Source organism: Serratia sp. HNCC26DJ206 (assembly GCF_057180605.1).
The window spans coordinates 1-51,069 of record NZ_JBXUGP010000034.1; the positions used below are offsets into that span (position 1 = coordinate 1).

The following is a 51,069-nucleotide window of genomic DNA, read 5'->3' on the forward strand; positions in this document are numbered from 1 at the left end:
AAAACGGCCAGATTACTCTGGCCGTTTTTATGTTTAGAACAGTTCGTGGCTTTCACCGCCGGGGTCTGTCAAGGTGGTACCGGCGTCATGCACTGAGTATCCTGTTGGCTGGGTGCCATTGATAAAGAACTCGGAACGGCTGCCACCGCCGCCATTGGACAGCTTGCCAGTGCTCTTGTCGATGGTTACGCTGACAATGCCCGGTGGTGGTGTGACCTTCTGCTCTGGAACGCCGTCCAGTGCCACTTTCATAAAGTCATCCCACGCCGGTTGCGCACTCTTCGCGCCACCTTCGCCACCGGAGATCTGATCCTCAATCGCACCAGAAGCGGTTGCACGCCCCAGATCGCGGCGATGATCGTCGAAACCAATCCAGACCGACGTCACGGTATCCGGGCCATAACCGGAGAACCAGGCGTCTTTTGAACTGTTGGTGGTCCCGGTTTTACCCCCGATATCACGGCGTTTCAGATCGCGCCCGGCACGCCAGCCGGTGCCCATCCAACCCGGCTCACCGAAGATATTGCTATTGAGCGCATCGCGCATCAGGAACGCCAGAGGCGTACTGATCACGTGCGGTGCATACTGCTGATCGTTATCCTGCTGTACCTGGGTTGGCGTGACCTGCTCCAACTGTGGCATTGGCACAGTGGCGTTGCTGTTTTCCTGCGATACCGCCACGTTTTCAACGTTATCATCAGAAAGCATCGCCGCACGCTGCGTATCGCCGTAGATCACCGGCAGATTGCAGCTTTCACACACCACTTTCGGCTTGATTTCAAACAGGGCTTTGCCGCTGTCGTCTTCAATCTTGGTGATGAAGTAGGGGTCAACCAGATAACCGCCATTAGCCAGCACTGCGTAACCACGCACCACCTGCAACGGAGTGAAGGAGGCCGAGCCCAGCGCCAGTGACTCCGAATGCACAATGTTCTGTGCCGGGAAGCCGAAACGCTGCAGGTATTCTGCCGCGTAATCAACGCCCATTGCACGCATAGCACGTACCATCACCACATTCTTCGACTGCCCCAGGCCCTGACGCAAACGGATTGGGCCGTCATAGGTTGGCGGTGAGTTTTTCGGCCGCCAATCAGTGCCGGCACCGGCATCCCAGCGGGTGATGGGCAGATCGTTGAGGATGGTTGCCAGCGTCAGGCCCTTATCCATCGCTGCTGTATACAGGAACGGTTTGATATTGGAACCAACCTGACGCAGCGCCTGAGTCACGCGATTGAACTTGCTCTGGTTGAAATCGAAGCCGCCGACCAGCGCTTTGACGGCACCGTTGTTCGGATCGATAGAGACCAGCGCCGAGTTGACATCCGGCACCTGCGACAGCCACCAGTTATCATTCACTTTGCGCACCCACACCTGCTGACCCGCCTGAACCACGTCGGTGACGCGCTTCGGCGTTGGGCCCTGCTGATTGTCGGATTTGAACGGGCGTGCCCAGCGCATACCGGACATCGGCAACGCAATGCTGCTGCCATCAGCCAATATCGCCGTGGCCTGATTGACGTCGGCCTGGGTAACTACCGCTGGCGCTAGCGGGCCGTAGCTCGGCAGATTTTTCAGGGAATCGACAATCTGTTTCTGATCCCAAGCCGCTTCACCCACTTTCCACAGGACGTTCGACGGGCCGCGGTAGCCGTGGCGCATGTCGTAGTCCAGTACGTTGTTACGCACCGCCTCCTGCGCTGCCAACTGCAGTTTCTTGGTGATGGTGGTGTAAACCTTGTAACCGTCGGTATAAGCGTTCTCACCGTAACGCGTGATCATTTCCTGACGCACCATCTCAGCAAGATAGGGCGCAGAGAAGCTGATTTCCGGCGCATGGTAGTGAGCGACCAGTTCCTCACTGCGGGCCTGATCGTATTGCGCCTGCGTGATGTAATGCTCATCCAGCATACGCGACAGCACCACGTTGCGGCGCGCAACGGCACGATCGTGCGAGTACAGCGGGTTGAAGGTCGACGGTGCCTTAGGCAGACCGGCGATGGTGGCCATTTCGCTTAAGCTGAGCTGGCTGACGTCCTTGCCGAAGTAAACCTGCGCGGCCGCCCCGACGCCGTAAGCGCGGTAGCCTAAGTAGATTTTGTTCAGATACAGCTCAAGAATTTCGTCTTTGGATAGCATCTGTTCAATGCGTATCGCCAAGAAAACCTCTTTGAGCTTACGCATCAGGGTGCGTTCCGGGCTCAAGAAGAAGTTTCTTGCCAACTGTTGGGTGATGGTACTGGCACCTTGTGACGCTCGGCCAGAAACCAGGGCGACAGACGCGGCACGGAAGATACCGACCGGGTCAACACCATGGTGTTCATAGAAACGGCTGTCCTCTGTGGCGATGAAGGCATGCACCATCACCGGTGGAATTTGATCCAGCTTGAGAGGGATACGACGCTTCTCACCGAATTGAGCGATCAGTTCGCCATCGGCACTGTAAACCTGCATTGGAATTTGCAGCCGCACGTCTTTTAGCGTTGCGACGTCGGGCAGCTGTGGCTCGACATATTTGTACAAGCCAAAAATCGAGGCTGCTCCCAGCAAGATGCAACACACTGCAAGGATTAGAAAATACTTTACGAACTTCACCTGAGATTTCCCATTTCATGTCATTTGGGCAGTTTATAAACAACCGCGCGGTAGTATAAAGGCAAGCCTGCGACATGGATATGTTCTTTTATCATTTGACGATACGGAAGCGGGGTGAAATATGTTCTCTCAAGCATGGCAGGTAGGCCTGGATATACAGAGCAACTGTGTGAGGGCATTGGCGGCACAGCATCGCCGCAGCGGTTGGCAACTGCGTCATTGGTGGCAACAGGCGCTGCCTCAGCCGGTGCTACGCGACGGTTGTATTGAGAAATCCGAAATGTTGATCACCCTGCTAAAGCAGTGGCGTATTCGGTTACCAAGACATATTTCCTTACGCATTGCTTTGCCTGCGCAACGGGTTCTACAACACCGGTTGCCGTTACCGGATTATCGCTTGCGGGAGCCGGTCCGCCATGACTACATCACCACTCAGGGGCTGAAACAATTCCCGCTCGACAGCCAGACCCTGGCGATGGATTACCGTATCGCCCCGCCGAATACCAATCACTTGTTGCTCACCGCCGCTCGCCAACAAGAGCTCCAGCAGTGGCTGCACTGCCTGCAAGAAGCCGATCTTCAGCCGCAGGTCATTGATATTACTCCCAGCGTTCTGTGTGCTATGGCGGCTTTTGCTGGCCTGACACGCGACGCGGGCCTGCTGCATCGTCTGGAACAGGAGTGGCTGTGGGTGGCTCCGCGCAGTACGCCATTTGCCTACGGCGTAGTGCCTGTCGGTGAGATCGAGAGTACGCAGCAGGCGCTGGCCGCCATGCGTATGGCCTGCCCGGCTCTGGGCGACAAGCCGGTGTATTACAGCAGTGTCTTAGACGAAGCCTTGCCTGCCGGAGTTGTGTCCTGGTCGCCTTTCACCGCTTTCAGCCACTTGCATCCTCCGTTGCCAGCACAGCCCACGGCTTTTGTTCTGGCAGGCGGGCTGGCTTTACGCCGTGAGGATCGCTGATGTATCAGGTCAATCTTTTACCTTGGCGCCTCAGGGCACAACGGCAGCGCTACGGATTTTGGCTGCGAGTGTTCAGCATCCAGCTGTTGGTTGCCTTGGCCCTTCCGGTCACGGCTTTCTTGCTGCTGCGTTATCAACATGCGCAGCAACAGAGCACTTTGCAGACGCTGACGCAACAGCAGCAAGTACTGGCTGGCAGGATCCAGCAGACGCAGCAGGTGATGGCAGCGCTGGCGCGGTTAACGACTGAAGAGACACGTCGCCAGCAGAATGAAATACATAACCGACGTTATCTGTCTTTACTGCAACAACTCTCGGCAGTGATACCCGACGAGCTATGGCTGACAGCGTTGGAAGAGAATGCACAGGGCATCTCTTTGCGCGGTTTCAGTGGGCAGTACGCCGCAATTACCCTGTTTGAACAGCGCTTGGCTGCTTCGCCTTTGTTGGAAAGTCATCGTTTGGCGGAGGTGACACAGCATAAAAACGGGATATTGGCCTTCACCCTAACGGCGCGTTGGGGGAAAGATGGATAAACCGCTGCCGGATTGGATCAAGCCTTGGCTCAACCGGCCCGGCTGGCAACTGCTGGTGGTTCAATGGCTGTTCTTGATCGGCCTGATACTGCTGACCAGCGCGTTGTTGGTATACGGTGAATGGCAACATCTGGAACATCTACGCACGCAACAGCAGCGCCTGGAGGTAGAGATTGTCGAACGTCAGCAGCAACTGACTCGCTTACCGGTATTGGAGGAGTTGAAACAGCGTCTGCAGGATCAGACCTTGGCGTTACCCGCAGAGCCGGAAAGCTTTGGTAGCAAGCTCTATCAGATAGGTGGTGTGTTGTTGCGTTGGCAACAGCAGGAGCAGCCCGCACAGCAAATCGCGAAGTTGCAGATAGATTACCCTGGGTTATTGCGCTTGCTGGAAGGTTTGTCTCCCACGCTGCGTATTAGCCAGATGGCGATCGAAAAGCAACCGGAAGGGCTGATTACCCAACTGATTTTGCTCGCAGCAGAAGGGAGGAGTGAATGAGGAAAGAATATTGGCTATGGCTGATGCTCTCCACTCCCGTTTGGGCTGTGCAAGAGCGCGATCCGTTCCAACAGCCTCTGGTTGTGTCCTGTGTTTCATCGGCCGTTTCACCGGCCAATTGGCAGCTAAAGGGCACTATTGGTGAACCTGGCTTGCGTCATGGCTGGCTGATCACCTCGCAAGGGCAGTGGTTAAGGTTACAGCCACAGCAGAGGTTGTTGGATGGGCTCTGGCAGGTGGTGCAAATTCAGGCGCGACAGCTTGAGTTCAGCGAAGTTGGCACGGAGCGCGTTTGCCCCCCAGCCACGGGCAATATTGTTCTGACGTTGGGCAAACCATAAGGAAATGGAAATGAAAAGATGTCATTGGCTGGTGGCGCTGTTGCTGGCGTTTCCCTTCATGGTGATGGGGGAAGTAAAGCAGGAAGTCCAGCAGGAAAAACCGGTCTCTCTAGAGTTTCACGATACGCCGGTCAGTCTGGTTTTACAGGCCTTGGCGGAATATCAGCAACTGAATATGGTTGCAGCCGAGGGCGTAGATGGCAATCTGACGCTGCGCCTGGAGAATGTTCCTTGGCGGCAGGCGCTGGCGGTGGTGTTGCGTATGGGGAAACTGACGATGACTCTCGATGGCAATGTGATGCTGGTTTTCCCCGAACCGGACGAGCAGGAGCAGCAGCGTCGGCAGCAGGTACTGGCGCAACAACTGCCCTTGGAGAACCTGACGATCTCGCTGCAAAATGCCGATGCTGGAGAGATTGCCCAGAGCCTGGATAGCCAGCGCGGCAAGTTGCTGACCGAGCGCGGTAGCGTGGTAGTCGATAAGCGCACTAATGCGTTATTGCTGCGTGATACCACATCGGCTCTCGCTCAGATGAAAGCCTGGGTGGCGGATATGGATACACCACTGGAACAGGTGCAACTGGCGGCACATATTGTCACCATCAGCAGTGAAAACCTGCGGGAACTTGGCGTGCGCTGGGGATTGTTATCAGACGAAAAACCTGCGCAGTCTTTACGGATAGATAATTTCAGCGTGGGTTTGCCGGTGGAAAACAGCGCGGCAACGGCCGGTTTTCATCTGGCGCGCATTAGTGGGCGTATTCTGGATCTGGAGCTGTCGGCGCTGGAACAGGAAAATGAGGTGGAAATCATCGCCAGCCCACGCCTGCTGACGGCACACCAGCAAACCGCCAGTATCAAACAGGGCACGGAAATCCCCTACGAGGTCGCGAGCGGCACCAGTGGCGCGACCTCGGTAGAGTTTAAAGAGGCGGTATTAGGAATGGAAGTTACGCCCAAAATCCTGCCCAATGGCCGTATTACGTTAACGTTGCAAATCAGCCAGAACATGCCTGGCCGCTCGATAAAACAGGGGGCCGGGGAGGCGTTGGCTATCGACAAGCAGGAAATCAAAACTCAAGTGACGGTAAAAAACGGTGAAACCATTGTATTGGGTGGTATATTTCAGCAGCAAAATGTGAATGGCGCTAACAAAGTTCCAGGCGTGGGGGACGTGCCATGGCTGGGATCGTTGTTCAAACACAGCAGCAAACAGCATAAAAGGCGTGAGCTGGTGATATTTATTACTCCAACGCTGATCAAGGTCTGATCTACCGGGGCCGCTGCCAACGAAAAAGGCGAAAGTTAATGGTCAGATAGACTTTTTTTCTCGCCTTGGGGCATCTGCGTTTGACGCTGCGGCCGATTTAGCTTACAAGGGTTACCGAATTAGGCTCCGAGGTTTTTTTGTTAATGCTATACCCGGCGTCTTTCAAGCTACAGTGCTGTTGGCTGCACGTAATCCCCCAGTCACTTACCTTGGTAAGCTTCTGAGGCGTCTACGCTTGCTGCCTGGCTGTAACTCGAAATCCATAGGGTATTAAGACGCCGTTAAAAACGTATGGTTTCCCTCCTGCGGCGTGGATAGCGATTTATTCGGTTGCCAAACTACCAAGAGTGTTGAGATAATTTTTCGTCTGATCTCGCACTATCGCTTATGAGGTTTCAGTTTAGGTCCCGCCGCTAATTTGATTGGCGGGGCGGGTTATCATTAACGAATTGTCTTAGTAATACCGAAAAACATGGCAGAGAAACGCAATATCTTTCTGGTTGGGCCTATGGGTGCCGGCAAAAGCACTATTGGCCGTCAGTTAGCTCAGCAACTCAATATGGAGTTTTTCGACTCTGATCAAGAAATTGAGCGACGTACCGGAGCTGACGTGGGCTGGGTATTCGACGTGGAAGGGGAAGAAGGCTTCCGCGATCGTGAAGAAAAAGTCATTAATGAACTGACGGAAAAGCAGGGGATCGTGCTGGCTACCGGCGGGGGCTCGGTTAAGTCGCGTGAAACGCGTAACCGCCTGTCGGCGCGTGGTGTCGTGGTCTATTTGGAAACCACTATCGAGAAGCAATTGGCCCGTACCCAGCGTGACAAAAAGCGTCCGCTGTTGCAGGTTGATTCTCCTCCGCGTGAAGTGCTGGAAGCGCTGGCTAAAGAGCGCAATCCGTTATACGAAGAAATTGCAGATGTTACTATCCGCACAGACGATCAAAGCGCTAAAGTGGTTGCCAACCAGATAATCAACATGCTGGAAAGTAACTGATAGCGGTTTCCGCGTTGGCTACGGGCAAATGCGGAAATTCTGATTGTGTTCCCCGCGTTGGCGGGGACAAACCACACCGAGAACTGAGCGCGACATGGAGAGAATTACCGTAACGCTTGGGGAGCGTAGCTACCCGATTACCATAGCCGCCGGATTGTTTAACGATCCGGCTTCTTTTATGCCGCTAAAGGCGGGTGAACAGGTCATGCTGGTCACCAACCAGACCCTGGCTCCGCTGTATCTGGAGCCTGTCCGTAAGGTGCTGGAGCAGGGCGGTGTAGTGGTGGATCAGGTGATACTGCCTGATGGCGAACAGTACAAATCCCTTGCCGTACTTGAGCAAGTGTTCTCGGCGCTGCTGGAAAAGCCACACGGTCGCGACACCACGCTTATCGCCCTCGGCGGTGGCGTGGTTGGCGATCTGACTGGCTTTGCCGCGGCGTGCTATCAACGCGGTGTGCGTTTTATCCAGGTTCCTACCACGCTGCTCTCGCAGGTGGACTCCTCCGTTGGCGGTAAAACCGCCGTCAATCACCCGCTCGGTAAAAACATGATCGGCGCCTTCTACCAACCCGCTGCGGTGGTGGTAGATCTCGATTGCTTGCGAACCTTACCGGCGCGTGAACTTTCCTCTGGTCTGGCGGAAGTGATCAAGTACGGGATTATTCTCGACGGTGATTTCTTCGTCTGGCTGGAAAATAATATTGATGCGCTGGTGGCATTGGATATGGACGCGTTGGCGTACTGCATCCGTCGCTGCTGCGAATTGAAGGCTGAAGTGGTCGCCGCCGATGAACGCGAAAGCGGCCTGCGCGCGCTGCTCAATCTGGGCCATACTTACGGCCATGCCATTGAAGCTGAAATGGGCTACGGTGTATGGTTGCACGGTGAAGCCGTGGCTGCTGGCATGATGATGGCCGCACATACCGCGCGCCGCCTGGGCCAGTTTTCTGCCGCCGATATTGAACGTATCAAAGCGCTGTTGTTACGTGCCGGGTTGCCCGTGTGCGGGCCGCAGGAAATGACGCCTGAGTCCTATCTGCCGCATATGATGCGCGACAAGAAAGTGTTGGCAGGGGAACTGCGTTTGGTATTACCGACGGCGATGGGTGAAGCGGAAGTTCGCGGTGGTGTGGCACGTGATATAGTGTTGGCTGCAATTGCGGATTGCCTGCCGTTGCAACACGCGTGAGTAAATCGGAATAACTGACAGTGGCTTAGCCGCTGTTTGCATCTGTTACTAATTAATGTGCAAAGCAATACGAGCATCGCTTTGCCATCATCGGGTTAATAGTCTCGAACCATACCGGGTTCAGGGTGGCGGGCTTTTGCCTCTAGTTGGAGGATTTCAGATGGACGAGTTTAAACCGGAAGACGATCTCAGACCTGATGCTAGCGATCGCCGTCCTTCACGTTCGCGGCGCCCAGCAACAGGGCCGAGTTTTTCCTTATCGCGTCAGCATTTGATGATTGGTGTCGGTATTCTGGTTCTGCTGGTGCTGATCCTGGGTATCGGATCGGCGTTGAAAGCACCGACCCAGCATGAGACGGCGCAGCAGGGTGCAGCCCGTGATATCAACCTGTCGGGTTCTTCGTCGCTGACTACCAGTAACAATGGTGTTCCAGGTGGCACTACCGATACCCACGATAACAACGGTGTTGGTCAGGCTCAGCCGCAGCAGCCACAAAACATCAGTGTTCCGCCTATTTCCAGCACACCAAGCGAAGCACAGCCAATGCCGCCACAGGGTGGTGCGCAACAGCGTGTCGAACTGCCGGGCAACATGACTGACGCACTGTCATCGCAGCAGAATCAGGTTGATGCTGCCGCGCAGAGTCTGAACGCCCCGGTTTCCGGGTTGCCAACCGCGCCAGCAACCGTGATGAGTGGTGCAGGTGCGCGAGAAACCACGCGTCCGACGCATAACAATGCCACTCCAGCGGCACAGCAGCGTAAAACACCGGCAAAAACCGCAGCTAAACCTTCTGCAACGACCACCACGGTTTATACACCACCGGCAGCGGTAAAAAGCGGTGTGGTGAGCGGTAGCGCGGGTTCCATTACAGCGGCACCGGGTAGTCATTACACGCTGCAACTGAGCAGTGCTTCTCGTTCTGATACGCTGAAGGCTTTCGCCAAACAGCAAAATCTACAGAACTTTACCGTGTATGAAACCAAACGCGACGGTAAGCCGTGGTTCGTGTTGGTGAGCGGTAACTATGCTTCTTCGGCGGATGCGAAGCGCGCAGTTGCGACGTTACCGGCAGAGGTTCAGGCGAAAAAACCATGGGTCCGGCCTGTACATCAAGTACAGCAAGATCTTAAAAAATAAACCATTTAATTTTGTGCGCTGATGTGCTGTCTGAAACAGAGTACAATCCGCCGCTCTGAATTGTATAAGTAGCTAACTGACGGCATGAAGAAAAACCGCGCTTTTTTAAAATGGGCTGGTGGAAAATACCCGCTGGTTGACGAGATCCGTCGTCATCTGCCAGCGGGCGACTGCCTAATCGAGCCCTTCGTGGGTGCGGGTTCAGTCTTTTTGAACACGCAATACGATGCCTATATTCTCGCCGACATCAACAGCGATCTTATTAATCTGTATAACATCGTTAAGCTGCGCACGGATGACTTCGTGCGCGATGCCCGCATCCTGTTCGCCGATGAATACAATGTCTCGGAACAGTTTTACCTGTTGCGCGAAGAGTTTAATGCAAGCGACGATGCTTATCGTCGGGCGCAGCTGTTCCTCTATCTGAACCGTCACTGTTATAACGGCCTGTGCCGGTATAACCTGCGTGGTGAGTTTAACGTCCCGTTCGGGCGTTATAAGAAGCCGTACTTTCCGGAAGATGAACTGTACTGGTTTGCTGAAAAATCCCGCAATGCCACTTTCGTCTGCGAGCATTACCGCGATACCATGGCCAAGGCAACGCGTGGCGCGGTAGTGTATTGCGATCCGCCTTATGCACCGCTTTCGGCGACGGCGAATTTTACCGCCTATCATACCAACAGCTTCAGCATTGCCGATCAGCAAGGGCTGGCGCAACTGGCGCATCAACTGTCGGTGGAAAATCAGGTACCGGTATTGATTTCCAATCATGATACCGAACTGACACGCGACTGGTATCAGCATGCTGAATTCTTTGAAGTGTCGGCACGCCGGACGATCAGCCGTAATATCCTCGGCCGCAGTAAAGTGAACGAACTTTTGGCTCTATATATCGCTAAGCCGGGGTTGCGCCCCGACGTATAACAACTCGAACCCTACGTTTGGAGAAGCGGATGAAAAAGTTTTTGATTGCCCCGTCCATTCTGTCGGCAGATTTTGCCCGGTTAGGTGAAGATACTGCCAAAGTGCTGGCTGCCGGTAGCGACGTGGTGCACTTTGACGTGATGGATAACCACTATGTTCCCAATCTGACGATTGGGCCGATGGTCTGCGAAGCGCTGCGCAATTACGGCATCACAGCACCTATCGACGTTCATCTGATGGTCAAGCCGGTCGATCGCATTGTGCCGGACTTCGCCAAAGCCGGTGCGACGTATATCTCTTTCCATCCCGAAGCCTCCGAACACGTTGATCGCACCCTCCAACTGATCAAAGAACACGGCTGTAAGGCCGGTTTGGTGTTTAACCCGGCCACGTCGCTGAGCTATCTCGATTATGTGATGGATAAACTCGATGTGATCCTGCTGATGTCGGTTAACCCCGGTTTTGGTGGCCAGTCGTTTATCCCTGGCACGCTGGATAAGCTGCGTCAGGTGCGCAAACTGATCGACGACAGCGGGTTTGATATTCGTCTGGAAGTCGACGGTGGGGTCAAGGTGGACAACATTGCCGAGATCGCCGCCGCAGGTGCCGACATGTTCGTCGCCGGTTCCGCTATTTTTGGCAAGCCGGATTACCGCGCGGTGATTGACGAAATGCGTCGTGAGCTGGCGAAGGTGAATCATGGCTGATTTTAGCGCCATTCGCGGCCTGGCTTTTGATCTGGACGGCACGCTGGTTGACAGTGCTCCAGGGCTGGCGGCGGCTATCGATCTGGCGCTGGCAGAAATGGGCTTACCGCAGGCCGGTGAGGCGCGAGTCGGCACCTGGATCGGCAATGGCGCGGATGTTCTCGTGCAACGTGCGCTGCGCTGGGCGGAAGCGGCGGACACGCCGGAGCATTGCCAGCAGATGCGTGAGCGTTTTGACCATTTCTATGCACAAACCGTGAGCAGCGGCAGCCGTCTGTTCCCGCAGGTGAAAGCCACCCTTGGCCGCTTGGCTGAACTGGGCTACCCGATGGCGCTGGTGACCAACAAGCCGACGCCCTTTGTGGCTCCGTTGCTGACTGAGCTCGGTATTATCGATACTTTCTCGCTGATTATTGGTGGCGATGATGTGGTGGCGAAAAAACCGCATCCCGCACCGTTGTATCTGGTATTCGGCAAGCTCGGCCTACGGGCTGGCGAGGTGTTGTTCGTCGGTGATTCATGCAATGATATTCAGGCGGCGCAGGCGGCAGGTTGCCCGAGCGTTGGCCTGACTTACGGATATAACTACGGTGAAGCGATCGCCCTGAGCCATCCCGACCGCGTGTTGGAGCGCTTTGCCGATTTGTTGCCCGCTCTCGGGCTGTCATCTTTAGAGAATCAGGAATTTAATCATGAGTAAGCCCATCGTATTTAGCGGCGCGCAGCCGTCTGGTGAACTGACCATTGGCAACTACATGGGTGCGCTGCGTCAGTGGGTTCAAATGCAGGATGATTATGACTGCATTTACTGCATCGTTGACCTGCATGCAATTACCGCGCGTCAGGATGCGGAAAAACTGCGTAAAGCCACGCTGGATACGCTGGCGCTGTACCTGGCCTGCGGTATTGACCCGGCAAAAAGCACCATTTTTGTTCAGTCCCATGTGCCAGAACATTCGCAACTGAGCTGGGTGCTCAACTGCTATACCTATTTCGGCGAACTGAGCCGTATGACCCAGTTTAAAGACAAATCGGCACGCTATGCCGAAAACATCAACGCTGGTCTATTCAGCTATCCGGTGCTGATGGCAGCGGACATTTTACTGTATCAGACCAACCAGGTGCCGGTGGGTGAAGATCAGAAACAGCATCTGGAACTGAGCCGCGATATTGGCCAGCGCTTCAATGCCCTGTACGGCGACGTGTTCAAAGTACCAGAACCCTTTATTCCCAAGTCTGGCGCGCGCGTGATGTCACTGCAAGAACCGACTAAGAAGATGTCCAAGTCGGATGATAACCGCAACAACGTGATCGGCCTGCTGGAAGATCCGAGCGCGGTGACTAAAAAAATCAAACGTGCGATGACCGACTCGGAAGAGCCACCGGTCATCCGTTACGACGTGGCGAACAAAGCGGGCGTCTCCAACCTGCTGGATATCTTGTCTGGCGTCACCGGCAAGAGTATTGCCCAGTTGGAAACGGAATTTGCAGGCCAGATGTATGGTCACCTGAAGGGGGCGGTCGCAGAGGCGGTGTCCGGCATGCTGAGTGAACTGCAGGAGCGTTATCATTGCTTCCGCAATGATGAGGCATTCCTGCAACAGGTGATGCGTGATGGTGCGACAAAAGCCCGTGCTCGCGCGCAGGAAACGCTGGCGAAAGTGTATGAAGCGGTAGGTTTTGTGCCACATCCGTAGTCGCTCACCCATTCCCTCTCCTTGGGGAGAGGGCTAGGGTGAGGGGTATCATCGTGCTACAAATCCCTCACACCGGCTTTTTCGGGGCGTTAACATTCAGTGAATGGCCGCTTTTTTTACGCCATTTTGCTAAGATTTCCCGGCAGTTCCCGGCTTGAGAACCAGTTCAGCTTGCTGCGCAGGCTGACCACGCTGCCAACGATAATCAGGCTCGGGCTGGCGGCCTGTTGCGCAAGCACTCCCAACCGATCCAGTTCCCCTTCGATCACCCGTTGGCGGGGGGATGTGCCATTTTCCACCAATGCGATCGGTGTACTCGCTGCCATACCATGTGCTATCAGTTGCTGCTCGATCTCTGCTGCCTGCGCCAGCCCCATATAAAACACCAGAGTTTGTTGCCCGGCGGCCAGCGTGGCCCAGTCGAGCCCGCCATCGGCCTTGGCGTGGCCGGTCACTAGTCGCACGCTTTGTGCGTGATCGCGATGGGTCAGGGGAATGCCGCTGTAGGCGGAACAGCCAGAGGCGGCGGTAATCCCTGGCACCACCGAGAACGGAATACCCGCTTCGGCCAAGGTTTCCAGTTCTTCACCGCCGCGGCCGAAAATAAACGGATCGCCACCTTTCAGCCTGACCACGCGCTTACCCTGTTGAGCCTGTTCCAGCAGGATCTGATTGATATGCTCTTGCGGCACACAGTGGTGCCCGGCACGTTTACCCACGAAGATTAGCTGCGCATCGCGGCGCACCAGCGCCATCACCTCGTCAGAAACCAGGCGATCGTAAACCACCACGTCGGCCTGCTGGATCTGCTGTAGGCCTTTCAGCGTCAGTAACCCGGCATCGCCCGGCCCGGCACCCACCAATACCACTTCGCCATGTTCTTCCGGCTGATGCACAAATAGCTGCTCAACCTGTTGATCAACCAAAGCAGCATCATGGTTAGCCAGCGATTGCGCCAGCCGAACGTGAGCGAACAGCCTTTCCCAGAAACGGCGGCGCGCACCGATCTCGCTAAACCGCTGTTTTACCCGTTGGCGCAGCGAACCGCCCAACTGAGCTAGTTTGCCGAGGTGCTGTGGCAGCATTGCCTCCAACTTTTCCCGCAGCAGGCGTGCCAGCACCGGGGCTTTGCCGCCGGAAGAGACGGCGACCATCAGCGGAGAGCGATCGATAATCGACGGCATGATAAAGCTGGCGCGTTTCGGATCGTCCACCACGTTGCAAAATACCCGCTGCTGATTGGCACACTGATAGACCAGAGCATTCACTTGTAGCCGATCGGTAGCGGCGATCACCAGCCATTTTTCTGCCAGCAGTTCGGCATAGAACTCACCTTCCACCAGCGTGACCTGCCCCTGTGCGGCCCAGGCCAGAAACTGTTCATTGAACTGACAGGCATTGACCGTCAGCCGGGCTCCGGCATCCAGCAGCAGGCGCGCCTTGCGTTCGGCGACTTCCCCACCGCCGACCAGCAGGCAGGCTTTATGTTGCAGTTGGCAGAAAATCGGTAAGTAATCCATCGGCAATCCTTGGGGAAGTGGCTAACGGGGCGATAACTCGCCCCTTAGGTTGATGACAAAGTCGCCTTCTAGCCCGAGATACTCGGGTCTAGCGCACCGAGGGGCACTCCGACGGCTTACGCCGTTACGACCCCTTCGGCACGCTCCCCCTAATAACCAGCTTTGTCAGCAGTCTGCGGGGCGATAACTCGCCCTTGCTTGATTAAGCGGTTTGGCGAACGGCGGCGTTTGCAGCCTGCGGGCGTTGCGCACGCGGTGTGGCATACCAGTAACCGAGGCCCATCAGGACTGCACCAGACAGCGTATTCCCCAGCGTTACCCACAGCAGGTTATGGCCGATACCGCTCAGGGTATAGGCTTCGCTATGATTGCCGAACCAGGAGAGGGCAAACAGCGTCATGTTGGCAATCGAGTGTTCGTAGCCGGAAGCGATAAACGCCAATAAACACCACCAGATGGCAATGAACTTGGCAGCACCTTCAACGCGCAGCGCCATCCAGATCGCCAAACAAACCAGCCAGTTACACAGTACCCCTTTAAAGAACAACACTTCTGCCGGGGCGGTGGTTTTCGCCAGCGCTGCGGTATGGACCAGGCTGGTGTCGACCGGCAACAGGCTACCGCCGCCGTAGTAGTACATCAGCGCCACCAGCACCGAACCGAGCAGGTTGCCCAGCCAGGTTTGCGGCAACACGGCCCACATTTGGCTCTGTTTGATGGTGCCCGCTTTCACACCGAGCGTCAGGAACATGGTGTGGCCGGTGAACAGTTCGGAACCGGCGATGATCACCAGCGTCAGTGCAATGCCAAAGGTGGCGCCCATTACCAATGGGCGGATCGACGGATCTACCAGATTACCCAGAGTGAAGATCAGAATGATGCCAAGGCCGACATAGGCACCGGCCATGGCTGAACTGATCCAGAAGCCAAGCGGGCTCTCTTGCGCCAGTTTGACGATGCGCGCTGCGTTGGCAGCAGATTTGTTGATGGTATCGGTAAACATAGATTTCCCTGGAAAGTAAAAACAAAAAGTTTAAAGGCAATAGGCGATAACCCCTCTCCTCTCTTTCGAGGAGAGGGGGGAGTATTACTGAGCTGCCACTTGCACCATGCCATCGACGACCCGGCTGGTGAAACTGGCCACGGAACGGCTTTCGTCCTCCATACACCGGCCATCGTGCAGGCGGAAATGCTGTTTCTTCAGCGGGCTGGCTACCCACAGTTCACCCTGATGCTCGGCAATCAGGCCGCGTGACAGCACGCTGGCCTGAGCGAACGGGTCGATATTGCTGATGGCATACAGTTGTTCATCGGCGCGGGGGCGGAAGATGGCCACCTGTTGCTCGCCAATCAATGCACACACACCGGTACCGGGCAGGATATCGGCGATCGGGCAAACGGAAATCCACTGGCTCATGCGTTGCTCTCCTCAGTTTCCAGAAGCTTAACGGGGATGCGCTCATCCGGCCGCGCCGGGCGGTGCTGTTCGCGTTCTGGCACCACCTGCACGTTCGGGTCGCGCTGGCTGCTGTTGATGAAGTGAGAAAAACGCACTTGAGCAGCAGGATCCTCAACGGTGGCTTTCCACTCGCAGATCACCGCGCTGCGCAGGCGGGTGATTTCGGCTTCCAACTGATCGTTGATCCCCAGTTTGTCGTCGATGATCACCTTGCGCAGATAATCGATGCCGCCTTCCAGGCTTTCCAGCCAGACCGACGTGCGCTGCAATTTATCGCCGGTGCGGATGTAGAACATCATAAAGCGGTCGAGGTAGCGCATCAGCGTATCGCTGTCGAGATCTGCCGCCAGCAGATCGGCATGGCGCGGTTTCATTCCGCCGTTGCCGCATACGTACAGGTTCCAGCCGTTTTCGGTGGCAATAATACCGACGTCTTTCCCCTGTGCTTCTGCACATTCACGGGTGCAGCCAGAAACGCCGAACTTCATTTTGTGCGGGGTGCGGATGCCTTTGTAGCGGTGTTCAAGCTGTACGCCAAAACCGACGCTATCGCCGACGCCGAAACGGCACCAGGTGCTGCCGACGCAGGTTTTCGCCATACGCAGCGCTTTGGCATAGGCGTGACCGGTTTCGAAACCGGCGGCGATCAGCCTGCTCCAGATGGCTGGTAGGTCGTCCTTCTGCGCGCCGAACATGCCGATACGCATTGAACCGGTCATCTTGGTGTACAGGTTATAGTCTTTAGCGATCTGGCCGACGGCGATCAGACCTTCCGGCGTGATTTCACCACCGGCAGAGCGTGGGATCACCGAATAGGTGCCATCTTTCTGGATGTTGCCCAGGAAGTTATCGTTGGTGTCTTGCAGCGGCGTGTGTTGCGGTGTGAGCACATACTCATTCCAGCAGGACGCCAGCAGCGAACCGACGGTGGGTTTACACACTTCGCAGCCGTAGCCTTTGCCGTATTTTGCCAGCAGCTCCGCAAAGGTTTTAATGCCTTCGACGCGGATCAGGTGGTACAGCTCCTGGCGCGAATAGGCAAAGTGCTCGCACAGGTGGTTATTCACCTCGATGCCCTGCTTGCTCAGTTCGGCGTTCAGCACCTGGGTGATCAGCGGAACGCAGCCGCCGCAGCCGGTTCCGGCTTTGGTTTCAGACTTGATGGCCGCCACGGTGTGGCAACCCAGATTCACCGCTTTGATAATGTCGCCTTTAGTGACGTCAAAGCAGGAGCAGATCTGCGCGGTTTCCGGCAGCGAATCGACACCGATCGCCGGTTTACTGCCCGCATGGGCGGGCAGGATCAGGCTGTCCGGGTTTTCCGGCAGTTCGATGCTGTTCAGTGCAAGCTGCAACAGGTTGCCGTAGTCGCTGGTGTCACCGACCAACACCGCGCCGAGCAGGGTTTTGTTGTCTGCGCTAACTACCAGACGTTTGTAGACCTCTTTGCTCTCGTCCAGATAGACGTAGCTGCGTGCGCCTGCGGTGCGCGCATGGGCATCGCCGATACCGCCAACGTCAACGCCCAGCAGTTTCAGCTTGGCGCTCATATCTGCGCCCTGGAAGGCGTTCTCGCGGCTTAGCAGATGATCGGCAGTGACCTGCGCCATCTTGTAACCCGGAGCGACCAGCCCGAAGGTGCGCTCGCGCCATGAGGCACATTCCCCGATGGCGTAGACATCCGGATCGGAGGTCTGGCAGCTATCGTTAATCGCAATGCCGCCGCGCGGAGCCGTTGCCAGCCCACATTGGTGCGCCAGTTTGTCTTGCGGGCGGATGCCGGTGGAGAAGACGATGAAATCGACTTGCAGCTCGCTGCCGTCGGCAAAGTGCATGGTTTTGCGCGCGCTTTGCCCGCCGTTGACGATCTCGGTGGTGTTTTTGCCGGTATGAACTTTAACGCCCATGCGCTCGATCTTGCGGCGCAGCTGATCGCCCCCCATCGGATCGAGCTGTTCGGCCATCAGCATCGGGGCGAATTCGATCACGTGAGTTTCCACGCCCAGGCTTTTCAGTGCTCCGGCGGCTTCCAGGCCGAGCAGGCCACCACCAACCACCGCGCCGCGTTTGCTGCGGCGTGCACAGGACTCGATGGCGTTCAAATCTTCAATGGTGCGGTAAACGAAGCAGTCTTGGCTTTCAGAGCCTTTGATCGGCGGGATCCACGGGTAGGAGCCGGTGGCCATAACCAGTTTGTCGTAATACACCGTGCGGCCAGTGTTGGAGTGGATCACCTTCTCCGCGCGGTTAATGGTGATGGCGCGTTCGCCCACCAGCACTTTTACGCCCTGTTTTTCGTAAAAGCCTTCGCGCACCAGCGAAAGCTCTTCGGCAGTATGGTGAGAAAAGTAGGAGGAGAGATGTACGCGATCGTAGGCGATACGGGGTTCTTCACAAAAGATGGTAATTTCAAACTGGTCTTTATCTGCCTTCTCCAGCAGATCTTCGATAAATCGGTGGCCGACCATGCCGTTGCCGATGACAGCGAGTTTAACTCTGCTCATTATTGCCTCAAAAATTCTGATTTCCTAGGCGTACCTTATTCCTCCCTGACATCGATTTATTGATACAAATCAATTCGCCTTTCATATACCTCTAATGTGGTATATGCATGATTTTTATAAATATTTGTTAAGTTGTGGTTTTTGTTCAACTTTAGCTGAATCGAGGCAGTTAATGACGGAATGAGTAATTTGCTAACCGCTGGCGAGGTTATAAACATTTCGCCGTTTTGTCAGCCACCACCGGCATCCGTATGATGAAGAGAACGTTTGGCCGAACAGAGGTGGCAAGGTGGCAAATCATCCCGTGAAGTTTATCGATAACCTGCGCCTGAGTGGGCAGGAAGGGTTATGGCAGTTGGCGTTTGAGCAGGGGCGTATTACTCATATCATTCCGCAACCGAGTGGGTTGGAGCGGCGTAGCGATGCTCTGGATGCCGAGGGCGGTTTGGCACTGCCCGCGTTTGTCGAACCGCATATTCATCTGGATACCACCCAAACCGCCGGGCAGCCTGCCTGGAATCAGTCGGGCACGTTGTTTGAAGGCATTGAACGTTGGGCCGAGCGCAAGGCATTGCTGACCCACGAGGACGTGAAGCAGCGCGCCTGGCAGACGCTGAAATGGCAGATCGCCAACGGTGTGCAGTATGTGCGTACTCACGTTGATGTTTCCGATCCTACGTTGACTGCACTGCGCGCAATGCTGGAAGTGAAACAGGAAGTTGCACCTTGGGTGACGCTGCAAATTGTGGCTTTCCCACAGGAAGGGATCCTGTCTTATCCCAACGGCGAAGCGTTGTTGGAACAGGCGTTGCGCCTGGGGGCCGACGTGGTTGGGGCGATCCCGCATTTTGAATTCACCCGCGAATATGGCGTGGAGTCACTGCATAAGGCTTTCGCTCTGGCGCAGAAGTACGACCGGCTGGTGGATGTGCATTGCGATGAGATCGACGATGAACAATCGCGCTTTGTCGAAACCGTGGCGGCCTTGGCGCTGAAGTTGGAAATGGGCAGCAAGGTTACCGCCAGCCATACCACGGCGATGCACTCCTACAACGGGGCCTACACCTCGCGCCTGTTCCGCCTGCTGAAGATGTCTGGGATTAACTTTGTTGCCAATCCGCTGGTGAATATTCATCTGCAAGGGCGTTTCGATACTTACCCTAAACGGCGTGGCATTACGCGGGTGAAAGAGATGCTAGAAGCGGGCATCAACGTCTGCTTTGGTCATGATGACGTGTTCGATCCCTGGTATCCGCTCGGCACCGCCAATATGTTACAGGTGCTGCATATGGGGCTGCACGTTTGCCAACTGATGGGTTATGGCCAAATCAATGATGGGCTGAAGCTGATCACCACTCACAGCGCGCGGACCATGCATTTGCAGGATTACGGTCTGAAGGTGGGCAACAGTGCCAACCTGGTGATCCTGCCTGCGGAAAACGGCTTTGACGCGGTGCGCCGCCAAACGCCGGTGCGCTATTCCATTCGCCACGGCGCGATAATTGCTGCAACCCAACCGGCAACTACCACGCTGTATCTGCAAGCTGAGGAAAAGGTAGATTTTCGGCGCTAAGCGGAGTGAAGGGCTTGAGTTCTGTGGCCTTCCCCTCTCCTCGAAGGAGAGGGTGATCTTTGCCGATCAGTGCGTTGCATGCCCATGGCTGCGGTGCTTAGTGACAAAGCCCAGCAGCAGACACATCACAAACACCGCCAGATACAGGCCGTTAGCGGCGGTCAGCGCCGCATGTGCGCCGCCTTTGGCCACCAGCGGGCCGGTCACCACAAAGGTCAGCATGGTGCCGATAGTGCCGCAGGTCAGGATAAAGTTGACCAGTTTCGGTGAGGAAACTTTAGTTTGCAGCGAACCGAGGGTGATAAGCGTGGTGTAGATGGCGCTGGAAACAAAACCTAAAGCCATGATGAAGTAGCTCAGGTGCTGCGGATTATCACTGCTGACAAACAGGTACATCGCGCCGGTGGCCAACGCCGCCAGCACGGTCACGATGCGTTGCAGATCAAAGAAGCGCAGGATAAAGCTGAACACCCACATGCCGATCATATAGGACGTCCAGAAATCGCTCACCAGCTTACCCGCCTGACTGATATCCATGCCGAAGGATTTGGTGGCGTATTCCGGTACCCACTGGATAAAGCCCAGTTGGCCAAGGATATAGCACAGTGCGGCGATCGACAGGAACAACACGCCGATACCCCATTTCTCTTTCACGACCGGTTCAGCGCTTTTCTGCCCTTTGTTGCCCAGTACCGGGAACTCAGAGCACAGGGTTAACACGAAGATCGCAACGTACAGCAGGCCAATGCAGGCATAAACCCAATACCAGCCAATGCTGCGGGCCAGCAACATGGCGGCGACGATCGGGAAAATCATCCCGGCCATGCTGAAGAACGAATCGGTGAACAGCAGGCGTGAACCGCGCTGGCGGCCAGCGTACATATGGGTGATCAGGAAGGTGCCGATCGACATGGTAATGCCGCTGACCACGCCAAGCACAAACATGCACAGTGAGAACAGGGCCAGGCTTTTGCTGACCATCAGCCCGGCAACCGCCAGCAGCATCAGGACAAAACCAAACAGCAACTGACGTTTCAACGGGATGATTTCCATCAGCCAGGCATTGAGGAAGATCGAAATCAGAATACCGGCGTTAAGAAAGGTAAAGGTGTTACTCATGCTGGACACTGGCAGATTGAAATATTCTGCAATGTTGCCCATCACCATCCCTGTGACGATCACTAAAGCTCCGGTCAGCGCGTAAGAAAAGAAGCTGATCCATGTTAGCCGGATGCGGTTGCTGTCATTCATTGTATAGGCCTGATTGATGACTGTTTCGGTTGAGGTTTATACCCGTCATACTTCAAGTTGCTTGGGTGTTGGCTGCCCTCACTCACCCCAGTCACTTACTCGAGTAAGCTCCTGGGGCTTCGTTCCGTTGCCGCCTACAAGCAACTCGAATTATTTTGGGTATAACACTGGCATAAGGCCGCATGTTTCTCTACAGCGACAGAGAAAATCCCGCGAGAACCACCAGGAAGCGGATCCTAGCATAGCCAACGGGAGTTTTTGTGATGGTTGTCTGCTTTTTGATGCAAGAGATGAAAGTTAAAAGATATCCTTGTGATCTAACCTGCGACTGGCACGATCGAATCACGGCGCACGATCATCGGCTCAAAGGTTACAGCAGCCGTGAGCGGATCGATCAACCGGCGAGTGGCATATTGCGCCATCTCGGTGATCGGGAAATGCACGCTGGTCAGGGCCGGGCGGACAAAAGGCGCGCGCTCGCCGCTGTCATAGCAAATCAGCGCGATATCTTGCGGCACGCGCAGGCGGTGCTCATTAATCGCCAACAGGGCACCGATGGCCATCTCTTCGTTACAGCAATAAATGGCGCTTGGCAGTATTTCACGGCGCAGCAACTGGTCGGCACAGTCATAACCGCTTTTCAGATCGTAAACCCCTGCCAAGCAATCCACCGGTGGTAGATTGGCGGCCTGCATGGCGTTAAGGAAACCCTGTAGCCGCAGTTGGCTCGAGGCGCGCTGCGGTGGTCCGCTGATGCAGGCGATGCGCCGATGACCGGCATCGATCAGCTCTTGTGTCGCCATCTGGCTGGCGCGTACGTGATCAAACGTAATGCAGCGATCTTCCAAGCCCGGCACCAGACGATCCAGCAACACAAAGTGGCGCTGTTCTGCGGCTAACTGGCGGAGTTGATCGTCAGAAAGAAAACGCACGTGCAGGATCACGCCGTCGCAGCGCAGGTTGAACAGGCGTTGAATCGCCAGCAGTTCGTTCTCTGCGCTGTTACGGCCTTGGGTGACCAGCAGCTGTTTACCCTGTGATTCTGCCTCGGTTTGCACAAAATCCATCAGCGCACCAAAAAAACCACCGCGGTAAGAGGTGGTGACCAGGCCCAGCGTGTTGCTGTGGCTGGAGGCCAGCGCCCTGGCCGCCGGGTTGGGCGTGTAGCCCAGGGCGGCCACGGCTTTGGCCACTTTCTCACGGGTGAGGGGTTTAACGTTGCTGTCACCATTGACCACGCGCGACACGGTGGCACGAGATACTCCGGCTAACGCTGCGACATCTTCCAGTGTCACCATTATTCTGCTCCTGATTACGTATCCCCTTGGTTTTTCAAGCTTCAGCGTTGTGGGCTGTGTTGGCTCGTCTTCTCAGTGTGGTGTACGACATTTATTTAAACTGCGGCAAATAGGCCTGGTTTGCCTCCAGCACCTCGTCTAACAGCGGCTGGGCAATCTGGGCATTGGCGATCAATGGGTTGGTCACCAGCGCCAGCAGCGCGCTGCGGCGATCGCCATGTACGGCGGCTTCGATCGTCAGGCGTTCATAGGCTTTTACCTGCTGGGTCAACGCATGCATCGATTCCGGTAGCGGGCCGAAGGCGAGCGGATGCGCGCCCTGAGCATCGACGATACAGTTGGTTTCTATCACAGCATCGTCCGGCAAACCGCGAATAGCGCCACGGTTTGCGGTATTTACGACTAATTGCGACCCGAGATTATTGTGAATCGCACGAATCAGCTCCAAAGCGACCTCTGAATAAAACGATCCGCCACGGAAGCTGAGCTGCTCGGGTTTGCTGTCCAGATGCGGGTCGGCATACAGTTCGAACAGATCTTTCTCCACTTTCATCACTTGCTCGGCACGGGTACCGCGTTCCGCCGCAGCGACCACTTCTTCTTCCAGCATCTGCTGAGTCTGGTAGAAATAACGATGATAAGGGCAGGGAATGGCGCCCACTGCCCGCAGGAATTCCGGCGGCCACGGTTCCTCTTTGATGTTGTTCATGGTTAACGTCACGCCGTCACACAGCATATCGATCACCTTGCTGGTGACGTTCTGGCCGTTGTGCAGCACCTGGTGCACCCAGACCATGTGGTTTAGCCCGGCAAACTGCAACTGTACCTGGTCGTAAGGGGCTTGCAGCATATTGGCAATCATATGGTGCATGCTGATAGGCACGTTGCACAGGCCGATGATTTTCGCTTGGGTATAACGCGAAACCGCTTCGGTGACGATACCCGCCGGGTTGGTGAAGTTGATGATCCAGGCGTTCGGTGCCAACTGTTCCACTTTACGCGCGATGTTCAGCATCACCGGGATGGTGCGCAGTGCTTTGGCAAAACCGCCGATGCCGGTGGTTTCCTGGCCGATTAGCCGGTATTTCAGGCCCAAGCGCTCATCGGCGGCGCGTGCCGGTAGCTGCCCGACGCGCAGTTGGGTCAGCACAAATTGGGCACCGCGAATGGCTTCGTCCAGATCGAAATGCACGCTGACCTTTACCTGTTCCAAACCGTTGCGTGCCAGCATACGCCGGGTCAAGGCGGCAATGATCGCCACTTTTTCGCGGCCGGGCTCGACGTCCACCAACGCCAGTTCGGTGACGGGGAGTTCTTCAATGCGCTGGATCAGCCCTTCCACCAGTTCCGGCGTGTAGCTGCTGCCACCGCCGATAATGGCGATTTTCAACGAACTCATGAATGGGCCTCCTGCTGTGCCTGACGGCGGTAAAGTTCAATCATGTCCCCAGCCAAGTCCTGAATGACCATCGCATTCATCAGGTGATCCTGCGCATGCACGGTGATCAGGTTGATCGGCAGTTTGCCGCAGCCTTCGTCCAGCCCGATAAGCTGGGTCTGGATATGGTGTGCGTGTTTCACCGCCTGCTGTGATTCGGCCATATGTTCAGCCGAGGCGGCGAAATCACCGGCTCGCGCCTGTTGCAACGCCATCAGCGCACTGCTGCGGGCGCTGCCGGCGAATACCAGCAGCTCCATGATGGTGCTTTCAAAATCCGGGCTGATATCAGCCATCCGTTCTGTCACGTCAATTCTCCTGTTACTGCGCGGTAGCGGCATCGGCCGTTTCGCGTTCGGCGTCGGCCTGCTGCTGTTCCTGCGCCAATAATTGCTTTTCATAGACTTTGAAAAACGGTAGCCAGATCGCCAGATCGAGCACCATCAAAACCAGCACCAGTAACGCGGCGCGGACATCCCAGGAGGCAGAAATCATCGCCCCCAGCGGTGCCGGTGCGGTCCAGGGGGCCATGGCCACCATTTTTTCCACCAGCTCCCAGTTCAGCGCGAAGTAGGCCAGCGTAGCGTTGACCATCGGGACGACGATCAGCGGGATAAACAGCGTGGGGTTCATCACCACTGGCGAACCGAACAGCAAAGGTTCGTTGATGTTAAAGGCCGCGGGCACCACGCTCAGCTTGCCGATGGTGCGCAGATGAATAGATCGGCTGCGCATATACAGGAAGGCCAGCACCAGCGTAGAGCCGGAACCGCCGATGCAGACATAGAACGACCAGAATGGCGCGGTGAGGGTTTGCGTGCTGGCTGCACCCTGCGCCACCAGAGCGGCGTTGGTCGCCAGGTTGGCCATAAAGATCGGGTTGAGCAGGCCGGTTACGATGTTGTCACCGTGAATACCGGCAAACCACAGCAGGTTGGCGATCAGCACTGCCAGCAGAATGGCTGGCAGGGTATCACCGGCAGAAATCAGCGGCTGGAACAGGTGCATGATGGCATCAGGCAGCAGAAGCTGGAATTCACTCTGCATCAGAATGCTGATGGGGTACACCGTCAGCAGAATGCCCACCACCGGATACAACAGTTCGAACGAGCGGGCAATCGCCGGTGGTACCTGTTCCGGCATGCGGATGGTGATGTTGTATTTCTTCAGCAGGCGGATCAGTTCGACCGACCAGATCGCGCAGATCAGGGCGGTAAACACCCCCTGGCCACCGAGAAAATCGAGCGACATCTTGTTATCCACCTGCGGTGCTGCGGCCAGCAGAAATGCCATCAGCGACAGCAACCCGGCGGTCAGGGCATCCAGCCCATAATGCTTCGCCAGGCTGTAGGCGGTGCCAATGGCAACGAAGACGCTCATCAGGCCCATGGTCATGAAGAACGGCATGGTGATGGTATTCCAGTGGGTTTTGGCAAAACCCAGCCAGGCTTGCCCGAAACGGGAAGTGGTAGTGGCATCAAACGGCGGGTTGGCGACGATCAGCATAATACTACCGACAATCAGGAACGGCATGGCGGAAATAAAACCATCGCGGATGGCAATAATGTGGCGCTGGCTGCCGATCCGGCCAGCCAGCGGAGCGATATGGTTTTCCACCACGCGCATCAGGGAAGCGTAAAGGCTCATGATTCTCTCCGCAGAGTCAGGCAATCAGGCTGAGGGCTTTATCCAGCACCTTGTCACCACGCATAGTGCCGTAATCCATCATGTCGATGACGGCAACCGCCAGGCCGTGGGGTTCAGCGAGTTTGGTGAAGCGCGCCAGTTCGTACTTCACCTGCGGCCCCAGCAGCACAACGCTGGCGGTGGGCAGTTCGGCCTCAAAATCGGCAGCAGGCACTGCGACGATCTCCACGTTCAGTTCACGTTTCTGCGCTTCGGTCTGCATGCGTTTGACCAGCATGCTGGTGGACATTCCTGCGGCACAACACAGCACTATCTTTATCATTCTTGCTCCCCCGTTATTATTATGGCTTTAAGCGCAAATGAGAGCGCTCTCATTTGTGCAGCCTAGCGAGATTGCAAAATCAAACCGGGAGTTAGGTCGCAAAATATGAGGAGGAGAGAAAACGGGTGAATAATGCGTGATCGACTTGGCAAAAATGAGTACGGCGATCATACTGTCGGCAAGAAAAAACTAGTACCTGTAAGAAATATCCGGCAATTACTTAAATATTGGTAAATGGCTGGCGCTATCAGGGGTAGCTCTTTAGAATCAAAGCGCTTTTCCGTTGTTTGTCTCTCAGAGAAAGGACCCGTTCATGTTCAAACGTACTTTAGTGACCTTTGTTGCGCTGTGTTCCCTGACGGCAATGGCTCCCGCCGCACTGGCCGCCGGTGAAACTCACGTCATGCTGACCACCTCAGCAGGGAATATCGAATTAGCGCTCGACAGCCAGAAGGCTCCAGTTTCCACCAAAAACTTCATTGACTACGTGAACAGCGGTTATTACAACAACACCGTTTTCCATCGCGTGATCCCTGGCTTTATGGTTCAGGGCGGCGGTTTCACGGCGGATATGCAGCAGAAGTCCACCGGTGCTGCGATCAAAAACGAAGCTGATAACGGCTTGCGCAACCTGCGTGGCACTATTTCTATGGCGCGCACTGCCGATAAAGACAGCGCGACCAGCCAGTTCTTCCTCAACGTGGCGGATAATGCGTTCCTCGATCACGGCCAGCGTGACTTTGGTTATGCGGTATTCGGTAAAGTGGTGAAGGGGATGGACGTGGTGGATAAGATTTCCCAGGTGCCAACCAGCAACGTGGGGCCATATCAGAATGTGCCAAGCAAACCGATCGTGATCTTGTCGGCCAAAGTGCTGCCATAAACCTGCCTACTCTTATTGCTTGAAGCTGCAGCGCTGTTGGCTGCAACTCCGAGCATGTTGGATATGTGCCGGCCTCCGCCCAGAGGCTGGCGCGCTTTCTTCCTGTCGAAGCTTTGTCTGCATCACTGTTTTCTTCCCACCGGCATGTTTTAATCAGCGCCCATAACCAGACCCTTTTAGTTGGCATTTTCTGTTTGCCTTTGTTGTTTATGATGAGCTGCTGTTTATGTACGAATTTAACCAGGTTTTGCTGCTGTTACAGCAGATGTGTGTTTATCTTGTTATCGCCTATTTATTAAGTAAGACGCCGCTGTTTATTCCGCTGACGCAGGTCACCATTCGCCTGCCACACAAGCTGCTGTGCTACGTCATTTTCTCCGTGTTCTGCATCATGGGCACTTATTTCGGCCTGCATATTCAGGATTCGATCGCCAATACCCGTGCGATCGGCGCCGTGCTGGGCGGATTGCTCGGGGGGCCTTCGGTTGGCTTTCTGGTCGGTTTGACCGGCGGTTTGCACCGTTACACGCTGGGGGGCATGACCGATGTGGCCTGCGCGGTGTCGACGGTGGCTGAAGGGCTGGTGGGCGGCATCGTACACAGTATCGCCATGCGGCGTGGGCGCATCGATCTGCTGTTCAACCCGCTATTTGTGGCAGGGATTACCTTGGTCACGGAAGTGCTGCAAATGGCCATCATTCTGGCGATCGCCCGGCCGTTCCCAGAGGCGGTGCGGCTGGTGGAACATATCGCTTTACCGATGTTGATCGCCAATACGCTCGGCGCGGCGATGTTTATGCAGATCCTGCTGGATCGGCGGGCGATGTTTGAGAAATACACCAGCGCATTCTCCACTAAGGCGTTAAAGATTGCCGAACGTACCGAAGGTATCCTACGGCAAGGGTTCGATCAGGAAAACAGCATGAAGGTGGCGCGCGTCATTTATCAGGAACTGGGTATTGGCGCGGTGGCGATTACCGATCGTGACAAACTGTTGGCCTTCATCGGTATTGGCGACGATCACCACTTGCCGGGTACGCCGATCTCTTCGGTGCATTCCCACCGCGCTATCGATAATAACGAGGTGGTGTATGCCGATGGCAACGAGCTTTCTTACTGCTGTTCGATCAACGCTGGCTGCAAGCTGGGTTCGACGCTGGTGATCCCGCTGCGCGGGGAGAATCACCGGGTGATCGGCACCATCAAACTGTACGAACCGAAAACCAAGCTGTTCAGCACCATCAACCGTACGCTGGGGGAGGGGATCGCTAGCCTGCTGTCGGCACAAATCATGGCCGGGCAATATGAGCGGCACAAACAGCTGTTGGCGCAGTCGGAAATCAAGCTGCTGCATGCGCAGGTGAACCCGCACTTCCTGTTTAATGCGTTGAATACGCTGGTGGCGGTGATCCGCCGCGACGGCGAACGGGCCTGCGAACTGGTGCAGTACCTTTCCACCTTTTTCCGCAAAAACCTCAAACGCTCTGATGACGAAGTGAGCCTGGCAGATGAAATTGAGCATGTGAATGCCTATTTGCAGATAGAACAAGCACGCTTTGCCGATCGGCTGGAAATTACCGTTTCACTACCGGAAGATCTGTTGGCGGTGAGGCTACCCGCCTTCTCGCTGCAACCGATCGTGGAAAATGCCATCAAGCATGGGACGTCACATTTGCTGGGGATTGGCCGAATCGACATCGGCGCGCGGCGGGAAGGGGACAATCTGCTGTTGCAGGTGACCGATAATGCCGGGCTGTTCCGCCAGCAGGTAGGCGGTAGCGGGCTGGGAATGAATCTGGTGGATAGGCGTATCCGCGTGCGCTACGGCGAAGGTTATGGGGTGCAAGTGGCCTGCGAACTGGAAACGTTTACCTGTATTACCTTGAGCGTGCCGTTGGCGAGGGCTGCATAATGTTAACCGTATTGATAGTTGACGATGAGCCGTCCGCCCGCGATAACCTGCGCCATCTGTTGGAAGAGGAAGAGGGCGTCACTATTATCGGCGAATGCGCTAATGCGATTGAAGCCATCAGCCAGATCCACCGCCTGCAACCGGACGTGGTGTTTCTGGATATCCAGATGCCGCGCATCAGCGGGCTGGAAATGGTGGGGATGCTCGATCCAAACCGCATGCCGTATATCGTGTTTCTGACTGCGTATGACGAATATGCGGTACAGGCCTTTGAGGAACACGCTTTCGATTATCTGCTGAAGCCGACAGACGCGAAACGGCTGAACAAGACGTTACAGCGCCTACATCAGCGCCGCGCGCCGCAGAATGTCGCTGCGCTGGAAGAGTGCACGGGCTATCTGAAATATATTCCCTGCACCGGCCATAGCCGTATTTATCTACTGCGTTTTGATGAGGTGATCGCGATCCGTTCGCGTTCCACCGGGGTGTATGTGGTGCGCAATGATGGCATGGAGTGCTTCACCGAACTGACGCTGCGCACGTTGGAAAGCCGCACGCCGCTGGTGCGCTGCCATCGGCAGTATCTGGTTAACCTTGAACAGGTCAGAGAGATCCGTTTTGAAGAAAGCGGCGCGGCGGAGATGATCATGCCAGTGGGTGAGCCGGTGCCGGTCAGCCGTCGCTACCTGAAATCGCTGAAGGAAGAACTAGGGTTGCGTGGGTAATAGCCTTGACGGTGTTTCACCATGCTTATAGCTTTAATAGCATCAACAGGTGTTTCTGCGCCGCAGAAGATCAAAGGAAAAGCACATGAGCGAAGCACGGATTATTGCCAAAGCAATGCACGATGGGCAGCCGGGACAGGAACTGGTGATTTTACCTGCCCTGGCCAACCGCCACGGCCTGATCACTGGGGCGACCGGTACCGGTAAAACGGTGACGCTGCAAAAGATGGCGGAACAGTTTTCGCGTATTGGCATTCCGGTGTTTCTGGCCGATGTTAAAGGCGATTTGTCAGGTATTGCGGCTGAGGCGGTGCCTTCTGAGAAACTCCAGGCACGGCTGGCGGCCATTGGCGTCAGCGACTGGCAACCGCAAGCCTGCACGATGATCCCGTGGGATATTTTTGGCGAAAAAGGTCACCCGATTCGTGCCACCGTTTCCGATCTTGGCCCGCTGCTGCTTGGCCGCCTGTTGGATTTGAACGATGTGCAAAGCGGCGTGCTGCAACTGGTATTTAAAATCGCCGATGATAATGCGTTGCTGCTGCTTGATATGAAAGATTTGCGGGCAATGGTGCAGTACGTCGGGGATAACGCCAAACAGTTCCAGACCCAGTATGGCAACATCTCTTCTGCCTCGGTTGGCGCGATCCAACGTGGTTTGCTGACGCTGGAAGAGCAGGGGGCCAATCAGTTTTTTGGTGAACCGATGTTGGATATCAACGATCTGATGAAAACCGACGGCGACGGGCGCGGCATCATCAACCTGCTGGCGGCGGATAAGTTGATTAACCAGCCGAAACTTTATTCGGTGTTCCTGCTGTGGCTATTGGCCGAACTGTTCGAGCATTTACCCGAAGTGGGCGACCCCGAACAGCCAAAGCTGGTGTTTTTCTTCGATGAGGCCCACTTGCTGTTTAACGATGCGCCACCGGCTCTGCTGACCAAAATCGAACAGGTGGTGCGGCTGATCCGCTCGAAAGGGGTGGGGATCTACTTTGTTACCCAGAACCCGCTGGATATCCCAGACAGCGTGCTGGGCCAGCTAGGTAACCGCGTTCAGCACGCGCTGCGAGCCTTTACACCGCGCGATCAGAAAGCGGTGAAGGCGGCAGCACAAACCATGCGTGCCAATCCGGCCTTTGATGCAGAAACGGCAATTACCGAATTGGGCGTAGGGGAGGCGTTGGTGTCTTTCCTGGATGAGAAAGGGCGGCCGAACGTGGTGGAGCGTGCGATGGTGATCGCCCCTGAATCGAAAATGGGTATGCTGGGGGCCGAAGGGTTGAACAGCGCCATCAATAAGTCGCCGCTCTACGGGCGCTACGAAGATGGGGTGGACCGTGAATCCGCCTATGAGAAGCTTTCTGCCGAAGGTTTTGCCACTCTGGGCAAGCCACAGCCGGGCCAAGCGGCACCAAAGCCTGCCGCAGAGCAGGAGGGCGGCGGCGGGCTGATGGGCGGCTTGAACGACATCCTGTTTGGCTCCACCGGCCCGCGCGGGGGTAAACGAGATGGTATCGTCCAGACCGCTGCCAAGAGCATGGCGCGCGATCTGGGTCGCCAGATCCTGCGTGGTGTATTAGGTTCGATTATGGGGGGCCGCAAAAAGTAGGCTCTGCATTAATATTATCTGGCAGCCTTGATAAAGGTTGCCAGTTAGGTTTCTTGGTGTTTTCGTATTATTTAAGCGACTTTTATGAGTTTTAAGTTAGTTAAATCAATATCTTAAGCCCATGCTTCTGTACTACAGTAAGCAACTTTAGTGACAATCCACTTGGGCGTTTTACACCGCTTTCCCATTTCTGCACCGTTGAAACACTGGTATTTAGATAGCGGGCGAAAACCGGCTGGCTGACATTCAACTTCTCACGTAGTGCCTTAATTTCAATTGGTTGCAGCTCATTAACGCTACTGATGCAGGCTTGATCGAAGCTACGCATTGTTTCCAGCGGAATGGCATCAACGCTGAATAGCCCAGAAGCCGCGCTATGGATGGCTTCAAATGCAAGGCTTTTGAATTTACTTTTTGTGGTCATGATAAATCTCCACCAGTTCTTTACTCTTAACTAATGCCGTAATTTTTTCATCTGCAAGAGCGGCGTAGTGCTTTGCCAATTCGCGGAATGCGGCCAATTCGCGATCGTCAATGTTCGCTATATCTTGCTTGGCATAGAGGAACGTGTAAAACCAATGTATACCACCTTTGGCTAATATTATGGCTCTATCACGGTTCTCACTCAGGCGTTTTTTGTATACCCCGCCCCCTAGGTCGTCGGCCTTTCCTTCTAACACTGCATCAATTGCCTGACATCCTGTTACCTTAACTATAGCACTTAGTGCTACTTCACTCTCCTTTTTAGCCGATTCAAAGTGCTTCAAATCTGCAAAATGGGCCTGCTTTTTAATCAACTATCGTGAGATAGTTCGAGCGCAGCTATGGGCGTGGCAAAGAAGGTTCGCTAAACTCCGCTAAGGCCTGAGTTATAGGTTCAAGCGTTATATTTGATACGGTTTTTCTAATCACTAAGTTAATTTAAACATGCTGCTGTTGATCGATAACTACGACTCCTTTACCTATAACCTTTATCAGTATTTCTGCGAACTGGGTGCAGAAGTGCTGGTAAAGCGTAACGATGAACTGCAACTGGCCGATATTGAGCGGCTGGCTCCGCAGCGTTTAGTGATCTCCCCTGGCCCCTGCACGCCGAACGAGGCGGGTATTTCGCTGGCGGCGATCCGTCATTTTGCGGGCAAACTGCCGATCCTCGGAGTTTGCCTTGGGCATCAGGCGATTGGCCAGGCATTGGGTGCCGATGTGGTTCGTGCCCGTGAGGTGATGCACGGCAAAACCTCGGCCATTCGCCATAACCATCAGGGCGTGTTTAACGGCCTGAATAACCCGCTGACCGTCACTCGCTACCATTCGTTAGTGCTGGACGCCGCGACCTTGCCAAACTGTTTTGAGGTGACCGCCTGGAGCGAACGCAACGGTGAGCGGGATGAGATTATGGGTATTCGCCACCGGACGCTGGCGCTGGAAGGGGTACAATTCCACCCAGAAAGCATCCTGAGCGAACAAGGCCATCAATTGTTGAATAATTTCCTTAAAAATTAGCAGGTTAGGATTTTTTTTGCCGCTATTGGTGATTTTGGTTTGCCCTTGATTGATTTTTTATGCATATTTTGTGACTATATTTTCAATTATTCGCAACAATAATACTGAGCCAATTTCAGGATGGAGCCCATAATGACGGAAAAAATCGCAGTCGACCGCAGCACCTTTGATCAGGTTATCCTACCTATTTATGCACCGGCTCAATTTGTGCCGGTGAAGGGCAAGGGCAGCCGCGTATGGGATCAGCAGGGAAAAGAGTATATCGATTTCTCTGGCGGTATTGCCGTTACCGCGCTGGGGCACTGCCATCCTGCTCTGGTTGCCGCGTTGAAACAGCAGGGTGAAACCCTGTGGCATACCAGTAACGTCTTCACCAATGAACCGGCGCTGCGTTTGGCGACCAAGCTGATCAACGCCACGTTTGCCGATCGGGTGTTCTTCGCCAACTCGGGGGCGGAGGCTAACGAAGCCGCGTTCAAGCTGGCGCGCCATTATGCCATCAGCCGCCACAGCCCTTACAAAACCAAGATTATCGCGTTCAATAACGCTTTCCATGGGCGCACGCTGTTCACGGTTTCCGTCGGCGGCCAGGCGAAATACTCCGACGGTTTTGGGCCAAAACCGGCCGATATCGTGCATGTGCCGTTTAACGATCTGGCGGCGGTGAAAGCGGTGATGGACGATCACACCTGCGCCGTGGTGATGGAGCCGATCCAAGGCGAGGGCGGGATTACCTCCGCAGATGCGGCGTTCCTGCAAGGGGTGCGTGAACTGTGCGACAAACATCAGGCGCTGCTGGTGTTTGATGAGGTGCAAAGCGGCATGGGCCGCAGTGGCAAGCTGTTTACCTATATGCACTACGGCATTACGCCGGACATCCTCACCACCGCTAAAGCGTTGGGCGGCGGCTTTCCGGTGAGCGCAATGCTGACCACGGAAGAGATCGCCTCGGTGATGCATGTGGGCACCCACGGAACGACCTATGGCGGCAACCCGCTGGCCTGTGCGGTAGCCGAAGCGGCGCTGGACGTGATCAATACGCCAGAAGTGTTGAGCGGCATTGAGCAGCGCCATAAGCTGTATGTGCAGGCATTGCAGAAGATTGGTGAGAAGTACTCAGTTTTCAGCGATATTCGCGGCATGGGGTTGCTGATCGGCGCAGAGTTGACGCCGGAGTATCACGGCAAAGCGCGGGACTTCCTGACCGCGGCGGCAGCACGGGGCTTGATGATCCTCAACGCCGGGCCAAACGTGATTCGCTTGGCACCTTCGCTGGTGGTGGAATTGCAGGATATCGAAGAAGGTATGGCGCTGTTCGAATTGGCGGTACAGTATGTGATTAGCGCTTAAGTCATTTGCAGGGGTGTTGGCCCCTGCAACATCAGCCTTCCTGCAGTTTCCGTTTCAGCCAGATACCGTGATGTGGGCGCTGGCGCCAGGCCAGCGACGAAATGGTGTGCATCACGCTCAGGTGCGAAAGAATACGTAGCAGGTGGCGTTCCATCTCGCTTGGCGGCCGATCGTTATGCAGCGTTGGGGGCTGCATAACGATCTTGCTGGTGCTTGGGCCGTCATACTCCAGCCTTTGTTGGCAGCTTTGCAGGGCAATTTCGCAACTTTGCAGATACTCTTTCGCCATCTCTGGCGTTAAGGTGTCGTGCTCGCGCGCCAGAATGGTCAGCGCATTCAGATGCTCAACAATAAACTGGCTGTGCGTGATCCATAAGCGCATATCCGCCAGATAATCTGACTCAAACCCTGGTTCCTGCATCGCCTGATTAAGCGAGGTGAACAGCGCATTATGTGCCTGATTGACCTGCATTCGTGCGTAGGCCAGCGTAGCAGGATCCGCCTCCTGTTCTTGCAGCAGCAGGCGTAATGCCGTTTGATCCTGCTCCAGCGCCTGATGGGCGTTCTTACGCAGCAGACCGCTCTGCCATTGCGGCCACAGCCAGATACTCCCGCCAAACACCAGCACGCAGCCAATCAGCGTATCAAGCAGGCGCGGTACCAGAAAATGGGTGCCGTTAAGCGCCAACAATTGCAGGGTATACACCGCGGTGACGGTAAACCCCATCACCGCCAGCCCATAGTTTTTGCGCAAGATCAGGTAGGCAGCCAGCGTGATCGCCAGCATGATGCTCAGCGTCAGGTGCTCCGGCAGTTGCAGTTGCAAGAGTCCGGCGGCGATCGCTAACCCGGCCAGCGTGCCGAGGGCACGATGTTGGATCCTGACGCGCGTGGCGTTATAGCCGTTCTGGCTGACCAGCATAATGGTCAGCAGGATCCAATAGGGCTTCGGCAGGTTGAAAATCATACCCAGACTGCTACCCACCGCCAGTATGATGCCCAGCCGGGCGGCATTGCGCAGGGCGTTGGACTTCAACGACAGGTAGCTCACCACGGCGGGCCAGAACGGCAACCGCGCCTGGTTGGCCATCAGATCGCGCTGATACAGCGGGCGTTGGCTGCGTAACAGGCGGGCGATGCGGCTGAAGTGGTAAAAACAGAACTGGCCAACCGGGTTCTCGGCATGCTGCGTAGCCACCTTTTCCAGCGCCGCCAGCTCATTCTTCATACTGAAACGCGCTGAACGCCGGTGATAGAGAATATCGTTGGCCACGATGCGCAAACGCCCGGCGATCACTTGAGCGTTGCGGCGGATAATCGCTTCGGCCTGGCTCTGTTCCACCAGTTTTTGCACTTCTTCTGGCTGATGCAGGCTGACGGTAATGTGTTCCTGCAGATCGAGTGCCACCTGGAAAGTGCGTTGCAGGCGTTTTTGCTCTTGGTTATTGGCATGGGGCAGGAAGTTTAACTGCTGATATAACAGGCTGATCAGATCCATCACTTTCTGCTGGCGTTGCAGCAGCGGCGGCAGTGCGGTTTCTGGATCGATGTGCTGGGTCAGCAGCGAATATTTGGCTTCGAAATAGTCTGCCAACTGGATATAGAGCTGGCTCAGGGATTCGCGCATCGGTTGCTCTTTCCACAGTTTGAACCAGAACCAGGTGAACAGCCCGTACCAGGCGGTGCCGACCAGATACAGCAGCGGCGCATGCCAGATCGGCACGTGTCCGGCCATGCTGAGAGAAAAGATGGCAGCGACCAGCGCGGCGGGCAGCAGACGTGCGTGCAGCGGGCTGATTTCACCGCTGACGCCCAGCAACAGCGCCATCGCCAGCATCAGTAAGGGTAACGGGATATGCCACAGCAGCGCCTGTTGCAGCAGCAAACTGCTGAGAGCAAACAGGGAACCGCCAACGGCCAGACGTTTGAAAAAGCGTTTGTGCGGCGTATCCAACCCGGCGATGTTGCAGCAGGCAGGTACCAGAGAGAACAGCAGGCCGAGTTGCAGGTTGCCCATCAGCAGGAAGAAAACCACCGGCAGGCACAGCACCAGCGTTTGCCGCAGTGCATAGTTGACTTCCGGGTGGTAGATCAGGCGCCGCCACATGATGAATGGGGGAAGTTAAAAAAAACGGCGTATCGCTACGCCGTTTCTTCAATAATTAACGCGTGCCGTAAACGACAATAGTTTTGCCGTGGGCAGAAATCAGGTTTTGATCTTCGAGCATTTTCAGAATACGACCGACGGTTTCACGTGAGCAACCGACGATTTGACCAATTTCCTGGCGGGTAATCTTGATTTGCATGCCATCCGGGTGAGTCATGGCGTCGGGCTGTTTTGCCAGGTTCAGCAGGGTTTGTGCAATGCGGCCGGTAACGTCAAGGAAGGCGAGGTTACCCACTTTCTCTGAGGTGATTTGCAGGCGGTTTGCCATCTGCGCAGACAGGCGCATCAGGATATCCGGGTTAACCTGAATCAACTGGCGGAATTTCTTATAGGAAATTTCAGCCACTTCACAGGCTGTTTTCGCTCTAACCCAGGCACTGCGCTCCTGGCCTTCTTCAAATAATCCAAGCTCGCCGATGAAATCCCCCTGGTTGAGGTAGGACAGAATCATCTCTTTGCCTTCTTCATCCTTGATCAGCACCGCCACGGAGCCTTTCACGATGTAGTAGAGCGTTTCGGCCTTTTCACCTTGGTGAATCAGCGTACTCTTTGATGGATATTTGTGGATATGGCAATGAGACAGGAACCATTCGAGAGTCGGGTCTGTTTGCGGTTTGCCGAGAACCATTCGCTGTTATCCTCTGTTGTTATCGCTGCCTTGTATCACAGGGGTCAGAGTTCCCTGTAAAACGTGCTTATAGCCCGGTGTTTTATAGAGTGGCTATCAACAGGTTTTGAGGCATGTTATAGAAATACGCTTGTACCCTAGCATATTAACTTGCGCCAAGTGCTGCAAGCTACATTCTGTTAACATACCAATATAGGGTCCTTTCCTCGGACATTCCCTGAAATCGGTGACCTGGAAAGAGTTCTTGCGGCTCTGTTTGTAGCACAGAGTGAGGCGGGTGTCTTGTGTTGTCTCGCTTCAGTATGATTAGCATCAGGTTCCGTTGCCAGTTTCTATGCGAAAGCGTACCCTGATTTTGAGAAATTAACTGGAGTGTACAAAATGCAGGCAAGAGTTAAGTGGGTAGAAGGACTGACATTCTTGGGCGAGTCTGCGTCCGGCCATCAGGTATTAATGGACGGTAACGCGGGCGATAAAGCGCCAAGCCCGATGGAAATGGTCTTAATGTCGGTTGGCGGTTGTAGCGCCATTGATGTGATGTCGATTCTACTGAAGGGCCGTAACGATGTCCGTGACTGCGAGGTAAAACTGACCTCGGAGCGCCGTGAAGAAGCACCGCGTCTGTTTACCCATATCAACCTGCATTTTATCGTCACCGGCAAAGGGCTGAGCGACAAGATTGTTGAGCGTGCGGTTAACCTGTCTGCCGAGAAGTATTGCTCGGTCTCGCTGATGCTGAGCAAAGCTGCCAGCGTCACCCACAGCTTTGAAATCTGTGAAGTGGCCTGAAGCTACCAGCGGTAACTGTGGCAGTGGTTGCTCAATAAATGCAGAAATCGCCGCGCCGTGATGGTTAGCGGCGATTTTTGTAAGTGCAGCACACAGTACTGCGCCTGCGGCAGGTTGTCGATCGGCAACGTCACCAGTTTTTGCTGCAAATGGAAAGGCGTGTTCATCGCCCGCGCAACAATGGTCAAATAATCCGCCTCCAACACCATATTCAATCCACATACCGCCGAATCTGAACGAATGGGCTTATTGGTTAATTGCTGATAAAAGCTGCCGAGCACCGTTTGCAGTTGCTGGTAATAACCCATGTCGGTTTCTGGCAGCAGCCATTTGGCTCCGTGCAGTTGATCCAGTGATGTTGCCTGTGCCAGAGGGTGTCCTCGGCGCGCAATAATGCAAAACGGGGCTTTGAACAGCGGGGTACAGATCAAGTCTTGCAATGGCATGTCCGGGATCACCGTGCCGATGGCCAAATCCAACAGGCCCGTGTGCAACGCTGGCAACAGCGTGGAGATCTGTGCCTCACGGATCAGCAGATTGGCCTGCGGGGCGGAGGCCTTGAAGAGATCGACCAGTTCTGGGAGTACCGTCACGGCCAGTAGCGAGGAACAACCGATCGCCACGCTGCCCTGCGAATGCTGGTTCAACTGTTGGATCTCCTCGGTGGCGCGCTGTAATTCCTCAATCACTAATTGCATTCGCACAGCAAAAGTATGGCCGGTTTCGGTCAGCGTCATCCCCTTGCTGCTGCGCACGATCAACTGGGTTTTCAGCGTCTGTTCCAGTTCTTGGATAGAGCGGCTGACCGCCGGTTGAGACTGTGCCAAGGCGCGCGCAGCGCCACGAATACTGCCGCAGCGTATCACTTGCTGAAAGGCTTTTAGCTGCTGCAACTTTGGTAATTGGCGCATTTATGCCCCTCCTTCATCGCTTAAAACGATAATTTCACTTTGCCCACAGAAGGAATATCGGCGATGAGAAATCATTCATTAATGATTTTTTGTCGTTGGTGAGGGAGTGGCTGGTGCAGGATGACAGAGGGGGAAGCGCGGTGATTGGCCGCGCCCAAAAGAGTTATTCGATTTTTTTGCCTTCGAGCAGCCGTTGCACCAACGGTGCCATGATCAGCTCCATCGCCAGCCCCATTTTGCCGCCCGGCACCACCAGCGTATTGATGTGCGAGATAAACGAGCCTTGCAGCATGGCCAGCAGATAAGGGTAATCAATCTGATCCAGGCCGCGGAAGTGGATCACCACAAAGCTTTCATCCAGCGAGGGGATGGCTTTGGCGGCAAACGGATTGGAGGTATCGACCGTCGGTACCCGTTGGAAGTTGATATGGGTACGCGAGAACTGCGGTGTGATGTAGCTGATGTAATCTTCCATCGAACGTACGACGGAGTCCATCACCGCTTCACGCGAATGGCCGCGCTCGCCGGTATCGCGGACCAATTTCTGGATCCATTCCAGGTTGACGATCGGCACCACACCCACCAGCAGATCGACATGCTTGGCGACATCGACCTTATCGGCAACCACGCCGCCGTGCAGCCCTTCGTAGAACAACACATCGGTGGGGGCTGGCAGCGGCTCCCACGGCGTGAAGGTGCCCGGTACCTGATCGTAGGGTACGGCTTCATCGTAGGTGTGCAGATATTTGCGCGAGCGACCAGTGCCATTTTCGCCGTACTGGATAAAGCTTTGTTCCAGCAGGCCGAAGTTATTGGCTTCTGGGCCAAAATAGCTGATATGGCGGCCAAGATCGCGCGCCTTACGGATAGCCGCATCCATTTCCGGCCGGGTGAAGTTATGGAAACTGTCCCCTTCCAACTGGGCGGCGCGAATATTCAACTGCTGGAAAATCTTGCGAAACGCCAGGCTGGTGGTGGTGGTACCGGCACCGCTGGAGCCGGTCACCGCAATGACGGGATGTTTGGCAGACATAAGCGGAAAACTCCATTAAGTGTGCGAGGTAGACTTCAAGCTGCATGACGAGTATAGAAAACTTCGATTCGTCCTCGACGAAATATACCCCTATTTGTTGCGGTTGCAGATACCCAGTTTGCCATTAAGGCCAATTTCAAATAGAGGGGCGCAGGAATTTGCGGCCCCCGGCGATGCCTGCAACGATGACCATCGCACCAAGAAGCAGCGAGAGGCTAGAAAATGTTTCATCATATCCGAATGCGGAAATCAACGGGGTGCTGAACAAAGGGGAAAGGAACTGACCAAGAAATATTGATGTGGTCAAGACTCCCCCAGCGAAGCCTCTGCGCCGTTCTGGCACCAGGCCAAGCGCAATGGCGACGAAATTCGGCGAAACCGTGGCATAACCTGCACCGATTGCCGCTGTGCCGGCAAAGATGAGCCAGGGGGTTCCCCCAGTGCTGATGAGCGTAAACCCAAGGGCCATCATGGCATAGCCCAAGGCGTAATTGCCAAAAAAGCCGATCGCACGTTTCATCCGGGCATAGAACAAGGCTGTACAGCCACCCGTCAGCGTTAATACGCCCAAAGCCGAGCCGGTCATCACGGCGCTGTTGTCACCTTGTGCATTGAAGAAAAAGGGCAACTGCGTCGGCATAACAAAGAAGATCATGTTGGTCATCATTTGCAAACACGCTAACGCTAAAACGAGAGGTTTCCATGCGGGAGCCCCGTTATCCCCGGATATTTTGGCGCGTGGGGTGGGTCTGGCTGGCTCGGTAATGGCCACCCACATCAGCGGCAGGAAAAGGGCCGCCAGGCCGTAGATCGCGAAGGGCAGCCGGGGCGAGATGGCTGCCGCGTATCCCGCCAGAGAGATAAACAGAAAACCGCCGAAGTTTCGTGCCGATACCTGTAATCCCACAAAGTCGCTGCGTTGGCCGTCGGTGAAGTAGTCACCGATCAGGGCCGTTCCCGCTGTCATGATGATCGCCACGGCGACGCCCAGCGCCAGGCGGCTGGCAAAAATCGCAGGCAGGCTTGGAAGATAGAGACCGGCGCTACCTGTGATAACGAACAGGATCACGCCGACCAGCAGCATCCAGCGTCGCCCAAAACGGTCAGCGAAAATACCCGCCAGCGGGGCGCATAGCACCACGCTCAGGGAGGGGGCAGGCACCAGCAGGCGCGTCAACATGCCCGCGTTTGGGGTGTCTGAAAAGGCGGCCTCAAGCCCTGCCAGCGCAGGGCTGATCGTTGCATTCGCCATCACGGTTAAACTTGCCGCCATCAAAAGAGCGATGGCTCTTGGATCTCGCCAGACGGCTGTTTTGAGATGGGCCGGATCTTGTTTCATGCTCTGTATTCCTATTGCAAGAGTTTGTGTGTTGATGCATCTTACAAACTCAAGTCAACTTGAGGTCAAGCATGAAAATTCTGGATATCGGCGAGGTAGTGCAACAATCCGGCCTATCGCCTTCGACATTGCGCTATTACGAAGAAATAGGGTTGATCGCATCCGTCGGGCGGCATGGGTTGCGGCGGCAGTTTGAGACGGATGTCCTGCTGCGGCTCTCATTGGTGGCGCTCGGTAAGTCCGCAGGTTTCTCACTGGTCGAAATTTCGGCAATGTTTGGCAAAGATGGCCTGCCGGAACTACCGCGCGCAAACCTGCATCTCAAAGCAGACGAGTTAGAGCGCCAGATCGACAATCTCACGGTCTTGAAAAACGCTCTGCGTCATGTTGCCGACTGCCCGGCTCCGTCACATCTTGAATGTCCGAAATTCCGACGTTTACTCCTGACGGCAATCCGTCGCCAAAAGAGCAAAGCAAAGTAGGCGATCGCTTAGAGATTGTCGTCGTGACCCGCTGCCTTTCAAGATAGCGAAGAACCGTGTCGGCAGAATGGCAGCTACGTCTCTTCCTGCCCTGCGCGGATCTGCCCGCGTGGCATGATATTGATGGTCTCGTGCAGCTCCGACCACACCAGCACGATCTCGCCGCTTTTCAACTGGCGGCGTACGTCATCCACCTTCTGTTCCAGCGAGCGTTCGTGCTCACCGTAGTCGGTGCCTTCGCGCAGCACGAAGGATTCGATCAGGCTGCTCAGGGTTGCTGGTTCCAGCTCTTGCCAAGGGATAATCACGTTTTCGATTCCAGAAAAGGGGAAAGCCAAGCTGGAATACGGTATTCCAACCACATTTGCGGTTTTTTCAAAGTGCCGCCGACAAAGCCGACGTGGCCGCCACACTCAGTCAGTTGATATTCGATATTGGCGGGTAGCTGGGTGAGATCGGGGATCACTTCGTCGGTCATGAACGGATCGTCCTTGGCGTGGATGATCAGCAAGGGGGTGGTGATCTGCGGCAGCAGGGGCAGGGCGCTGCAACGGCGATAATAATCGATCGCGCCGTCGAAGCCGTGCAAGCGCGAGGTAATCACCTCGTCAAATTCACGGATACGGCGCAGGTTGTTCAACTGCGGCAGATTCAGCGGCAAGGTGCCGGGGTAATACAGCAGTTTGCGCATGGCGTTCTGTTTCAACTGGCCCAGCAGGTAGTGTTGATAAACGCGTGAAAAACCTTGTTCCATGCGCAGGGAGCAAGGCTCCAGCATCAGCGGGGCCGATACCACTACCGCCGCTTGCAGCAGGCTGTCATTGCCTTGCTGTGCCAGATAGTACGCCAGCATATTACCGCCCAGTGAAACGCCCACCGCCGCCGTGGGCACTTCGCCAAAGCTGCTACGCAGCCAGCGCAGAAAGAAGCGGGCATCTTCGGTTTCGCCGGAATGATAGATGCGGTGCTTGCGGTTGGGCACGCCGCTGCAACCACGAAAATGCATCACCACGCCCAGCCAGCCTTTCTCGCGCCAGGCGTTGAGCAGGCCGTGTGCGTAAGGGCTGTAGAAATTCCCCTCCAATCCGTGGAACAGCACCACGCGCGGTTTGTCGCGGGCTAGCTGCGGATCTTCACTCCAGGCGAGATCGACAAAATCGCCATCGGGCAACTCCAGCCGTTGCCAGTGGGGCTTCAGCAACACATGGCGACGTACCAGCCGTGGCAGCAGGGTTTGTAGGTGTGGATTACTGGCCCCGGTCAAAGGGCGAAAGGATTCATGCATAGTTGAATAAAAATCTTGTTGGCGGCTCTTGTGTGATCAGTACCGCACTGTTATACCCGTCATACTTCAAGTTGCATGTGCGTTGGCTTTGTTACTCGGCCCATCCGTGGGCCTCGCCCCTTCGGGGCCGCTGCAAGCAGCGTTCAAATCTGCTCCAGGCAGATTTGTCGCTCACCCCAGTCACTTACTTGAGTAAGCTCCTGGGGACTCGCTGCGTTGCCGCCTTCCTGCAACTCGAATTATTTAGGGTATAGCTTCAATACCCTATGTGAACAATCATACTGCAAAAAAGTCATTTGGGTGAGGAGCACCCGCTTCATGGAACTGAGTTTATTTCTTTCGATGTTAGGCTTCCTGTGGGTTGCCGCAATTACACCTGGCCCAAACAACATGCTGCTCACCACTTCTGGGGCCAATTTCGGCTTTATGCGCTCGTTGTGGCTGATGATCGGCATTATGCTCGGCATGCAAAGTATCATGCTGCTGGTGGCGTTTGGCGTGGGTGGTCTGATCCTGATTTATCCTTCGTTGCATCTGATCCTGAAAATCCTCGGTAGCCTGTATCTGCTGTGGCTGGCGTGGAAAGTCGCCACCGCCGCTTATGAAAAACTGGAAACCGATGTGGCACCGCCCAAGCCGATTCGTCTGTATCAAGGCTGGCTGTTGCAGTTCCTCAACCCGAAGGCTTGGCTGATGGGCTTGGGTGCGGTAGCGAGCTTTAGCCTGGAAGGGGAAAAATACAATCATTCCATCCTGGCGATCGCTTTTGGCCTGTTCGTGGTGAATATGGTGGCTGGGGTGATTTGGCTGGGTTTCGGTACGGTGATTGGCCGCCTGCTACGCAGTAAGAAGGCCTGGGTTATTTTTAACGTTTCCATGGGGTTGTTAACCGCAGCCTGTGTGTTACTGATCTGGCACTAGAGGAAAGACGGATGAGCGAAAATTATTTCCATGTTGATGCGTTTATCGGCGCAGGCCTGCGTGGCAACCCGGCAGGCGTCTGCCTGCTGAAACATCCGCTAGAAACCGCACAGATGCAGGCTATCGCTAATGAGCTGTTCCTGCCAGAAACCAGTTTTGTTTGGGAAGATGGCGATATGCACGCAATTCGTTGGTTCACCCCTACGCGGGAAGTGGATCTGTGCGGGCATGCCACGTTGGCAACGGCACACGTGCTGTTAAGCGTGGTGAATCCGGCATTGCGTGATATTCGCTTTCGCTCGGCCAGCGGTGAACTGCATGTCACACGGGATGCTGGGGATCGCGAACGCCTGATTCTGGATTTCCCATCCCGGCCGCCGCAGAAAGTGGCTGAACCTGCGCAACTGGCGGCGTTGCTGGGCGCTCAACCGCTGGAAGTTTGGCAGGCCACGGCAATGATGGTGGTGCTGGAGAATGAAGCACAGGTGCGGGCATTGCTGCCGGATATTCCGGCGCTGATCGATCGGCTCGGCCGTGGTGTGATTGTCACTGCACCGGGCGATGAGGTGGATTTTGTCTCGCGCTATTTCTCGCTGGATCGCAGCGAAGATCCAGTCACCGGCTCCGCTCATTGCACGCTGATGCCTTACTGGACGGCGCGCCTTGGCCGCCATGTGCTGCATGCCAAACAGATTTCATCGCGCGGCGGCGAGCTGTTTTGCGAACTGAAAGGAGAACGCACGCTGCTGGGTGGTTATGCACGTATTTTCCTGCGGGGTGAAATTAACCTCTAGTCTGAATTTATATTCACATAAGGAATGAAGAATACTTTTTTATTCCTTTTACGCCAATTCAGATTATCTGCCGCAGCGGCGCATCATGCACCGTGCGACCATCTTGGGGGATAAGCCGTTTTATTGGGAGGATAACGGTACAGGCGGGCACAATGCCCGCCTGAGGTTGATGACAAAGTCGCCTTCTAGCCCGAGATACCCGGGTCTAGCGCACCGAGGGGCACTCCGACGGCTTACGCCGTTACGACCCCTTCGGCACGCTCCCCCTAATAACCAGCTTTGTCAGCCGTCTGAGGCGCACACAAAGCGCGCTTGTTGCTACTTTGTGGATCAACGTATGAATACATTAATCGCAGCTTGATTTACCTGTTTTATGGTTGATCGCCCCTTTTTCTATCAGCAGGTTTGCCACATCGGTAAAGCCGTGTTCGCAGGCACCGCTGAGAGGGCTGGCGTTAATTTTAGGGTTCTCGTTTATCGCGACGACATTTAAATCTGGGTTAAATTGCAGAATGTATTTGACGGTGTCTAGTCTGCCATCCACAGCGGCGACCATAAATAGTGTTTCACCATCTTTTTCTTTGGCGTTCCAGTCTACTTCGTTCTTTAAACGCTCATGCAGATATTTAACCACCTCCACATTGTTACCCATAACGGCAGATTTAACCGTATTGTAAACATCGGCTCTATCGGTGGCGCGAATATCAGCACCTTGTTCTGTCAGATATTGAACGATATCAAAATAACCAATGAACGCAGCCCAGCCTAACGCGGTTTGCCCTAAGGAAGCTTCATCTTTTGCCTCAAGATTTTGCCCCGCTTCGACCATTTTTTTAACCGTGGCTAAATTGCCTTGCTTGACCGCATCAAACCAGGCGGCATCTGGGCCTACAGAGGGTTTTTCATAGAAAATACGGTGTGATAGCAACTTAGGGTTGGCAATCTGCTGCATTTCTGCGTAGCTAAATCTGAATTTTGATAAATCCACATTTCCTTTATTTTCTTGGGCGTATAAATTAAAAGAACTCGCGGCGACAATGCCGGCAAGAAATATTATTTTTGTTAATTTCATCATGTTATTTACCCAGAGGTGAATGAAAAAGTGTTTTTAGACTATTTTCACTGATAACACCAGTAGTTATATTGAGCATGATATTCAAAAAAATTGAGCATTAAAAACGTACAGTAAAACGTCAAATATGCGGAATATCCAACTCGTATACCCCCTAAAGTACGACGGGAATACACGGCAAGTTTTGGTGTGGGGTTTTTATGAGGGGATTTAAGCGTGTCTGCGGGGGTATTGGGTTGGCTCAACTTAAATCATGGGTTCACCCTGCTCTGCAAGGTGAACCCCAGTGACTGACGTAACGGGATGACTAACTCTCTGATTCAAATACCTGAGTCAGATTCTCCAGCTGTTCTTGCGCGTCCAGCCAGGTCATTTCGGTCTCTTCCAACGCGGATTTAGCCTGGCTCTGCTTTTGCAGGCATTCGGTCAAATCGGCTTTACGGCTGATGTCATACAGCGCTGAGTCTGCCAGTTGTTCTTCCACCGCCGCCAATTCGGCCCCCAATTTTTCCATTTGCTGTTCCAGCTTGGCGATCTGCTTGCGCAGCGGCTGGGTTTGCGTGCGGAATTCGGCTTCACGGCGCTTTTGGTCTTTACGCGCCTGCGCGCTGTTGCCGTTATCCTGTTTGGGTGTGGCATCCTGCTGGGCCTGCTGCTTTTGCAGATCACTCAGCCACTGCTGGTAATCGTCCAAGTCCCCGGCGAATTGCTCCACTTGGCCATCGTGCACCAGATACAGATCGTCCGTGGTGGAGCGCAGCAGGTGGCGATCGTGCGAAACCACCACTAATGCGCCTTCGAAATCGATCAGCGCTTCGGTCAGCGCCTGGCGCATATCCAGATCCAGGTGGTTGGTCGGTTCATCGAGCAGCAGCAGATTAGGGCGCTGCCAGACGATCAACGCCAGTACCAGCCGTGCCTTTTCGCCACCGGAAAAACGCTCGGTCACTTCGGTGACTTTGTCGCCCTGGAAGCCGAAGCCGCCGAGGTAATCACGCAACTGCTGTTCCAGCACGCGTGGTGCAATGCGGCTCAGATGTTGCAGCGGTGATTCATCGGCGCGCAGGAATTCCAGCTGATGCTGGGCGAAATACCCGAGCTTGATGCCTTTTGCCAAGCCAATTTCACCGCTCAGCGGTTCGAGCGTGCCAGCCAGCAGCTTGATCAGCGTCGACTTACCCGCGCCGTTACGCCCCAGCAGGCCAATGCGTGAGCCGGGAACCAGATTGAGCTTGATCGATTGCAGGATCACTTTATCGCCATAACCTGCGCTGATTTTTTCCATCCGCAGCAGCGGATTCGGCAGGCTTTCGGGCTGACGGAAGCTGAAGCTGAACGGGTTATCGACGTGCGCCGGGGCAATCAGCTCCATGCGTTCCAGCATTTTGATGCGGCTCTGCGCCTGTTTGGCTTTGGTGGCCTGGGCGCGGAAGCGATCAATGTAGCTTTGCAGATGCGCCACTTTCTCTTGCTGGCTCTGATAAAGCGACTGCTGTTGTGCCAGCTTGGTGACGCGTTGGCGCTCGAACGAGGAGTAGTTACCGGTGTATTCGTTGATGGTCTGATTTTCGATATGCAGAATTTTATCGACGATCGGATCGAGGAAGTCGCGGTCATGCGAAATCAGCACCAAGGTGCCTGAATAGCTTTTCAGCCAGCGTTCCAGCCAGATCACAGCGTCCAAATCCAGGTGGTTGGTCGGCTCGTCGAGCAGCAGCAGATCGGAGCGGCAAACCAGGGCCTGCGCCAGGTTAAGGCGCATGCGCCAGCCGCCCGAAAAGGCACGTACTGGGCTTTGCAACTGTTCGTTGGAGAAGCCCAAACCGTGCAGCAGGCTGGCGGCGCGGGAACGGATGGTCCAGGCATCGATGGCATCGAGCTTGCCGTGCAGCGTGGCAATGGCATGGCCGTCATTGACATCGTTTGCCAACTGTAATTCGGCTTCGAGCTGACGAAACTCCCGGTCACCATCGATCACATACTCAAGAGCGGGGACATCCAGCGCTGGCGTTTCCTGATTCACCCAGGCCAGCGCCCAGTTGCCAGGGAAGGTGTAGCTGCCACCGTCTGCGGCGAGCTCGCCCTTCAGCATGGCCAGCAGCGTGGATTTTCCACAGCCGTTTTTACCCACCAAGCCGACTTTCTGACCGGGATTAACCGTCGCCGTGGCGTTGTCCAACAGGACGCGAGTGCCGCGTCGGATTTGTAGCGAGGAGAAAACAATCATAAAGCGCCGTATGTTCAGAGTATGTTAAATTGAGATGATTGTAAGTTAATAGGACGCTTGCTGTCCTATTATTAGCCTTTTTGGTCTTTGCGCTGCATGGTAACGGAAATCCGCTACCCTGACGACGCTTTGGAGGGGAATGATGTCGCAGCCGCCTAAGGTTTTGCTGCTGTATGCCCATCCGGAATCCCAGGACTCGGTAGCAAACCGGGTTTTGTTACAACCGGCACAGCAGTTGGAACATGTCACCGTGCACGATCTCTACGCGCACTATCCCGATTTTTTTATTGATATCCACCATGAACAACAACTGCTGCGCGAACATCAGGTTATTGTTTTTCAACATCCTATCTACACTTATAGCTGCCCGGCCTTGCTGAAAGAGTGGCTGGATCGCGTACTGTCGCGCGGCTTTGCCAGCGGCGTGGGCGGTAATGCGCTGGCAGGTAAATACTGGCGTTCAGTGGTCACCACCGGCGAACCGGAAGGTGCTTATCGTACCGAGGGTTATAACCGTTATTCGATCGAAGATATTCTGCGCCCGTTTGAGCTGACTGCTGCCATGTGCCATATGCACTGGTTGACACCGATGGTTGTCTATTGGGCACGTCGGCAAAAACCCGAAGTATTGAAAAGTCATGCCAACGCTTACGGTGATTGGCTGCGTAACCCGTTACCGCATACAGGGAGAGTGTGATGGAGGGGTCGTCCTTATTGACAGCGATATTGCTGTTCCTGTTCGCTGCCGTAGTGACCGTGCCCATTGCCCGCCGTTTGGGGATCGGTGCGGTATTGGGCTATCTGATCGCCGGTATCGCGATTGGCCCGTGGGGATTAGGTTTTATCCGTGATGTGGCTGAGATCCTGCACTTCTCTGAGCTTGGCGTAGTATTTCTGATGTTTATCATCGGGCTGGAGTTGAACCCGTCCAAGCTGTGGGAATTGCGCCGTTCGATCTTCGGGGTGGGTGCCGGGCAGGTGTTGCTCACCGCAGCGATATTGGGCGCGCTGCTGTATTTCAGCCATTTTGCCTGGCAGGCAGCGGTGATCGGCGGGATTGGTCTGGCGATGTCCTCCACCGCGATGGCACTGCAACTGATGCGTGAAAAAGGCATGAATCGCAACGAAGGGGGGCAATTGGGGTTCTCGGTGCTGCTGTTCCAGGATATGGCGGTGATCCCCGCGTTGGCTCTGATCCCGATTCTTGCCGGTGGCGGTGGCACCAGCGATGACTGGGCGGAAATCGCTCTTAAGGTGGCGGCGTTTGGCGGCATGTTGATTGGTGGCCGCTTTCTGCTGCGCCCGTTGTTCCGCTATATCGCCTCTTCTGGCGTGCGTGAAATCTTCACTGCCGCAGCGTTGTTGGTGGTGCTGGGGGCGGCGCTGTTCATGGAAACGCTGGGCCTTTCCATGGCGCTCGGGACCTTTATCGCCGGTGTATTGCTGGCCGAAAGCGAATATCGCCACGAACTGGAAATCGCTATTGAGCCGTTCAAGGGGCTGTTGCTTGGGCTGTTCTTTATCTCGGTGGGGATGGTTCTTAATATTGGCGTGCTGTATACCCACCTGGCGGAAGTGCTGCTGGGCGTGCTGATGTTGGTTATGGTGAAATCAGGTGTGTTGTATGGATTGGCGCGTATTTTCGGTTTACGCAGTTCGGTCCGCCTGCAGTTTGCCGGCGTGTTGAGCCAAGGGGGGGAATTTGCCTTCGTGCTGTTTTCTGCCGCCTCGGCCCTGCATGTGTTAGATAGCGAGCAACTTGCGTTGTTGATGGTGGTGGTGACGATATCGATGATGACTACGCCGATGCTGATGCAGGTTATTGACCACATTCTGGTGCGCCGCTACAACGCCAGAAAAGATGAGGGTGAAGAAGCACCGTACGTTGCAGATGACAATCCGCAGGTGATCATCGTCGGTTTCGGGCGTTTTGGTCAGGTGATCGGCCGTTTGCTGATGGCCAACAAGATGCGCATCACCGTGCTGGAGCGCGATGTTAGCGCGGTGGGTGTGCTGCGCCGCTATGGCTATAAGGTCTATTACGGTGATGCGACGGAGCTGGAACTGCTGCGTGCTGCCGGGGCAGAGAAAGCCAAATCTATCGTGATTACCTGTAATGAACCGGAAGACACGATGGCGATTGTTCATCTGTGCCAGAAACATTTCCCTAATCTCACCCTGTTGGCGCGCGCTCGTGGCCGTGTGGAAGCGCATGAGCTGTTACAGGCTGGGGTGAAGCAATTCAGCCGCGAAACCTTCTCCAGCGCCTTGGAGTTGGGGCGCAAAGCGTTGACGGAACTCGGCATGCATCCGCATCAGGCTTACCGTGCGCAGCAGCATTTTCGCCGCTTGGACATGCGAATGCTGCGTGAGCTGATGCCGCCTCACCAGGGCGACGTGGCGCAGATTTCCCGCGTGAAGGAAGCCCGGCGTGAACTGGAAGAGCTGTTCCATCGCGAAATGCAAAAAGAAAAACGGCAGTATGATGGTTGGGATGAACACGAATAACTTGGAGCGCAATGATGTCTGCAACACGTAAAAGATTTATCGCTGGGGCGGTGTGCCCAAGCTGTAACGCAATGGATACGCTGGCGGTCTGGCGTGAAGATCAGGTTGAAGCGGTGGAGTGCGTCAAATGTGGCCACCATCAGCGCCAGACCGAACAGCAGGTGGAAAAGCACGTTCGTCCGCAGGAACAGGTGATTGGTATTTTTCACCCCGAGTAACGTTATACCCGTCATACTTCAAGTTGCAGGTGTGTTGACTGCGTTCGCTCACCCCAGTCACATAGTGATCTATGCTCTTGGGGATTCGATGCGTCGCCGCCTTCATGCCACTCGAATTATTTAGGGTATATCTGCCGTGATTTTTTATGCTGAAGGGTACAGCGGTGCAGATTTCCTATACAATCTTCACCGATTTAGTTTCCAACGGTAGGAGATATCATGAAAGTAGCAAAAGACTTGGTGGTCAGCCTGGCTTACCAAGTACGTACAGAAGACGGTGTTTTGGTTGATGAGTCTCCGGTGAGTGCACCGCTGGACTATCTGCATGGGCATGGTTCTCTGATTGCAGGTCTGGAAAAAGCACTCGAAGGCCACGATGCGGGCGATAGTTTTGATGTACATGTCGGCGCTAACGAAGCTTACGGTGACTATGACGAAAACCTGGTGCAGCGCGTGCCGAAAGACGTCTTTATGGGCGTTGACGAACTGCAGGTAGGCATGCGCTTCCTGGCTGATACCGATCAGGGCCCGGTCCCGGTTGAGATCACCGAAGTGGATGGCGATCACGTGGTGGTTGATGGCAACCATATGCTGGCTGGCCAGAACCTGAACTTCCATGTAGAAGTGGTTGCGATCCGCGAAGCCACTGAAGAAGAACTGGCTCACGGGCACGTGCATGGCGAACATGACCATCACCACGAACACGGTGACGGTTGCTGCGGTGGTCACGGTCATGACCATGAAGGTCATGACCATGGTAAGAAAGGCGGTTGTGGTGGTAACGGTGGTTGCGGCTGCCATTAATCCCGGCATCGTCACTGCAAAGAAAGGTCGCTTCGGT

General features: G+C 55.1%; 49 protein-coding genes and 1 pseudogene. 28 read left to right on the forward strand and 22 right to left on the reverse strand.

Annotation, left to right across the window (positions count from 1 at the left end):
* Nucleotides 1–33: 33 nt before the first annotated feature.
* A complete protein-coding gene (gene mrcA / locus AC2A1E_RS19930) occupies nt 34–2,592 on the reverse strand; it encodes a peptidoglycan glycosyltransferase/peptidoglycan DD-transpeptidase MrcA (protein ID WP_484385199.1) in 2,559 nt (852 codons plus the stop codon).
* 121 nt (nt 2,593–2,713) lie between these two features.
* Between mrcA and pilM the strand changes: the two genes are divergently transcribed.
* The 12 genes from pilM to trpS all read left to right on the forward strand — a co-directional run bounded on the left by pilM (nt 2,714) and on the right by trpS (nt 12,857).
* The gene (gene pilM / locus AC2A1E_RS19935; protein WP_484385200.1) at nt 2,714–3,556 is read left to right on the forward strand and encodes a type IV pilus biogenesis protein PilM; all 843 of its coding nucleotides are present in this window, start codon (nt 2,714–2,716) and stop codon (nt 3,554–3,556) included.
* Nucleotides 3,556–4,092 carry a PilN domain-containing protein gene (locus tag AC2A1E_RS19940; RefSeq protein ID WP_484385201.1) on the forward strand — a complete coding sequence of 179 codons (537 nt, stop codon included), beginning with the start codon at nt 3,556–3,558 and terminating at the stop codon, nt 4,090–4,092. Before pilM ends, AC2A1E_RS19940 begins: the two co-directional genes overlap by 1 nt.
* Nucleotides 4,085–4,591: a hypothetical protein gene (locus tag AC2A1E_RS19945; protein WP_484385202.1), complete on the forward strand. Its 507-nt coding sequence runs from the start codon at nt 4,085–4,087 to the stop codon at nt 4,589–4,591. Before AC2A1E_RS19940 ends, AC2A1E_RS19945 begins: the two co-directional genes overlap by 8 nt.
* A complete protein-coding gene (locus tag AC2A1E_RS19950) occupies nt 4,588–4,932 on the forward strand; it encodes a hypothetical protein (RefSeq protein ID WP_484385203.1) in 345 nt (114 codons plus the stop codon). Before AC2A1E_RS19945 ends, AC2A1E_RS19950 begins: the two co-directional genes overlap by 4 nt.
* A 10-nt stretch (nt 4,933–4,942) precedes the next feature.
* On the forward strand, nt 4,943–6,202 hold the full coding sequence (hofQ, locus tag AC2A1E_RS19955) for a DNA uptake porin HofQ (RefSeq protein ID WP_484385204.1): 1,260 nt from the start codon (nt 4,943–4,945) through the stop codon (nt 6,200–6,202).
* Nucleotides 6,203–6,674: 472 nt separating this feature from the next.
* Nucleotides 6,675–7,196 (forward strand): shikimate kinase AroK, encoded by a 522-nt coding sequence (aroK, locus tag AC2A1E_RS19960; protein WP_004391482.1) that lies wholly within the window; start codon nt 6,675–6,677, stop codon nt 7,194–7,196.
* A gap of 94 nt (nt 7,197–7,290) precedes the next feature.
* Complete coding sequence (aroB, locus tag AC2A1E_RS19965) at nt 7,291–8,388, forward strand: 3-dehydroquinate synthase (protein ID WP_484385205.1); 1,098 nt, start codon at nt 7,291–7,293, stop codon at nt 8,386–8,388.
* A 160-nt stretch (nt 8,389–8,548) separates the two neighbouring features.
* Nucleotides 8,549–9,529, forward strand: coding sequence for an SPOR domain-containing protein (locus AC2A1E_RS19970; protein WP_484385206.1), 981 nt, complete (start codon nt 8,549–8,551; stop codon nt 9,527–9,529).
* Nucleotides 9,530–9,613: 84 nt separating this feature from the next.
* Entirely contained in the window at nt 9,614–10,453 is an 840-nt protein-coding gene (gene dam, locus AC2A1E_RS19975) for an adenine-specific DNA-methyltransferase (RefSeq protein WP_484385207.1), read from the forward strand.
* Nucleotides 10,454–10,482: 29 nt separating this feature from the next.
* Nucleotides 10,483–11,160, forward strand: coding sequence for a ribulose-phosphate 3-epimerase (rpe, locus tag AC2A1E_RS19980; RefSeq protein ID WP_459400399.1), 678 nt, complete (start codon nt 10,483–10,485; stop codon nt 11,158–11,160).
* Nucleotides 11,153–11,860, forward strand: coding sequence for a phosphoglycolate phosphatase (locus tag AC2A1E_RS19985; RefSeq protein WP_484385208.1), 708 nt, complete (start codon nt 11,153–11,155; stop codon nt 11,858–11,860). Before rpe ends, AC2A1E_RS19985 begins: the two co-directional genes overlap by 8 nt.
* Nucleotides 11,853–12,857: a tryptophan--tRNA ligase gene (gene trpS / locus AC2A1E_RS19990; RefSeq protein WP_484385209.1), complete on the forward strand. Its 1,005-nt coding sequence runs from the start codon at nt 11,853–11,855 to the stop codon at nt 12,855–12,857. The genes AC2A1E_RS19985 and trpS overlap by 8 nt, the downstream gene beginning before the upstream one ends.
* A gap of 116 nt (nt 12,858–12,973) precedes the next feature.
* Here trpS and cysG read toward each other — a convergent pair whose 3' ends face one another.
* The 4 genes from cysG to nirB form a co-directional block, all read right to left on the reverse strand.
* Complete coding sequence (gene cysG / locus AC2A1E_RS19995) at nt 12,974–14,377, reverse strand: siroheme synthase CysG (RefSeq protein WP_484385210.1); 1,404 nt, start codon at nt 14,375–14,377, stop codon at nt 12,974–12,976.
* A gap of 202 nt (nt 14,378–14,579) precedes the next feature.
* Nucleotides 14,580–15,380, reverse strand: a complete 801-nt coding sequence (nirC, locus tag AC2A1E_RS20000) for a nitrite transporter NirC (protein ID WP_484385211.1) — start codon at nt 15,378–15,380, stop codon at nt 14,580–14,582.
* Between the two features lie 84 nt (nt 15,381–15,464).
* Nucleotides 15,465–15,794 (reverse strand): nitrite reductase small subunit NirD, encoded by a 330-nt coding sequence (gene nirD, locus AC2A1E_RS20005; protein WP_484385212.1) that lies wholly within the window; start codon nt 15,792–15,794, stop codon nt 15,465–15,467.
* On the reverse strand, nt 15,791–18,340 hold the full coding sequence (gene nirB / locus AC2A1E_RS20010) for a nitrite reductase large subunit NirB (protein ID WP_484385213.1): 2,550 nt from the start codon (nt 18,338–18,340) through the stop codon (nt 15,791–15,793). Before nirB ends, nirD begins: the two co-directional genes overlap by 4 nt.
* A 304-nt stretch (nt 18,341–18,644) precedes the next feature.
* Here nirB and AC2A1E_RS20015 point away from each other — a divergent pair, with 304 nt between their 5' ends.
* Complete coding sequence (locus tag AC2A1E_RS20015) at nt 18,645–19,913, forward strand: cytosine deaminase (RefSeq protein ID WP_484385239.1); 1,269 nt, start codon at nt 18,645–18,647, stop codon at nt 19,911–19,913.
* 66 nt (nt 19,914–19,979) lie between these two features.
* Here AC2A1E_RS20015 and tsgA read toward each other — a convergent pair whose 3' ends face one another.
* From tsgA to AC2A1E_RS20045, 6 genes are all read right to left on the reverse strand, one after another.
* Entirely contained in the window at nt 19,980–21,164 is a 1,185-nt protein-coding gene (tsgA, locus tag AC2A1E_RS20020; RefSeq protein ID WP_484385214.1) for an MFS transporter TsgA, read from the reverse strand.
* Between the two features lie 317 nt (nt 21,165–21,481).
* On the reverse strand, nt 21,482–22,462 hold the full coding sequence (locus AC2A1E_RS20025) for a LacI family DNA-binding transcriptional regulator (protein ID WP_484385215.1): 981 nt from the start codon (nt 22,460–22,462) through the stop codon (nt 21,482–21,484).
* Between the two features lie 91 nt (nt 22,463–22,553).
* Nucleotides 22,554–23,861: a 6-phospho-beta-glucosidase gene (locus AC2A1E_RS20030; RefSeq protein ID WP_484385216.1), complete on the reverse strand. Its 1,308-nt coding sequence runs from the start codon at nt 23,859–23,861 to the stop codon at nt 22,554–22,556.
* Nucleotides 23,858–24,196: a PTS lactose/cellobiose transporter subunit IIA gene (locus tag AC2A1E_RS20035; RefSeq protein WP_484385240.1), complete on the reverse strand. Its 339-nt coding sequence runs from the start codon at nt 24,194–24,196 to the stop codon at nt 23,858–23,860. Before AC2A1E_RS20035 ends, AC2A1E_RS20030 begins: the two co-directional genes overlap by 4 nt.
* A 25-nt stretch (nt 24,197–24,221) precedes the next feature.
* Nucleotides 24,222–25,547, reverse strand: a complete 1,326-nt coding sequence (locus AC2A1E_RS20040; protein ID WP_484385217.1) for a PTS sugar transporter subunit IIC — start codon at nt 25,545–25,547, stop codon at nt 24,222–24,224.
* Nucleotides 25,548–25,563: 16 nt separating this feature from the next.
* A complete protein-coding gene (locus AC2A1E_RS20045) occupies nt 25,564–25,869 on the reverse strand; it encodes a PTS sugar transporter subunit IIB (RefSeq protein WP_484385218.1) in 306 nt (101 codons plus the stop codon).
* A 313-nt stretch (nt 25,870–26,182) separates the two neighbouring features.
* On the opposite strand from AC2A1E_RS20045, the gene ppiA reads away from it, so the two are divergent.
* The 4 genes from ppiA (at nt 26,183) to AC2A1E_RS20065 (ending at nt 31,001) form a co-directional block, all read left to right on the forward strand.
* Entirely contained in the window at nt 26,183–26,752 is a 570-nt protein-coding gene (gene ppiA, locus AC2A1E_RS20050) for a peptidylprolyl isomerase A (RefSeq protein WP_484385219.1), read from the forward strand.
* Nucleotides 26,753–26,978: 226 nt separating this feature from the next.
* The gene (locus tag AC2A1E_RS20055) at nt 26,979–28,664 is read left to right on the forward strand and encodes a LytS/YhcK type 5TM receptor domain-containing protein (protein ID WP_484385220.1); all 1,686 of its coding nucleotides are present in this window, start codon (nt 26,979–26,981) and stop codon (nt 28,662–28,664) included.
* Nucleotides 28,664–29,389, forward strand: coding sequence for a two-component system response regulator BtsR (gene btsR, locus AC2A1E_RS20060; protein WP_484385221.1), 726 nt, complete (start codon nt 28,664–28,666; stop codon nt 29,387–29,389). Before AC2A1E_RS20055 ends, btsR begins: the two co-directional genes overlap by 1 nt.
* An 85-nt stretch (nt 29,390–29,474) precedes the next feature.
* The gene (locus AC2A1E_RS20065) at nt 29,475–31,001 is read left to right on the forward strand and encodes a helicase HerA-like domain-containing protein (RefSeq protein ID WP_484385222.1); all 1,527 of its coding nucleotides are present in this window, start codon (nt 29,475–29,477) and stop codon (nt 30,999–31,001) included.
* Nucleotides 31,002–31,101: 100 nt separating this feature from the next.
* Here AC2A1E_RS20065 and AC2A1E_RS20070 read toward each other — a convergent pair whose 3' ends face one another.
* Nucleotides 31,102–31,425, reverse strand: coding sequence for a helix-turn-helix domain-containing protein (locus tag AC2A1E_RS20070; RefSeq protein ID WP_484385223.1), 324 nt, complete (start codon nt 31,423–31,425; stop codon nt 31,102–31,104).
* The gene (locus AC2A1E_RS20075; RefSeq protein ID WP_484385241.1) at nt 31,409–31,717 is read right to left on the reverse strand and encodes a type II toxin-antitoxin system RelE/ParE family toxin; all 309 of its coding nucleotides are present in this window, start codon (nt 31,715–31,717) and stop codon (nt 31,409–31,411) included. The genes AC2A1E_RS20070 and AC2A1E_RS20075 overlap by 17 nt, the downstream gene beginning before the upstream one ends.
* Before the next feature lie 211 nt (nt 31,718–31,928).
* Here AC2A1E_RS20075 and AC2A1E_RS20080 point away from each other — a divergent pair, with 211 nt between their 5' ends.
* Both AC2A1E_RS20080 and argD read left to right on the forward strand, forming a co-directional pair.
* Nucleotides 31,929–32,504: an aminodeoxychorismate synthase component II gene (locus AC2A1E_RS20080; RefSeq protein WP_484385224.1), complete on the forward strand. Its 576-nt coding sequence runs from the start codon at nt 31,929–31,931 to the stop codon at nt 32,502–32,504.
* Nucleotides 32,505–32,636: 132 nt separating this feature from the next.
* Nucleotides 32,637–33,854 carry a bifunctional acetylornithine/succinyldiaminopimelate transaminase gene (argD, locus tag AC2A1E_RS20085; RefSeq protein WP_484385225.1) on the forward strand — a complete coding sequence of 406 codons (1,218 nt, stop codon included), beginning with the start codon at nt 32,637–32,639 and terminating at the stop codon, nt 33,852–33,854.
* Nucleotides 33,855–33,885: 31 nt separating this feature from the next.
* Here argD and AC2A1E_RS20090 read toward each other — a convergent pair whose 3' ends face one another.
* Together AC2A1E_RS20090 and crp are read right to left on the reverse strand one after the other, a co-directional pair.
* Nucleotides 33,886–35,961, reverse strand: coding sequence for a YccS/YhfK family putative transporter (locus AC2A1E_RS20090; RefSeq protein ID WP_484385226.1), 2,076 nt, complete (start codon nt 35,959–35,961; stop codon nt 33,886–33,888).
* A gap of 55 nt (nt 35,962–36,016) precedes the next feature.
* Complete coding sequence (gene crp / locus AC2A1E_RS20095) at nt 36,017–36,649, reverse strand: cAMP-activated global transcriptional regulator CRP (protein WP_004718520.1); 633 nt, start codon at nt 36,647–36,649, stop codon at nt 36,017–36,019.
* Between the two features lie 381 nt (nt 36,650–37,030).
* Here crp and AC2A1E_RS20100 point away from each other — a divergent pair, with 381 nt between their 5' ends.
* The gene (locus AC2A1E_RS20100; RefSeq protein ID WP_484385227.1) at nt 37,031–37,438 is read left to right on the forward strand and encodes an OsmC family protein; all 408 of its coding nucleotides are present in this window, start codon (nt 37,031–37,033) and stop codon (nt 37,436–37,438) included.
* 2 nt (nt 37,439–37,440) lie between these two features.
* Here AC2A1E_RS20100 and AC2A1E_RS20105 read toward each other — a convergent pair whose 3' ends face one another.
* The 3 genes from AC2A1E_RS20105 to AC2A1E_RS20115 form a co-directional block, all read right to left on the reverse strand.
* Nucleotides 37,441–38,349: a LysR substrate-binding domain-containing protein gene (locus AC2A1E_RS20105; RefSeq protein WP_484385228.1), complete on the reverse strand. Its 909-nt coding sequence runs from the start codon at nt 38,347–38,349 to the stop codon at nt 37,441–37,443.
* Nucleotides 38,350–38,512: 163 nt separating this feature from the next.
* Complete coding sequence (locus AC2A1E_RS20110; protein WP_484385229.1) at nt 38,513–39,382, reverse strand: phosphoribulokinase; 870 nt, start codon at nt 39,380–39,382, stop codon at nt 38,513–38,515.
* A 136-nt stretch (nt 39,383–39,518) separates the two neighbouring features.
* Nucleotides 39,519–40,721, reverse strand: coding sequence for an MFS transporter (locus AC2A1E_RS20115; protein ID WP_484385230.1), 1,203 nt, complete (start codon nt 40,719–40,721; stop codon nt 39,519–39,521).
* 71 nt (nt 40,722–40,792) lie between these two features.
* Between AC2A1E_RS20115 and AC2A1E_RS20120 the strand changes: the two genes are divergently transcribed.
* A complete protein-coding gene (locus AC2A1E_RS20120) occupies nt 40,793–41,203 on the forward strand; it encodes a helix-turn-helix domain-containing protein (protein ID WP_484385231.1) in 411 nt (136 codons plus the stop codon).
* A 74-nt stretch (nt 41,204–41,277) separates the two neighbouring features.
* On the opposite strand, the gene AC2A1E_RS20125 is transcribed toward AC2A1E_RS20120, so the two are convergent.
* Nucleotides 41,278–41,511, reverse strand: a complete 234-nt coding sequence (locus tag AC2A1E_RS20125; protein ID WP_484385232.1) for a YheU family protein — start codon at nt 41,509–41,511, stop codon at nt 41,278–41,280.
* The gene (locus AC2A1E_RS20130) at nt 41,508–42,488 is read right to left on the reverse strand and encodes a hydrolase (protein ID WP_484385233.1); all 981 of its coding nucleotides are present in this window, start codon (nt 42,486–42,488) and stop codon (nt 41,508–41,510) included. The genes AC2A1E_RS20125 and AC2A1E_RS20130 overlap by 4 nt, the downstream gene beginning before the upstream one ends.
* A 318-nt stretch (nt 42,489–42,806) precedes the next feature.
* Between AC2A1E_RS20130 and AC2A1E_RS20135 the strand changes: the two genes are divergently transcribed.
* From AC2A1E_RS20135 to AC2A1E_RS20145, 3 genes and pseudogenes are all read left to right on the forward strand, one after another.
* The gene (locus tag AC2A1E_RS20135; RefSeq protein ID WP_484385234.1) at nt 42,807–43,409 is read left to right on the forward strand and encodes a LysE family translocator; all 603 of its coding nucleotides are present in this window, start codon (nt 42,807–42,809) and stop codon (nt 43,407–43,409) included.
* Between the two features lie 11 nt (nt 43,410–43,420).
* Entirely contained in the window at nt 43,421–44,203 is a 783-nt protein-coding gene (locus tag AC2A1E_RS20140) for a PhzF family phenazine biosynthesis protein (RefSeq protein ID WP_484385235.1), read from the forward strand.
* Nucleotides 44,204–44,252: 49 nt separating this feature from the next.
* Nucleotides 44,253–44,327, forward strand: a pseudogene (locus AC2A1E_RS20145) (hypothetical protein); the annotation flags it as partial.
* Between the two features lie 222 nt (nt 44,328–44,549).
* On the opposite strand, the gene AC2A1E_RS20150 reads toward AC2A1E_RS20145, so the two are convergent.
* Both AC2A1E_RS20150 and AC2A1E_RS20155 read right to left on the reverse strand, forming a co-directional pair.
* Entirely contained in the window at nt 44,550–45,278 is a 729-nt protein-coding gene (locus AC2A1E_RS20150; RefSeq protein ID WP_484385236.1) for an ankyrin repeat domain-containing protein, read from the reverse strand.
* A 304-nt stretch (nt 45,279–45,582) separates the two neighbouring features.
* Complete coding sequence (locus tag AC2A1E_RS20155) at nt 45,583–47,502, reverse strand: ABC transporter ATP-binding protein (protein ID WP_484385237.1); 1,920 nt, start codon at nt 47,500–47,502, stop codon at nt 45,583–45,585.
* 142 nt (nt 47,503–47,644) lie between these two features.
* On the opposite strand from AC2A1E_RS20155, the gene kefG reads away from it, so the two are divergent.
* From kefG to slyD, 4 genes are all read left to right on the forward strand, one after another.
* Nucleotides 47,645–48,199, forward strand: a complete 555-nt coding sequence (gene kefG / locus AC2A1E_RS20160) for a glutathione-regulated potassium-efflux system ancillary protein KefG (RefSeq protein WP_484385242.1) — start codon at nt 47,645–47,647, stop codon at nt 48,197–48,199.
* Nucleotides 48,199–50,010 carry a glutathione-regulated potassium-efflux system protein KefB gene (gene kefB, locus AC2A1E_RS20165; protein WP_484385238.1) on the forward strand — a complete coding sequence of 604 codons (1,812 nt, stop codon included), beginning with the start codon at nt 48,199–48,201 and terminating at the stop codon, nt 50,008–50,010. The genes kefG and kefB overlap by 1 nt, the downstream gene beginning before the upstream one ends.
* 14 nt (nt 50,011–50,024) lie before the next feature.
* Complete coding sequence (locus AC2A1E_RS20170; protein WP_459402885.1) at nt 50,025–50,228, forward strand: YheV family putative zinc ribbon protein; 204 nt, start codon at nt 50,025–50,027, stop codon at nt 50,226–50,228.
* 219 nt (nt 50,229–50,447) lie between these two features.
* Nucleotides 50,448–51,032, forward strand: a complete 585-nt coding sequence (gene slyD, locus AC2A1E_RS20175) for a peptidylprolyl isomerase (RefSeq protein ID WP_473189568.1) — start codon at nt 50,448–50,450, stop codon at nt 51,030–51,032.
* The last annotated feature ends 37 nt before the right edge of the window (nt 51,033–51,069 follow it).

Coding starts and splice junctions, on each gene's coding strand:
- pilM (WP_484385200.1), top strand. CDS start 2,714: ATGTTCTCTCAAGCATGGCAGGTAGGCCTGGATATACAGAGCAACTGT.
- AC2A1E_RS19940 (WP_484385201.1), top strand. CDS start 3,556: ATGTATCAGGTCAATCTTTTACCTTGGCGCCTCAGGGCACAACGGCAG.
- AC2A1E_RS19945 (WP_484385202.1), top strand. CDS start 4,085: ATGGATAAACCGCTGCCGGATTGGATCAAGCCTTGGCTCAACCGGCCC.
- AC2A1E_RS19950 (WP_484385203.1), top strand. CDS start 4,588: ATGAGGAAAGAATATTGGCTATGGCTGATGCTCTCCACTCCCGTTTGG.
- hofQ (WP_484385204.1), top strand. CDS start 4,943: ATGAAAAGATGTCATTGGCTGGTGGCGCTGTTGCTGGCGTTTCCCTTC.
- aroK (WP_004391482.1), top strand. CDS start 6,675: ATGGCAGAGAAACGCAATATCTTTCTGGTTGGGCCTATGGGTGCCGGC.
- aroB (WP_484385205.1), top strand. CDS start 7,291: ATGGAGAGAATTACCGTAACGCTTGGGGAGCGTAGCTACCCGATTACC.
- AC2A1E_RS19970 (WP_484385206.1), top strand. CDS start 8,549: ATGGACGAGTTTAAACCGGAAGACGATCTCAGACCTGATGCTAGCGAT.
- dam (WP_484385207.1), top strand. CDS start 9,614: ATGAAGAAAAACCGCGCTTTTTTAAAATGGGCTGGTGGAAAATACCCG.
- rpe (WP_459400399.1), top strand. CDS start 10,483: ATGAAAAAGTTTTTGATTGCCCCGTCCATTCTGTCGGCAGATTTTGCC.
- AC2A1E_RS19985 (WP_484385208.1), top strand. CDS start 11,153: ATGGCTGATTTTAGCGCCATTCGCGGCCTGGCTTTTGATCTGGACGGC.
- trpS (WP_484385209.1), top strand. CDS start 11,853: ATGAGTAAGCCCATCGTATTTAGCGGCGCGCAGCCGTCTGGTGAACTG.
- cysG (WP_484385210.1), bottom strand. CDS start 14,377: ATGGATTACTTACCGATTTTCTGCCAACTGCAACATAAAGCCTGCCTG.
- nirC (WP_484385211.1), bottom strand. CDS start 15,380: ATGTTTACCGATACCATCAACAAATCTGCTGCCAACGCAGCGCGCATC.
- nirD (WP_484385212.1), bottom strand. CDS start 15,794: ATGAGCCAGTGGATTTCCGTTTGCCCGATCGCCGATATCCTGCCCGGT.
- nirB (WP_484385213.1), bottom strand. CDS start 18,340: ATGAGCAGAGTTAAACTCGCTGTCATCGGCAACGGCATGGTCGGCCAC.
- tsgA (WP_484385214.1), bottom strand. CDS start 21,164: ATGAATGACAGCAACCGCATCCGGCTAACATGGATCAGCTTCTTTTCT.
- AC2A1E_RS20025 (WP_484385215.1), bottom strand. CDS start 22,462: ATGGTGACACTGGAAGATGTCGCAGCGTTAGCCGGAGTATCTCGTGCC.
- AC2A1E_RS20030 (WP_484385216.1), bottom strand. CDS start 23,861: ATGAGTTCGTTGAAAATCGCCATTATCGGCGGTGGCAGCAGCTACACG.
- AC2A1E_RS20035 (WP_484385240.1), bottom strand. CDS start 24,196: ATGGCTGATATCAGCCCGGATTTTGAAAGCACCATCATGGAGCTGCTG.
- AC2A1E_RS20040 (WP_484385217.1), bottom strand. CDS start 25,547: ATGAGCCTTTACGCTTCCCTGATGCGCGTGGTGGAAAACCATATCGCT.
- AC2A1E_RS20045 (WP_484385218.1), bottom strand. CDS start 25,869: ATGATAAAGATAGTGCTGTGTTGTGCCGCAGGAATGTCCACCAGCATG.
- ppiA (WP_484385219.1), top strand. CDS start 26,183: ATGTTCAAACGTACTTTAGTGACCTTTGTTGCGCTGTGTTCCCTGACG.
- AC2A1E_RS20055 (WP_484385220.1), top strand. CDS start 26,979: ATGTACGAATTTAACCAGGTTTTGCTGCTGTTACAGCAGATGTGTGTT.
- btsR (WP_484385221.1), top strand. CDS start 28,664: ATGTTAACCGTATTGATAGTTGACGATGAGCCGTCCGCCCGCGATAAC.
- AC2A1E_RS20065 (WP_484385222.1), top strand. CDS start 29,475: ATGAGCGAAGCACGGATTATTGCCAAAGCAATGCACGATGGGCAGCCG.
- AC2A1E_RS20070 (WP_484385223.1), bottom strand. CDS start 31,425: ATGACCACAAAAAGTAAATTCAAAAGCCTTGCATTTGAAGCCATCCAT.
- AC2A1E_RS20080 (WP_484385224.1), top strand. CDS start 31,929: ATGCTGCTGTTGATCGATAACTACGACTCCTTTACCTATAACCTTTAT.
- argD (WP_484385225.1), top strand. CDS start 32,637: ATGACGGAAAAAATCGCAGTCGACCGCAGCACCTTTGATCAGGTTATC.
- AC2A1E_RS20090 (WP_484385226.1), bottom strand. CDS start 35,961: ATGTGGCGGCGCCTGATCTACCACCCGGAAGTCAACTATGCACTGCGG.
- crp (WP_004718520.1), bottom strand. CDS start 36,649: ATGGTTCTCGGCAAACCGCAAACAGACCCGACTCTCGAATGGTTCCTG.
- AC2A1E_RS20100 (WP_484385227.1), top strand. CDS start 37,031: ATGCAGGCAAGAGTTAAGTGGGTAGAAGGACTGACATTCTTGGGCGAG.
- AC2A1E_RS20105 (WP_484385228.1), bottom strand. CDS start 38,349: ATGCGCCAATTACCAAAGTTGCAGCAGCTAAAAGCCTTTCAGCAAGTG.
- AC2A1E_RS20110 (WP_484385229.1), bottom strand. CDS start 39,382: ATGTCTGCCAAACATCCCGTCATTGCGGTGACCGGCTCCAGCGGTGCC.
- AC2A1E_RS20115 (WP_484385230.1), bottom strand. CDS start 40,721: ATGAAACAAGATCCGGCCCATCTCAAAACAGCCGTCTGGCGAGATCCA.
- AC2A1E_RS20120 (WP_484385231.1), top strand. CDS start 40,793: ATGAAAATTCTGGATATCGGCGAGGTAGTGCAACAATCCGGCCTATCG.
- AC2A1E_RS20130 (WP_484385233.1), bottom strand. CDS start 42,488: ATGCATGAATCCTTTCGCCCTTTGACCGGGGCCAGTAATCCACACCTA.
- AC2A1E_RS20135 (WP_484385234.1), top strand. CDS start 42,807: ATGGAACTGAGTTTATTTCTTTCGATGTTAGGCTTCCTGTGGGTTGCC.
- AC2A1E_RS20140 (WP_484385235.1), top strand. CDS start 43,421: ATGAGCGAAAATTATTTCCATGTTGATGCGTTTATCGGCGCAGGCCTG.
- AC2A1E_RS20150 (WP_484385236.1), bottom strand. CDS start 45,278: ATGATGAAATTAACAAAAATAATATTTCTTGCCGGCATTGTCGCCGCG.
- AC2A1E_RS20155 (WP_484385237.1), bottom strand. CDS start 47,502: ATGATTGTTTTCTCCTCGCTACAAATCCGACGCGGCACTCGCGTCCTG.
- kefG (WP_484385242.1), top strand. CDS start 47,645: ATGTCGCAGCCGCCTAAGGTTTTGCTGCTGTATGCCCATCCGGAATCC.
- kefB (WP_484385238.1), top strand. CDS start 48,199: ATGGAGGGGTCGTCCTTATTGACAGCGATATTGCTGTTCCTGTTCGCT.
- AC2A1E_RS20170 (WP_459402885.1), top strand. CDS start 50,025: ATGTCTGCAACACGTAAAAGATTTATCGCTGGGGCGGTGTGCCCAAGC.
- slyD (WP_473189568.1), top strand. CDS start 50,448: ATGAAAGTAGCAAAAGACTTGGTGGTCAGCCTGGCTTACCAAGTACGT.